Source organism: uncultured Pontibacter sp., assembly GCF_947499215.1.
GTDB lineage: Bacteria > Bacteroidota > Bacteroidia > Cytophagales > Hymenobacteraceae > Pontibacter.
Genome location: NZ_CANMNI010000001.1, coordinates 1268310 through 1325980 on the forward strand (window position 1 = coordinate 1268310; position 57671 = coordinate 1325980).

Here is a 57671-nt window from a genome sequence, read left to right on the forward strand (position 1 = left end):
ATACCGTAAGCCCGAATGGCTCGTACTTGGCCGGCAGTGCGTAGATGGAGGCTCTCGACAACCAGTCCGAAACCTCTTTGTTGGTCAGCTGACCCAAAAAGTAGACGTTTTCCAATTCCATGGCCTCACCGGTAACCGGATGCTTGCCCTCCCCGGCAATATACACTGGCCACTGCAGGTCTGAGGCGATATGTGCTAGCATGGAGATGTTCTTGGCTTCGTCCCATACGCGCCCAAGGCTGAAAACAAACGGTTCTTTGCGCCCGAACTGGAAGTACTGCTGTCCACGACCATTGTACACAACGGCACTTTTTTTGAATGGTCCATACAGTTCCTCGGCTTGGTGCATCATGGCCTGTGTCGGGGCCACCACCATATCAGACGCTTGCAGGCCCTTACGGATCATTTCACTGTATTTATTCCAACTTTTGGGAGCCTCCTCCTGCTTCACGGCGCGCCACCACGACAGCACGCAGGAGTGTATTACTGTGAGCACGGGTTTGCCCCAGTCGAGATCGCCGTGGCTCATATGGTTGAGATGAATAACATCCGGCTGCACCTCATCCCGCAGCTGCAGCAACCATTCACCGGCTTTCTCCACATCCTGCCATGGTTTGTCCATCCATTCCAGTTTATACTCCTTCTCATATACCGTTAGGTTGGAAACACCTTCCGCTTCCTTTCGCTGCTCTTCGCTCATGGGCTCTCCCATAGTGGCCAAATATACTTGCGTTCCGTACTGTGCCATGGCGCGGGTCAGCTCCAATACGTAGGTCCAAACGCTGCCCACCGTATCGGCGGTCATTAATATCTTCGAGGGGTAATGTGGTGCTTTCATCATAGTCACTACTGTAAATATTGTTCCATCATGTGTTATACCAAGTTTTCGGACATAGCCATCCCGTTGCATATGTGGCAATAAGCCTACTATCAACCTCAGGCTAAAGCAGATGCGCTGGGTGCAAACGGACTTAAGTTGGTATATCCGGGAAATATTATCTTATTCAAGGTCAAGCCCTTAAGAATTCTGCCAGTATACAGGCAATCGGGCTTGGAGCTGACTTCTCTTGTCAGTGAATTCTAATACGCGGCAAGGGCTGTTTCCGTTAGTGGGTTTGTCTATTTTTCTGAACTTTTATCTTTAAAATCTCTAGTACTCCCCGAGCCCTACCAATTCTCATCAATATGCCGTAAATGGCATCTGCCGTAATAAGGCTCCGTATATAAAATGCCGCAAGCAATAACGATAATTTGAAAAAGGAACTACCCCATACAAGCCACGCTGGCAAGATCTTTCTGATCCGGCATGCCCGGCCCATGGTTTCTAAAAAAGGTTATTTCAGCGCATCCGATGCCCGCACCTTTATCAGCGACTACGATGCGGCTGAGGTAGAGGCATTTGTGCTACAGCACGAGGCCATCCCCTACCAAGACATAAAGCAGGTATACTGTAGCACGCTCGTTCGGTCACAGCTTACCGCCAAGCAGATTTTCGGGGAGGACGTGAAAATGGTCATCCGGCACGAGTTCCGGGAGTTCGAGCGCAAAATATTCTCATTGCCGCTGCTGCGGCTGCCCATCAGACTCTGGTTGGTGAGCGCGCGGGCACTGTGGATGATGGGTTTGAACAGTAGGGGGATTGAAACGTTTCGGCAGGCGAAAAAAAGAGCACGGGAGTGCGCTGCCTTACTGGCAAATGATGCGCAACAAGAGTCTGCTGTTATACTGGTTGCCCATGGGCTGCTCAACAACTTCATCAGGTGGTACCTGCAGGACATGGGCTGGAAGGACAGCCTACACGAGGGAAGCGGCTTTTTGAGTGTGACCGTAATGGAAAAGAAAAGCCCCGGCAGCTAGCGAGCTGTCGGGGCTTTTGGTTTAAAAATTCTGTCTTACCAGAAATTAATTAGTATCCGGTTGTCTGCTGATCGCGGATGTTCGGGTTGGCGTCAATCTCAGCCTGCGGAATAGGCCAAGCCCACTCACGGGCAGTTGGAGCTAATGTACAGTTTACAGCAACATCACCGCAATCTTCTCTATCGATCATACGGGTGGTTCGCTTCAGGTCAAACCATCTATGGCCTTCACCGATCAACTCTTTACGACGCTCCAGTGCGATGGCATCTAGGATAGCCTGCTGACCCACCAATACCTGCGGAACATAGCCGCTGATACGCGCAGCACGTAGCGTATTTAAGTCAGCTAAAGCACCAACCAAGTCAAGACCTGATTTCATGGCTCTGGCTTCTGCACGAATCAGATACATCTCCGCAGTTCTGAAAACTTTCCAGTCTACCAAGTTATCTTGCGCTGTACCGCGGGTATTGAACTTATCAAGAATTCTTACAGGTTCGTCCTGCCCGGCAGCTACTCTGGTATCAAAATACGTAGGGAACCTAATATCAGCATTTTGGTTGTAGGTTTCTACCAATGGCTCTGAAGGCCTGAATCTGTTACGCCTAGAAGGAGCGTTGAATACGCCACCACCTGGGTTACCTTCACCTGCGTTGAAGTTCACTGACCAAATTACTTCAGGATAAGGTGCTGCATCTCGCCAGATGCTCGGGAACTGCTCTCTTGTAGCTAGCGGTTTCGCATCTATAACCAGTGTCGCATAATCTTCAGCCGCTTGATACTCTTTAGCATACAGGTTGACACGCGCCAAGATAGCTCTCACCGCGAGTTGGTCGATGCGCGCACGGTTAGTTCTATTTATCCTCTCATCAAGACCTTCTTCAGCAAGCAGACTTTCTGCTTCTTCCAAATCTCTGAAGATCTTGTTATAGTTTTCCTGAACCGTTTCCCTTGCAGGCATATCTTCCGCATCAACGCTTTCTTTGTAAGGCACACCCAATTCAGAAGAATTACGATCGTAGTTTACAGCCCAATAACGCAACAGGTCAAAATGCGCCATACCTCTGATTGCCAATGCTTGACCTTTTAGCCTGTTTACGCGACCAGGATTTTCACTTGCAAACTGGTCGATGTCACGCAACACAATATTCGCTTGGTTAATGACAGAATACGCTGCTATCCAAGCAATGGCAATATCAGCTTCGTCACTGGCGTACACCCAGTTGGTCTGAATAGCCCAGTTGCCCAAATCAAAATCTGTTTGCGCAAGGTTATCAGACATCATGTCCGGCAATGTGGACCAAGTGCCTGTTGTCTGGCCACCACTTCCAAAATAACCAACCGTTCTGAAACGAGCATAAGCACCTGTGAGTGCAAACTCATAATCATCTAGGTTAGTGAACAAGGAATTGGCGTCTCGTTCAAATTCTGGCTCTACTTCGATGACCTTCTCACACGAGGAGAAAATCATGGCGCAACTTAGCCCTAAGCCTATAAATAGTTGTTTAATTCTCATTGTCTTAATTTAATTTGTTAGAAACCAACATTTAAGCCGAAAGTAACCGTGCGCAGAGCAGGATACTGGGCGCCTATAAGCGAGCCTGTTGAAACCTCTGGGTCAAAGCCACGGAAGTCGGTCCATGTCACCAAGTTCTGCCCCTGTGCAAACAATTTGATAGTGCTTACGCCGATGCCAGAGTAGATGCTTTGGGGAAGCTCATATGACAGATTGATGTTACGGAGCCTTAGGAAATCCCCATCTTCCACGAATCGGGTAGTACCGTCTTGGTATGTGTTCCCTGGTCTCGGTATGTTGGTTATTCTGTTTTCCGGTGTCCACTCATTTAACAAATCCACAGAAAGGTTGTCACCCAAATAAAGTGGATTTTCCACGTTATTGCGATCATTGTTATAGAGTTTATTTCCTCTAACAAAACTAAAGAAGGTATTCAGCTCCAACCCTTTGAATCGCAATGCAGTACCGAAACCACCAAACCATGGGGCTTCTACAGTGCCAACGATCACACGATCATTCGGGTCATACACCTCCGTTATTTCGCCTTCGGCAGTAAAGTACTGTGCATTTCCATTATCTGGATTCACACCGGCGTAGCGTACCACATAAAGCGAGTTAATCGGTTCCCCTACACGGTTAATAGTGATACCAGTAACGATCTCTTCATCATCACCTACTAGGCTTATCACTCGGCTTTGGTTGTAAGTGGCGCTTACATTGGCGCTCCAAGTAAAGTTTTCGCTAGCAATGATGTCACCACTGAGTGCGAATTCTACGCCGCGGTTACGCAGCTCACCCACGTTGGAAATCAGGTTGGAGAAACCAGTCGTTCTGGAAAGCTGCCTGTCCAAGAAAAGGTCACTTGTCAGTGAGTTATAGAATTCAACTGTGGTGGCTAACCTGCCACCAAGCATAGTAAACTCCAAACCAGTATTGAAGGTGGTCTTTCTCTCCCACTGTAGTGTAGGGTTAGCTAACTGCGCCTGACCAAGACCACCTGCACCACCATAAACAGAGCGTCCGAAAAGTTCACGTGATGCAAAATCGAGTGGAACACCAGCAGCATTTAACAAAATCTGGTTACCGGCAGAACCATAACTGATCTTATACTTAACGTCCTCAAATACGTTTGATAGGCCTTCCATAAAAGGTTCGTCAGAAACGATCCAGCTAAGACCGATAGAGCCGAAGTTAGCGAAACGTCTGTCTTCACCGAAGCGGGAAGAACCGTCGCGGCGTGCGCCAACGGTGATGTAATATCTATCTTTAAAGCCATAGTTGATGTTGGTGAAGTAAGAAAGCAGCGCATTCTCAGTTCCGCTACCCCCTACAGCAGGTATGAAACCATTCTCAGGGTTACCTGGCGTTATACCGGCCTCATTCTCGAAAGCACCACCAAGTCCATAACCTGTAAAGCCAAAGGATCTGAATCTGCTGTTCACGATCTCGTTAAACAAGGCTACCGTCAATGTGTGGTCTTCTCCAAATTGAGTGTTGTACGATGCTGAAGTTGTTCCTGTGTAAGTAAACCTCCTGTTATACCCACGGCCAAAACTACCGGATCTTCCAACAGCAAACGCACCTGAGTAAGTGTCAGGATCAACATAAGCAGATGTCTCATTCCCAGTGAAGTCGCCACCCCAAGTTGTTCTGAGAGTAAGTCCTTCCAAGAAAGGTGCGTTGTAACCTACATACACATTACCCACACCTTTCAATTGCTGACGCAGGTTTCTGTTTTCAAGAAGCTCTTGCAAGGCATTAGGCTGGCCAGACACCATTTGGGTATACTCACCTTCTTCAGTATAAGGTCTTTCGTAGGGGTTAGACCAGCGTATGGCATTAAGCGGAGTAGAAATAGCTGTGTTGGCTTCACTCGTATTGGTGAAATCTGAGTAACCGAAAGTGGAGTTCAAACCAAAATTGAAATCACCGGCATTTGACTCAACATTCGCCCTACCGGTATAGCGCTCAAGTTTAGTGTTTGGCACCGTTCCAGTCTGATCAAAGATAGAACCAGAGAGGAAGTAAGTGGTTTTTTCGTTACCGCCAGAAGCACTCAATGTATGGCTTTGGGTTTTACCTGTCTTAAAGAAGACATCCTCCCAATTTGTATCTATTTGCCTTAACTCAGCCAGCTCTTCATCAGTCCAGTCATAAGGGTTTCCACGCTGTAACTCATACTGCAGTTTTTGCTCTGTATTCATCACCTGAAGCTTGTTCTCAGGAGCTCTTGAAAAGCCATACTGTACGTCGTAGTTGATGCGGGTTTTACCTGCAAGCCCTTTTCTGGTTGTGATTACTACAACACCGTTTGCCCCTCTAGACCCATAAATAGATGTGGCTGAGGCGTCTTTTAGAATTGTGAGGCTCTCAAAGTCATTTGGGTTTAAAGTAGAAAAGTCAGCAGCGGAGATCTGCACACCATCCATAATATAGAGCGGCTCGGTACTACCGAGGATAGACCCTCTACCACGGATTACCACATTTGCGGCTGCACCTGGCTGACCAGAGTTTGCCTGCACCAAGATACCTGGCGCTCTACCTTGCAATGACTGGTCAAACGATGCCAAGGGCACTTGTCTGATTTCTTCCGCTTTTACAGTAGACACGGAGCCTGCTGTCTCACGCTGCGTCTGCGTGGTATAACCAGTTACCACCACTTCAGAAAGCTGGCGCGTGTCTGCGCTCATGGCCACACTAATACTTGTTTGATTGCCAATAGCAATCTCTTGCTGCGTCATGCCAATCTGACGGAAAATCAAAATGGCCGTTTCAGGAGTCACGTTAGCTGGAATCGTCAAGGTGTAGGTACCATCAACACCAGTGCTAACACCGGTACTGGTTCCCTTTACGATTACAGAAACACCAGGCAAAGGCTGACCAGTTGCCTGCTCAGTCACGGTACCTGATATAGTTCTGCCCTGCGCCATCACCTGTTCAGCCAGGCAGAGCACTAGAGCAAAGACCATAAGTAGGAATTTTCTCATAGATTTTGAGTTTTAGTTAAATAATGAATGTCGGTTAACTGTTGTTTATTGACCTCCATGACATGTTACGGAGTACGCACACTTTCCATACAATACGATGAAAACCAACCTGCAAGTTAGTATCAATAGGTATTTTTTCAAGCCTAAGTTAAAATTTATAAAGACAACAGAGAAGACTAACTTTCTGTTTTCACTCAAAGCCAAAAAAATTAAGTCATTAAAAGACCTGAGAGCCACTAACTCCACTTAAAAAATAGTCACAGCATTTGGCGATTTTTCCCTAACATCAGCTATATCAAGTTTAATAAAGAGTTAACTCGCTAGTTTATTTACAGTTATATCCTTTTTCCCACTGCCCAAACAGCTTCGTACACCTTTTTATTTCAAGTAAGATATTGGCTGACTAGAAATATAAATTTTTTAATTAACTAAACCTTTAGTTTGTAAACTAAGTATTTAGTTATATATTAGCATTACCAAACAAAATTGAAGCCTATGAAAGAGCTCACCAAAGCCGAAGAGGAGATTATGCAGATTCTCTGGAAACTGGAAAAAGGGTTTGTAAAAGACATTATGGAGCAGATGCCCGAGCCCAAGCCGGCGTATAATACGGTGTCCACGATTGTGCGCATACTAGAGAAGAAAGGCTTTGTGGGATACAACGCTTTTGGCAAGTCACACGAGTATTTCCCGCTGGTGGCTGAAGACAAGTACAAGAGCTTCTTTCTGAAGAATTTTATGAGCGGCTACTTCGGGGGCTCATTCGAAAAACTGGTTTCTTTTTTTGCCAAGGATAACAAGTTGGACCTAAAAGAAATAGACCAACTGATGCGACACGTAAAAGACGAACTTAAAGAGGAGGACCAACAGGATGGAAACGACCGTTAACTACTTGATTCAGTCAGGCTTTGCTCTGCTGGTGCTATACCTGTTCTATAGACTCGTTCTGCGAAACCAGCCCAGCCTATATTATAACAGAGCCTACCTGTTGCTGGCTCCCCTAGCGGCACTTGTTATTCCGCTGCTGGAGTTGCCGCTCCCCTTTGAGGCGGCGCTGCCAGCTGCTAAGGCCATACCAAGCATACAACTGCAGGAAATTCAAGTGGTCGGTTACACAGATGCTGCGCCTGTCACCACCCAGTTGCTAACGATTGGGCAACTGCTCATCACCCTTTACAGTATCGTAGGACTTGTTTTGTTGATCAGGTTGGGAACTCAGCTGGCACGCATTCGTCAGCTGGCTTCCACTGCCACCCCACTCCAAGGCACTAACGCTGATGCGACCATACTTCAAACTGAGGGGCATGTGCCGGCCTTCGCCTTTTTAAACTATGTGTTTCTGGGCAGTTTGGCGCACCTGTCCGATAAGGAGCAACAGCAAGTGCTGCGCCACGAACTGGCCCACGTGCGTCTGCGCCATACCTATGACATCCTGTACTTTGAAGTTCTGACGGCTATTTTCTGGTTTAACCCCCTTGTCTGGTTACTGAAGGAAGAACTGCGAGACGTGCACGAGTACCAAGCCGACGCAGAGGTACTCTCTGACTATCAGCCACAGGAGTACAGCTCACTGCTGGCCAAGGAGGCGCTATATGTAACAGGTATACCTGTAGGCAGCTACTTTCAAAAGCCGCAGGTGTTCCGCCGCCTGCACATGCTGCAGCAGTATGGCCGACCATCCAGTCGCATGCGACCGCTGTTGGCTTTGCCCGTGGTGCTGCTCTTGCTGTTCGCTTTCTCGGTAAACAACCAAGCAAGCGCTGATGTAGTCACTGAGCAAGAAGAACCGACCTCACTCACAGAAATATTAGTGACAGCACCCGCCCGCAAAGCCGGTATACCTATAGGTGAGAAAAGCAGCACAGGTATAGCCAAGGAGTCAGCGGCAGTTTCAACAGAACGAAATACATCGCCTGACAAGCCCGAACCGACAAACAAACTGATTCAATTTGATGAACCTTCCACTAAATCCGCTAAACCGGAAGCTACCACTAGTGAGCGTGTAAAGCCTTACAGCTATGTAGAGCAGATGCCAAGCTTTATTGGAGGTGAAACAGAAATGCTCAAGTTCCTCGGCCGCAACATCCGCTACCCAAAGACAGCACAGGAGGCCGGGGTGGAAGGACTGGTAGTAGTCAGCTTTGTGGTGGAGACTGATGGAAGCCTGCATGATATAACTGTCCTGAAAAAGCTGCATGATGAAGCCGACGCAGAAGCCGTTCGGGTAGTGGAGCGCATGAATGGCCAGTGGAATGCAGGCAAACAGAATGGCGTAGCGGTACCTGTCAGGTATACCTTGCCCATCCGGTTTGCCATAAAATAACACCCTCTCACATTTTAATCCCTTATTCATTCAGCCAAAAAGCTGAAACAGGACAACTATTGCCTTTTCAAACCTAAAACGAACCATAAAACTTACATCTCATGAAAAAGAAAAACACACTCAAAAACATGCTGGCAGCGCCTCTTTTGGCTTTAGCCTTGTCTCTGGCGCCGCAATCCGTTGTCTTGGCTCAGCAGACAAACGCCCAAGAAAAACCTTATACCTATGTGGATCAGATGCCTCAGTTCAAAGGTGGTGAAGGGGAAATGCTCAAGTTTCTGGGCAGCAACATCAAGTATCTAGACGCCGCCATTAGCAATGGTCTGGAAGGACTGGTTGTTGTGAGCTTTGTAGTAGAAAAAGACGGTAAAGTAAGCGAAGTGCAAACGCTAAAATCGCTGGGTCAGGGTACTGACGAGGAGGCCATACGGGTGGTGAAGCTGATGAGCGGGCATTGGACACCGGGCAGCCAGAAAGGAGAAGTAGTTCGGGTACGCTATACCTTGCCAATCAAGTTTGCGCTGAGAGGCGCAGAGAAAGCAGCCGCTGCCGAAAAAGCCAACCGCATGCCTGCTTTTAAGGGTGGTCCCGAGGCTATGCAACAGACGATGCAGTCATACCTAGTGCTGCCAGCTGAAGCCAAACAGGAGAACCTGAACGCACGTGTGGTGGTGAAGTTCTATGTAGACAAAGATGGCCAAGTATCCAACCTGCGCCTCGAAGGCACCAAACTCAAGAAAACCGTTGGCCCCGGCTCCGAACTAGACTACATGGATGCCTCTACGTTCCAGTTGCAGAACAAAGCCATTCTGGCGAAACTCTCTGAATCTGCCATGGCTGCTGTTAAGGCGACCTCGGGCAAATGGGAACCTGCTCTTAAAAACGGACAGCCTGTTGGTTCCGAATTGGCATTGCCGGTGCAGTTCCTAGGGTCAGACTCGGACAGAAACAGTGAAAAAATAGGTGTACCGAGTATGACTAAGTATACCAAGCACTTCTACCAAGTCGATGAAGTGGATGTTAAGCCGAGTTTTAAAGATGGCTCTTTTGAAAAATACTTGGCCAAGAACTTGCGTTATCCTGCCAATACTGACTTTGAAGGGATAGTAGAAGTCAAATTAGTGATAAAGGAGAATGGGGAAGTGATTAGCATGATACCCGTAAGTATTGGAAAGGAAATACACGACGCTGTATCCGGCACAATCCAAAAAACACAGGACATGTGGAACCCGGGCAAAGTAGACGGCCAACCTGTTTCGGTTACCCAAAAGCTGACTATCCTGTTTGTAACGAATGACGGATCAAAGAAGCCTGCAGACTCGAATGCGAAAAAGGCTGATCTGATTGTTACAAGGTTTAAGTAGATATGAGTAAATCATTCCTCTTACTTCTGGCATTCCTCACCTGCGCTGCCGTTACAAGTATCGGGCAAGGTCGGGCATTGACTTTTCAGGAAGCTGAAAACCAAGGCGTACCTTTTCAGCATCTGGATAGTCTCTATAAAAGTGCAGTGCATACTGATGAACATTTAGCTGTTTTTAAGACAACAGAAGAACAGAAAAGCCTACAGGTAGCCTATGCGAAACTCCTCCAAGATTTAGGCAACTTTCTTCGGGAAAATGGTTTTAAGTGGGAAAAACAGATCCGAGGCGCTAATAGAATATACTTTAGACCTGACGGCAGCATCGATTATTTCCTGTTTCACTTCCCTGAAGGACAGCTTGCACCTGATAAAGAAAAAAAATTCAACCGTCTTCTGAGCTTATTTATTCAAGACTACAAATTTGAATTGACCGCGGGTGAGAAATTTGCGCAGTGCAGTGCAGTAAAATATTCAGATATTTAATGGTTTCTTAATACGAAAAGCGCGGCCTTTCCTTTGAAGGGCCGCGCTTTTGGTTCTATACTCATACCTATACCTTACATATCCCACTCATTCAGCGTCGACATGGCGTGGTAGGCAGTCATATCGTACTGGCAGGGCACCACGGATACGTAGTTATTCACCAGCGCCCACTCGTCGGTATCCTCGCCTTTGTCGTGGTTCACGAAGCTGCCTGTCATCCAGAAGTAGCGGCGGTTGCGTGGGTCAAGGCGCTCGTCAAACTCCTCCTGCCACTTGGCATGGGCCTGCCGGCATACTTTTATACCTTTTATCGGTTCTTCGCTCTTTTTAGGTAGATTCACATTCAGCGCCGTGTTCTCCGGGATACCATGCTCCAGTGCCTGCCGGATGATCAGTTCCACAAACTCCTCGGTATGTGAAAAATCCGCCTCGTGCCCGTAATCACACAGCGAAAAACCGATGGCTGGAAGGCCTTCGATGGCCGCCTCAATGGCAGCCGACATGGTGCCGGAATACAGCACGCTTATGCTGGAGTTGGAACCGTGGTTGATGCCACTCACCACCAAATCGGGACGGCGGTCTTTCAGCACATGGTGCTTGGCCAGTTTTACGCAGTCGGCCGGCGTGCCGGAGCATTCGTAAGCCTCTACGCCGAGGTCGTCGAAAGCGATGGAGCGGTCGAGCCGCAGGGTGTTGCCTATCGTAATCGCATGCCCCATACCAGACTGCGGGCCATCGGGTGCCACTACTACAACCTCCCCTATCTTTTGCGCCACTTTCACCAGCGTCCGGATGCCCGGTGCCGTGATGCCGTCGTCGTTCGAAACCAGTATCAATGGTTTAGCCATTTTATTATTTTAAGTTGATGTATGACAAAATAAACTAATTGCGTTTTCACGCTAATATACGACAACCCACGCTGCCACAACAAGGTTACAATGAATATAATGATTTCCTAATCTCACCTCATGCTTAAGAATTTACTTTACGCCATCCTGTTGGGGGTGGGCATGGCAGCTTGCCTTGCCGACCGCGACAACAGTGATGATGCTACCATCACAGACACGGATCCGGCTGTCGAAGGCGGACCGATGACCGAAACAGTTGAGCTTGAAACGCCTGAAGCAACGCCCGATCCTGCGGACCTTCTCATAAGCAAAGGCCGTGTAGGCAACATCCGAATTGGTATGCCTATAGAAGAGATGCGCAGCCAAGTGCCATCGGGCCAACAGATCAAAGACACCACACTGCAGCTCGAAGGCCAGCAGTACACCGCCTATGTGTTTAGCAGTCCGAACAGCCCCAGTGGCCTGCTGGTGGAACAGGTTTGCGAGCCCGACTGCCGGGTTTGGCGCATCAGCGTCAGTAGCAATGCGTACCAAACGGCACAAGGTATAGGAGTTGGATCAAAATACAGTGAAGTGGCACAGCATTATCCTATTTCTTATACCAGTCTGGGCGAGGCTGGTTTTGTGGCTGTAAGTGAAACAGCAGGTCTATCCTTTATACTGGGCTCCAGCCAGTTAGACAAAAACCAATTACACCGAATGAAACCTGATCAGGTACCTGCTAACACACTTGTACAAGGCATTTTAGTATATTAGATTTTTGTGATATTTCTGAGGATTGTGTATTATTGCTCTCATGGCACTACTCCGCACTCGTTACAGCTATAGAAACACTGGATTGCTGCTGCTCCGCATCGGCATTGGCATTATGTTTATCCTTCACGGTTGGCCCAAAATGATGGGTGGTCCGGAGCGTTGGGCCAAGGTGGGTGCCAACATGCAGCTGCTTGGGATCGACTTTATGCCGGAGTTCTGGGGTTTTATGGCCGCTTTCGCTGAAACGGTAGGTGGTACGCTTTTGGTACTAGGACTTTTCTTCCGCCCCACGCTTATCCTTTTAGTCATTACTATGCTGGTGGCCACATTGCGCCACATGAGCGCCGGCGATGGCTTTGGCGGCTACTCACATGCTTTGGAGGCTGCCATCCTCTTCTTTGCGCTCTACTTCATCGGTCCGGGCAAGTACAGCCTCGACAAGCAACTCTTCCCGACAAATAAAAATCGGAAGACGTTTATGGTGTAGTTTTAAGTTCTGACACCTTTCTAATTCCATTTCTGAGCATAATTGGTTAACATTGCTTTACAAGAACAATTGTAAACACAATCCATGCTAACCACTCTGCTCTTGGCCGCGCTGCTGGCTACCGGAACACCAGACAAAACTGACCTCAAAACGCCTTACGAGAAAGGCAACAAGAACCAGACCGCCACTTACGACGAAGCCATCGACTGGTACCGCAAACTCGACGCCGCTTACGACGAAGTGAAAATGGTGCCTTACGGCTATACCGACTCCGGCCGACTGCTGCATTTGGTCATCATTTCAACTGACATAGACTTCGATCCGCGCTCTATTAAACAGAAGGACAAGCGTGTGCTACTGATCCAGAACGGCATCCATCCGGGTGAGCCCGAAGGTATAGACGCCACCATGCTGCTCGCCCGCGACTACCTGCAGGATAAAAGCAAGCGCCAGCAACTCGACAATGTGGTGCTGACCATCATACCTGTCTACAATATCGGCGGGGCGCTAAATCGCAACAGCCATACCCGCACCAACCAGAACGGACCGGAGAGCTATGGCTTCCGGGGCAATGCCCGCAACCTCGATCTGAACCGCGACTACCTCAAGACCGATTCTAAAAACGCCCAGACCTTTCATCTCATCTACCGCGATTGGGATCCGGACGTATTCATGGACAACCATACCTCCAACGGCGCCGATTACCAGCACGTCATGACGCTGATCGCTACACAGCACAACAAACTAAACCCCACGCTGGCCGGCTACCTGCAGGGCAAAATGCTACCTGCGCTGTACGAGGGGATGAAGAAAGACAAATTTCCGATGGTGCCTTACATGAATACAATTGGCGAAACGCCGGAGAAAGGTATACTGGGTTTTATGGAGTCACCACGCTATGCCACTGGCTATACGGCGCTCTACAACACCATCGGGTTCGTACCAGAAACGCACATGCTCAAGCCTTTCGACCAGCGGGTGCAGTCGACTTACAAATTGATGGAGCATATGATCAGCACCGTGAGCCGCGACGCCAAAGAGATCGGTGAACTCCGTGCCAAAGCCAAGCAGGAGACGCTCACACAGAAAAATTTCGCGCTGGACTGGAAATTGGATACCACCAAAGTAAAGCAAATCCCATTCTTGGGATATGCCGCCAAGTATAAACCAAGCGAAGTGAGCGGACTTGAGCGCCTATACTACGACCGCAAAGCCCCCTACTCCACCAACATCAACTATTACAATACCTATACCCCGACCGTAACAGTAGAGAAGCCGGTAGCCTACATCATTCCGCAGGCATGGCGCGAGGTGATTGACCGCCTAAAGCTGAACAAAGTGGAGATGCGCCAGTTGAAGCGCGACACGACCCTCACTTTGGATACCTACTACATCTCCGACTACAAAACATCACCTCGCCCCTACGAAGGTCACTACCTGCACTACGGCACCCAAGTGGAGACCCGCACCATGCCGCGCCAGCTCCTGAAAGGCGACTATGTGGTATACCTGAATCAGGAATCGAACCGCTTTTTGGTGGAAGCCTTGGAGCCGCAGGCTGTGGACTCCTACTTCAACTGGAATTTCTTCGACGGCATCCTGATGCAGAAAGAGTACTTCTCGAGTTATGTATTTGAGGATTTGGCGGCGGATATTCTGAAGCAGAACCCGGACCTTCGCAAGCAGTTGGAAGCTCGCAAGAAAGAAGACCCGGAGTTTGCCAAGAACGCCCGCGCCCAGTTGGACTTTGTATATAGGAACTCTCCACATTATGAGCCTACCCACCAGATGTACCCGGTAGGCCGATTGATGCAGGATGTGAAACTGCCGTTGTAAAAACAGAATAGCGTTATAAAAGCGAAAGCCACCTTCATCGGGTGGCTTTCGCTTTTTAGGCATAATTAAGAACCCTATATTTGTATACACAAGCTTGCCAATTACGTAAAGCCGTTCGACTGAAACCCTAAAAAATGCGAAAAACCTCATACCTCTTCCCACTGCTGGGTCTCGCCCTGATCAGCTTTGACAGCTGCACGGGTTCCAACACAAGTACCAGTACAACCGAAACCAACGCCAACACCGTAGCCGAAACCTCTGCCAAAGAAATGGCCTTGACTGAGGCACAGCTCGAAAAAGCCCGCACCAGTTACGCCAGCTACTGCTCTGGCTGCCATGGCGAACAGATGGAGGCTTTCACCGACCGCAAATGGAAGCACGGCAACTCCGCTGAAAACCTTTTCGCGGCCATCAAGCATGGCTACCCCGACGAAGGCATGCCCGCCTTTGAGCAGACTTTCACGGACGACGAGATTACCGGATTGGTGGCTTACATACAGGAAGGTATACAGAATGTGAAGCAATACGACTTCAGTGAAGAAACCGCTGCCACCGAAGTTTATACCTCCGAAGCGCTTAGCTACCGCCTCGACACCGTGGCAACAGGTTTGGAGATTCCGTGGGGAATGGCTTTCCTGCCAAACGGTGACATGCTGATCACAGACCGTAACGGGGCCTTCTACCGTTTGCCAAAAGGGAACCGCCAACTGCAGAAGATTGCCGGTGCTCCCGAAGTACTGGCACAGGGTCAAGGTGGTTTGCTGGATGTGGAGTTGCATCCGGATTTTGCAAAGAACAATACCATCTTCCTCTCCTACTCTGCTGTCAAGCAGGAAGGTGACCAGACGCTTTCGACTACCGCTGTGATGCGAGCCAAACTGGAGGGCAATAAACTAACAGGTCAGAAGGTGATTTTCGAGGCGCAACCATGGGCCAGAACCCGCCACCACTACGGTTCTCGACTGGAGTTTGGACGTGACGGCATGTTATATGTTACGGTTGGTGACCGCGGCCAGCACCATGAAAACGCCCAAACCATCGAGCGTGCACCGGGCAAGGTACACCGCATTAAAGACGACGGTACTATACCTGCCGATAACCCATACGTGAATGAGAAAAATGCCATTGCCTCCATCTGGACCATCGGCAACCGCAACATCCAAGGCATGGTGATACACCCGCAGACAGGCGCTATCTGGACCAACGAGCACGGTCCTCGTGGTGGCGATGAAGTGAACATCGCCGAGAAGGGCAAGAACTACGGCTGGCCTGTTATCTCTTACGGCATCAACTATAATGGCACCGTGCTGACTGAACTGACCAAGAAAGAAGGTATGGAGCAGCCGCTTTGGTACTGGGTACCTTCGATCGGACCATCGGGCATGGCCTTCGTGACGGGCAACCGCTACAAAGGCTGGGAAGGTGACCTGCTGGTAGGCTCCCTCCGCTTCCAGTTCCTGAGCAAGCTCAAAATGGATGGCAACAAGATTGTGAGCGAAGAGAAATTACTCAAAAACATCGGTCGTCTTCGTGACGTGAAGATGGGTCCGGACGGGTATATCTATGTGGCGGTGGAGAGCCCGGGTACGATTTATAGGGTGGTGCCGGTGGAGTAAGGATAGTTCTCCACTACACTGAACCCACCCCTAACCCCTCCCAAGAGGGGAATATCTCCTATATAATAATTCACCTCCTCAGAGGGGCAGGGTGGTTTTACCAGATAAAGCAAAAAGGTCAGGCTCCAACAAAAGAGCCTGACCTTTTCACTTATACCTATACCTGCCTTTCTAGCCTCCCACATTCGCCCTTAGCACGCGCAGGAAGTTCTCGCCCAATATCTTTTTGATATCCTCCTCGCTATACCCTCTGGCTAGCAACTCACGGGTAATGACTGGCATATCGGCGACGCTGTCGAGCTGCTGGGGCGTGGAGCTGATGCCGTCGAAGTCGGAGCCGAGGCCTACGTAGTCGACGCCTACCAGTTTAACGATGTGGTCAAGATGGTCGAGTAGCAGGGAGAGTGGTGGCCGCAATTGGGAGGCTTCCTCCGGATAGTGCTCCATCGCCCAGTCATAGATCTGGATGGAGTTTTTCCCCTCCTTGCGTAGGGAGTCAACTTCAGTCTGGTGCTTCGTCCGGAAAGCATTCATGCGTTTGTCGTAGTCTGGGTCCAGAAAACCGGAGAAGAAGTTAAGATGAATGACACCGCCGTTTTTGGCAATGGCTTGTATTTGATCGTCCTTCAGATTTCGAAAATGCGGATTGAATTGATGTACGCAGCTGTGCGAGATCAGTACCGGCTTAGTGGTAGTGGCCATCGCATCCCAGAAAGTGCGCTCGCCTACATGGCTCAGGTCAACCAACATACCTAACTCGTTCATTTTACGAACTACCTGCTTGCCAAACCTTGTCAAACCCAATTTGCGGTTCTTGGGCAGCTTTCCACTGGTTTCGTCCATAGCCGAAGTGGCCCATGGGGTGGAGTTGTTCCAAGTCAGGGTCATGTAGATAGTGCCGCGTTTGTGCAGTTCCTCCAGATACTTCAGGTTGCTTTCCATCATGTGGCCGCCCTCTACTCCGATCATGGTGGCCAGTTTATTCTGTTCCACCGCCTGCCTGATGTCCTCAGGCGTTCTGGCGATCATCATTTTATCCGGATTGCGCTCTACAATGGAGTAAAGTGAGTCGATCTGGCGATTGGCATACTTAAACCCCTTGCCTTTTCCATACGTCTCGTCGCTCCACACCGAGAAAATCTGCACATCTACTCCACCCTCTTTAAAGCGGGCCAAGTCGGAGTGTGTTTTACCGCGCAGATCGTCCTCGAGCCGCAGACCTTCAAGTACTGAAATGAGCACATCATTATGCGTATCCACTACAATAGCCTGCTCGTGCAGTTCCCTGTAATCTTGCGCCGAAGCGGTGAAACTGCCTAAAAAAATCGCAGCGACCGCCAAGCCGCTGACCAATCGTTTTTTCTGAATCATAGTTTATACCTGTTTTGCCGGCAGTCCAGCAGGTTGTCCACCTACTTTCCTGATGCTATACCTGTTCAAGATAGCCAAAAGCACGGACAATACCTACCTTGGTGCTATACCTTAGGGGTGAATACAAAGCAGCCTATTTTGTCCGGGTGATCCTGCACCAGATCCGATGCATGCTGCTGGCGAAGCATCCATAGGATGAGCAAATCGCCTGCAGCGGCCATGCTAAAGAAAAGACCGAAGAGAAAAAGCAGGAAGTGCCCCATAGCTATACCTGCCAGCGCTGGCAGCAGCCCCATCACCAAGCCCGGCATCATCCCGCCAATGACATACTGCTTAAGCGGCAACACCTCTTTGCAGTGGCAATAGGGCGTCAGCATTTTCCAGTATACCCCATACTTAATCGATTTGAGTCCGTTTTTGCAGAAAATCGCCCACGTGAGGCCGTGCAGCAGTTCGTGCACTATGGCTCCCAACACGAAAACCACCAGCATCAGCATAGGCGAGATCAGTAGCAGGTCGCGGTGCACGCGTACGAGCTCTCCCAGATTTTGAGAAAAGAACTGTTCAGGCCAAACCAGCAGATAGGCCACGCCATAAATCAGCAGAATCGGCACGATGAATACCAGCGCCCGGACATTGGCCTCGGCGGCTGTCATGCTAAGTTCTATCTGCTCGTATTTTTCTTTTTCTACTTTCATGTGAAGTTTAATACTCCTAACTACTAAAAAATAGGCAAATATTCAAGTTGATTTTCAGTCTTTTGGGGCTGACCTTTGCCTTTATGAATAGCAAAAGCATACTCTTCAAACTCGTGATGTGCCTAGGTCTGCTCGCATGGCTAAACTCTTCGGCCCAAGCGCAGAGCGAGCGCACCAAAGACTTTAACAACAACGGCTGGTACATGTACTTCGGCGACCACAAGCTCAGCAACAAGTGGGGACTGCATACGGAGGTGCAATGGCGCCGCCACAATATACTCAAAGACCCGCAGCAGTTGCTTATCCGCACCGGTATGAACTACGACCTCACCCCCTCCGCCATGTTCACGCTGGGCTATGGCTACATCGAGACGCACCCCTATGGCGACTACCCTGCACCCGGCACCTTTCCAGAGCACCGCATCTACCAGCAGCTGCAGCTCAAGAACAGCGTGGCCCGGGTTGGGCTGATGCACCGTTACCGCCTCGAGCAGCGCTGGGTCAGACCGGCTGGTGCCGAGAGCTCCACCTACCTGAACCGAGCCCGCTACATGCTCAAGGCCACCCTTCCGCTTATCGGAAGCACCATCGATGCCGGGGAGCCTTTTCTGGCTGCGTATGATGAGATTTTCGTGGGATTCGGAAACAACATACAGCGCAACATATTTGACCAGAACCGCGCCTATGCGGCCCTCGGCTATAAAATAAGTGACGCCGCTACACTCGAGCTAGGCTATCTGAACCAGATCGTGCAGAAAGCCAATGGGGTAGTATTCGAGCACAACCACACCCTGCAGGTGAGTTTGTTCTATAACCTGAATTTCAGCCAGCAGTAGCCCCCCACATCAGTACGATTTTTCCGGCAGCTAAAATCGACTCACTCCTACTATCAGCACCCGGGCAGGCATCCCCACCTGCCCGGGTGCTTTTTTATGCTTGACCAGTATCTGAAAACAGGTATATTTGTCTAAACCACCCAAGTTATGGCAACAGTCTTATACCTTGATGAACTTTCTAAAAAATACGGGAGCCTGCAGGCCGTAGATCGGCTAAGCCTGCAAGTGGAGGCGGGCAGTATCTACGGTTTGCTCGGACCGAACGGCAGCGGCAAAACCACCACACTGGGCATGGTGCTTGATGTGGTGCGGCCCAGCGGGGGAAGTTTTTTATGGTTCGGTCACTCCATCAGCAGGGAAAGCAAACAGCGGGTGGGCGCTCTGCTCGAAACGCCCAACTTCTACCCTTACCTCACGGCCAAACGCAACCTCGAGGTGGTGGCCGACACTAAGCAGGCGGATCATAAGCAGATCAACAAAATGCTCGACATGGTGGGCCTTGGCACGCGTAGCCACACCACCTTTAAGGGATTCTCACTGGGTATGAAGCAACGGTTGGCCTTGGCCGCCGCCATGCTCAACGACCCGGAGGTGCTTGTGCTCGATGAGCCGACCAACGGACTCGATCCACAAGGTATAGCCGAGGTGCGTGACCTCATCATGCGCATCGCCGCACAGGGCAAGACCATTATTCTGGCCAGCCACCTGCTCGACGAGGTGGAGAAGGTATGCAGCCATGTGGCCGTGCTACAGGCAGGCAAGCTGAAGGCGAACGGACCGGTTGGCAATATCCTGTCGGCGCACGATCAACTCATTATTAGCGCTGAAGAACTGGCCCCTGTGCTGCAACTCTTGGAGCGACTTCCTTATATCATGCAGTTCGCGCAGGAAAAGGATTACATCATACTCACTCTAGACCAAGGCTACAGCAGTACCGACCTCAACCGCGATATGTTTGCACAGGGCATCGTGCTGTCTCAACTGCTCGTGCGCCGCAAGAGTCTGGAGGCGCAGTTCCTAGAGATCACCCAAAAAGAAGCTTAACATGAACCTGCTACGAACCGAATTCAGGAAAATACTTCCCTACCGTACCTTCTGGGTGATACTGGGCATTTATGTGCTGCTACTTTTACTTGTCCTCTATGTCAGCCGTAACGTTACCATCAGCGGGCAGTCTCTGGGCAACTCGCTCTATGAGTTCCCGGGGCTTTGGGGTCGTTTTACGTACATCGCCTATTTCTTCAACCTGCTACTGGGTATACTAGTCATTGTGCTTGTCACAGACGAGTACAGCTTCCGGACTATAAGGCAGCAGGTGATTGACGGACGCTCCCGTGCGGAGGTGGTATTAGCGAAATTTTACGTGGTGCTGGGGCTGTCCGTATTCAGTACGGTCTTCCTGTTGGTGCTAGGGCTTTTTTTTGGCTTATTTTTCAGCTCTAGCAAGAGTTTCAGTGCCGTGCTGGGGCAGATAGACCATCTCTCTTACTTTTTTGTGCAGTCCGTGGGGTATATGGCGCTGGCCATGTTCTTTGCATTCCTGATTCGGAAAAGCGGTTTGGCCATCATCGCCTTTCTGGCTTGGTCCAAGATTGTGGAGCCAATCCTACACCTACAGCTAGACGACAGCATAGACAAGTATATGCCGATGAAGGTATTCAGCAGCCTCACCCCCACACCGGGGCAGGAGATTATTGATCAGCTAACAACACCTACCATGGCGCTGACGCCAGCATGGGCCGTACTGCCTGCTTTAGGGTATATTGCACTGCTCTTATTGGGAGCCATCCTGCTCGTACGTTTTAAGGATCTTTAGTCGTCCACGAGGCAAAGGTTTATAAAATTTTATAGGGAGTTGTAGTAGTCTACAATTGATATAATGTGTTTCGGGTCATTAAAATCCAGTTTGTTCGCCCTCACATATTGCTTTACTTGACCTGACAGATTACCAAACATACGGAGGAGGTCCCTTTTCCTGTTGCGGATCGGCAAAATGTTATCATCGGGCAGCATAACAAAATAGTCTTCCTGAAGCTCCTCTGCCATACTTATAATATGCGGGTAAGCATAGCGGCGCGGGGAATCCTCAGTCGTCTTTTCCGCCCGAGCAGGGGTAACATCTGTGTAGCGCTTCATCAGTACCATCTTGCCGTTGCATAATTGCTCAAAAAAGACTGGTTTCTTGAAATCGTCATGCTGCCTGCCTTGGTCCCAATACAGTGTCCGAAATACCTGTTTCTTTCCCCTATACACTCCATTCACTTCGAAGTAATCTACATTAACCGGTGAAAAAGAGCTGATCTTGCCACTATCAGAAGCAATCTGAACGACATCTTTGGTGGGATAGTACACTAAAGCTCCTGTCAAGCTATCACCGGTAGAAAGGACTATCTTACCATAGAGCCAACCCTCCGTGTCAAATCCATCCCGATACTGGCCTTCTGCCATTTTAGGCCAACTCCCTACTGCCAGCCATACCACCAAAACTATATACTTAGAATTGAATTTTATCATACGCACCACATAAAGAACATCATTACCCAATATCATCACCAACCATACAAGTATTTGTTTTACAAAGCCTTACAACTTATTAACGAAAGCTTATGACAATAGTATGTAAAGGAAGTGTTAAAAAAAATATTGGATTAAAAACAAAAAAGCCCATACCTAAATGGCACGGGCTTTGCTGCAGAAAACCAGCTATTGCTTAGCTGGTTCTACTATATTTAACGGATAACCGGGTTCTTCATGATTTCATGGCCGAGTTTGTCACGTTTCGTGGTCAGGTAGCTTTGATTGTGGGGGTTAGGGGCTATTTCGATCGGCACATTCTCCACTACTTCCAGTCCGTAACCAATCAGGCCGGTGCGCTTTTTCGGGTTGTTTGAGATCAGGCGCATTTTGGTAACGCCAAGGTCTCGTAGAATCTGGGCACCTACTCCGTAGTCACGATCATCCATCCCGAATCCCAGTTCCAAGTTAGCCTCCACGGTGTCGCGGCCCTGCTCCTGCAGTTTATATGCCTTGAGCTTGTTGAGCAGCCCAATACCTCGGCCCTCTTGGTTCATGTATACCACAACGCCTTTGCCTTCGCGCTCAATCATGCGCATCGCCTCATGCAGTTGCGGACCACAGTCGCAACGGCAGGACCCGAAGATATCGCCTGTCACGCAAGAGGAGTGCACACGCACCAATACCGGCTCATCTTCTGTCCATGTGCCTTTTACGAGTGCCAAGTGCTTAGCACCGTTGCTGCGCTGAGTAAAGGCGTACAGGTCGAAGTCACCGAAATCAGTAGGCAATTCCACGGCGATCTCACGCTCGATCAGACTTTCCTTTTGTAGGCGGTAGGCAATCAGGTCTTTAATGGACACCAGTTTCAGGTTGAAACGCTCCGCCACCTTCACTAGGTCTGGGAGGCGGGCCATGGTACCGTCTTCGTTCATGATCTCGATCAGCACACCAGCTGGGGCCAGCCCTGCCAGTTGCGCCAAGTCCACGGCCGCCTCCGTGTGGCCGGCGCGGCGCAGTACGCCTTCTTTCTTCGCCTTGAGTGGAAAAATGTGCCCTGGCTTGCCAAGCGAGTGCGGGTCGGTGGTCGGGTCAACAAGCGCCTGTATGGTTTTAGCCCGGTCAGATGCCGATATACCAGTGGTACAGCCATGGCCGATCAGGTCAACTGACACTGTAAATGGGGTGGCGTGCAGCGCGGTGTTGCGTCCAACCATCAGCTCAAGGCCCAGTTCGTCGCAACGTTCTTCGGTAAGCGGACAGCAGATAAGTCCCCGGCCGTGCGTGGCCATAAAGTTGACGATTTCAGGGGTTACTTTCTCTGCAGCACAGATAAAATCACCCTCATTTTCGCGATCATCGTCATCCACCACAATAATGATCTTACCTTGGCGGATGTCCTCGATCGCGTCTTCTATTGAATCGAGCTTGATCGGCTCTGTTGAATTAGTTTCCATGTGTTACTTCATATACCTGCCTGTCACTAAGTGCAAGCAGCGTGATTGTCTATACTATGAAATGCGCTGCAAAGGTAAAAAGTTTATATCGCATTGCATCCTTATTTCATAACACAATCTGAGGGGCTTTGGTTGAAAACTATCTCAAGCTTACTTATTCACCACAATCCCCAATAGGTCGCCGATCTGTTTTTCGAAGGACTTGAGGCTGAAGATGACTTGGAGGACACGGTCCTGCTCGGTTGGGTCGGTCACAAGGCGGAGCTTTTCCATCTCCACTTTCATAAGCAGCTGCACATTGCGCCACTTCAAACGCAACACGGCCCGTTCGGCACCATAAGGCAGCAGGTCTGACTCGTGGGGCACGTATATCTGGTGGGTTTCCCAGTTCTGGCTGAGTTCGTATGGGTCTGAGAGTAGGTTGGTTGCCTCTGTGCGAATCTCTTGATCAGGATAGTTAATAAAATCCTCCGCAGTAGGTATAATGCCTTGGCTTAGCTTTTCCTTTACCAGTTCTACCAGTTGTGCATAAAGCGGCGTGCGGAACTCCACATCCTCCAGCTGCTCCAGCATGTACTGACAAGTGTTTTGCCCGTCTACCAGAATACGGTCGGGGTAGTTGAGCAGCATGCGCACAATCTCGCGCTCATAGCGCTTTAGGCCATCGGCTTCAGTGGCTGGTTTGGCAGCCGCTTCCTCCTGCTCGTAGTATTCGGCCTCTGCAAAATCTGCCGCACTCCCTGATCGCTGCTGCTGTTGCTGCTGGCGCTCCTGCAGATGCATCTTGTTATACTCCGAAATGAGCAACTGCTCATCTATGTCGAAGATAAGACTGCAACTGCGGAAGAATACCGTCCGTTTGATCGGGTCCGGAATTTTGGAGATGGAGGTCACAATCTCGCGTATGGCCTCTGCCTTTTTTACCGGACTGCCTTTCGACTCCTCGGCATAAAGGCTGGTTTTAAAGGAGATAAAGTCCTGCGAATGCTCCTGAACATAAGCTTTGAACTTCTCATCGCCTACTTTATGGATGTAAGAATCTGGGTCCTCCCCTGTCGGGAATGTCACCACGTTCACATTCAGCCCGTTCTCTAGGATCAGGTCTATACCTCGCAAAGAGGCTTTTATACCTGCCGCATCCCCATCGTAGAGGACCGTGATGTTCTGGGTATAGCGGGCGATGAGTTTGATCTGCCCTTCGGTGAGCGAGGTACCCGAGGAGGCCACCACGTTCTCGATGCCGCCTTGATGCAGTGACAGCACATCGAGGTAGCCCTCCACCATGTAGCACATGTCCTGCATGCGGATCGCCTGCCGGGCTTGGTACATGCCATAGAGCACATTACTCTTGTGGTAAATCTCCGACTCCGGCGAGTTCAGGTATTTCGGGCTCTTCTTGTCGTTCGACTTGAGGGTACGCGCTCCAAAGCCAATCACGCGGCCCGAGATGTTGTGGATCGGGAACATCACGCGACCACGGAAACGGTCATACTTCTTGCCGTCCTCCTTCACAATGGTCAGACCGGTCGCCTCGAGGTACTTCTGCTTATACCCTGCCTTTAGGGCCTCATCAGTCAGGTCAGACCAAGCATCCAAGCTATACCCCAGCTCAAATTTTTTAATGGTGTTGCCACTCAGCCCGCGCTCCTTCAGGTAGGATTGCCCTATACCTCCCTGTTCGTGCTGCTGCAGAATGTGCTGGTAGTGCTTATTGGCAAAGTCAGAAACGATGTAGAGACTGTCGCGCTCACTCTGCTCCTTGGCGTACTCCGGGCTAGGCTGGTCCTCTGGCACCTCGATGCCATACTTCTTGGCTAAATACTTGAGCGCCTCCGGAAAGCTGGTCCCCTCCACGTCCATGATGAACTGCACCGAATTTCCCGCCTTGCCGCAGCCAAAACATTTGTAAATGCCCTTGGCCGGGGATACTGAAAAGGATGGTGACTTTTCGTGATGGAAGGGACAGTTCGCCCACATGTTCTGTCCCTTTTTCTTGAGCGACACAAAGTCCCCCACCACCTCCACAATGTCGGCTTGGGCTAAAATCTGGTCAACTACTTCTTTTGGGATCAGGGACATGGGTACGCTGCTTGAGGGGTTACAAATATAAGAGTTGCAGGTGTAAGGGTGTGCTGGTAGTGGACTTTTATTTTGTCTGAATCTCCACATAGGGACCCTACCCCAAGGATTTTCAGGATTAGAAAAGATACACTGGATTTTTGCAGATGCCGGGATACGCACATACCGCGAGCACTTTCTTTGAGTCCCCTACCCCAAGACAGGGGAAGGAGTTCTGGAAAAATCAGAGCTTGGCAAGGCTATGTCTATTGATAAAACACATCCTCTGCCCACCTTTCCGGATTAGTTAGGATATAATCTCTAATCTGGTAATAAGCCTTATCAGTGCGAATGATATGATCATGAAAAGAGCGTTGCCATGCAAAATCATCTAATCCTGCAGTGCGAATAAGTTTAGATGTTGAGGTTTTATAAACACCTATCAGTTCTGACAGCGGTTTAACTTTTGGATTTGGAAAGGCAACTGCATTTGTTTCATCGGTCTGTCGCCGCGCGGACAGGTCGCGACCTGTCCCTACAGAGTCTCTGTCGATTTCGATAATGGCGTGCACATGATTGGGCATCACTACGTAGGCCTGTAAAATAACATAAGAATACCGTTCTTCCAACAAGCGCCACTGCTGTTCAGCTATGTACCCGTATTCATTTAACTGCATTTCCCCATCTATTACTTCCCCGAAACAACATACCTTGTCTTTTACACATGAAGTCACAAAATATAAAGCATCACGGCTGTAATCATATCCGTTTAATCTGTTTTGTTTTCGATCAGGGCGATTCATAAAACCAGTATACGGCGGCAGCCCAAATTAATTTCCGTAGGGACAGGTCGCGACCTGTCCAATCGTGCACAGACAATCATTCCCAGTCCAATTGTGCACATACAATCGTTTATGGATAACCTTTCCCTCACATTTTATAAAAATTGCGTTGCATCTGCTATTGCAGCAGGATCTGCCGCTCCCATTTCACTGTGCATCTATCGCACGGACAGGTCGGGACCTGTCCCTACAGAGGAATTACAGCATGCACCCAACATAATCCCTTCCTCCCAAATCATGTTTAAAGTTTTTTTGTTTGTATCTTTGTAAGGCTTTACAAAAGCAATTTATACTATGGCAATTACAAAAGAAGATATACTCAAAGCCCTCAGCTATGTCGAGGAACCGGACCTTGGCAAGGACTTGGTGACCCTTAACATGATCGAGGATGTGCAGGTGGATGGCAAGAATGTGAGTTTTACCGTTATCCTGACTACACCAGCCTGCCCGCTCAAGGACCTCATCCGAAACGCTTGCATCCGCGCCATTCATACCATGGTGGACAAAGAGGCGGAAGTAACCGTGAACATGACTTCCCGCGTGACCTCTGGCCGCGCCGGAAACAGCGAAGTGCTCACAGGTGTTAAAAACATCATCGCCATTGCCTCTGGCAAGGGTGGTGTTGGCAAATCTACTGTCACTAGCAACTTGGCTATTGCATTGGCACAGTCCGGTGCCCGCGTAGGCTTGATCGACGCCGATATTTTCGGACCGTCTATACCTACCATGTTTGGTGTAGAAGACCAACGCCCGAGCATGGTGCAGGGCGACCACGGCAAGAACTACATTATTCCAGTAGAAAAGTATGGCGTAAAGCTCATGTCGATCGGCTTCCTGACACCGCCCGACCATGCTGTGATCTGGAGAGGGCCGATGGCCAGCTCCGCGCTGAAGCAGTTTATTTCGGACGTAGAATGGGGCGAGCTTGACTACCTCTTGCTCGATCTTCCTCCGGGAACCTCTGACATTCACCTGACGATGGTGCAGGTACTGCCGGTAACAGGCGCTGTGATCGTCACGACACCACAGAAAGTAGCCATTGCCGATGCGCAAAAAGGGCTGCAGATGTTCCGCCAACCACAGATTAACGTACCGGTACTGGGTGTGGTGGAGAACATGGCCTACTTCACGCCAGCTGAACTGCCTGAGAACAAGTATTATATTTTCGGACAAGAAGGCGGCCAGAATCTTGCCAAAAAGTTTGATGTGCCGGTATTGGGACAGGTTCCGCTGGTGCAGAGCATCCGCGAGAGCGGTGATGAAGGAACTCCTGTTGCTTTACAGAACGATTCTCCGGCTTCAGGTGTTTTCAGAGAGTTGGCCCAAGCTGTAGCCCAGCAGGTGTCTGTTCGTAACGCGACATTGGCCAAAACACAGATTGTAGAAATTAAAAGCTAAGACAAATGGCAGCCATTAACGTTGACAACGATTTTTTACTTCGCATCGAAAGCGCACTCGATCAGATCAGGCCATACCTTGAGGCTGACGGTGGCAACGTAAAAGTGCTCGAAGTAACAGACGATATGACCCTCAAACTTGAGTTGCTGGGTGCCTGTGGCTCCTGCCCCATGTCTACCATGACGCTTAAGGCCGGAGTCGAACAGTCTGTCCTCAAAGCTGTGCCTGAGATCAGAGCTGTGGAAGCCGTGAATGTAACGCCAATAGCATAAGCGAAAGGCTATACCTTATCATATTTTGAAAAGCAGGTGCTGAGCAGTCAGCACCTGCTTTTTTGTTTCCCGTAGTCCTCAAAATCCATATCTTTGTCTAACAACCCAGAATTTCTTGCACTATGATAAAAGCTAACGACCCTTCTTTGCATTCATGGATAGAGATAGCGCCAGACAGCGACTTCCCAATACAGAACCTTCCTTTTGGTATTTTTGAGACTGCCACCAAAGATCCGCGTGTGGGAGTGGCGATCGGCGATTATGTGCTGGACCTGTGCTCTGTGGCGCAGCATAGTCTGTTTGAGCTACTAGACATTGACCCGACGGTTTTTCACCGCCCTTACCTCAACGATTTTATTGCTTTGGGCAAGCCGACTTGGCGCGCCGTACGCAACCGTGTTTCGGAACTGCTCCGCAACGATAACGACGAGATTAGCGGCAACAGCAGGCTCATGAACGAGTGCCTCATCAAGCGCAGCGACGTGCGTATGCTGATGCCGGTAAAAGTGGGTAACTATACCGATTTTTATTCCAGCATTGAGCATGCCACCAATGTGGGCACTATGTTCCGTGATCCGAAGAACGCCCTGCTGCCCAACTGGAAACACATCCCGATCGGCTATCATGGACGTGCCTCTTCTATCATCGTATCCGACACGGATATTCGTCGCCCCAACGGCCAGACCAAAACACCTGATGCGGATGCCCCTAGTTTCGGGCCTTCCCGTCTGCTCGACTTTGAGCTGGAAGTAGCCTTCATCACCGGCCGCGAAACGAAACTCGGTGACATGATCAGCCCCGATGAGGCCGATGATTATATATTCGGACTCGTGCTGTTCAACGACTGGTCAGCCCGTGACATGCAGACGTGGGAATACGTACCATTAGGGCCATTCTTGGCAAAGAGCTTCGCCTCTTCTATCTCGCCTTGGGTAGTTACGCTAGATGCGCTCGAGCCATTCCGCGTGAAAGGTCCAGTGCAGGATCCGAAGCCATTGCCATACCTTGAGTTCCACGGCGAACGCAATTACGATATCAACTTGGAAGTGCTCCTACAACCTGAAGACGGTGAAGAGAACCGCATTTGTCACTCCAACTTCAAGTACATGTACTGGAACATGAACCAACAACTTGCCCACCAGAGCAGCAACGGCTGCAACATACAGGTAGGTGACATGTATGCCTCTGGCACCATCAGCGGTCAATACAAAAACTCCTACGGCTCCATGCTCGAGCTAACATGGCGCGGCACCCAACCCCTCCAACTCTCCGACGGCACCGAGCGCAAATTCATCAATGATTATGATACCGTGATTATGCGCGGGCATGCCGAGAAGAATGGGGTTAGGATTGGCTTTGGGGAAGTGAAGGCGAAGGTGCTGCCGGCGTTGTAACCTCCCCCCAACCCCCTCCTAAAAACAGGAGGGGGAGTTCCTAACTTTATATAGGGCTTATTTTTTGGTTGTCGGCTGTAGGGTATAGCTTGCATTTTATCCGGGAACCATTCCCCTCCTTGGAGGGGTTAGGGGTGGGTTAATCACTCCCAAATGAAACGCAACATCATCCCCTACAAGCCATACCTACCTACAAGCCATACCTAAAAGAACTGGCGAAGAAACTACGTCAAGATAGCACACTATCAGAAGTACTGCTGTGGAAAGAATTGAAGAGCAGGAAATTTCTAGGCTTAGATTTCGACCGGCAAAAGCCACTTGACAACTTCATTGTTGATTTTTACTGTAAAGCTCTGATGCTTGCTATTGAGGTTGATGGTGACAGCCATGATTATGCTTATGAAATTGATAGAGCTCGACAGGAAAGACTAAAAAGTTTGGGCGTTCGATTTCTGCGCTTTGATGACACAGAGGTAAAGCGTAATATCTCAAATGTGCTTCGTGAGATTGAAGCTTGGGTATTGGAGAACAGCTAGGACATGGGACCCACCCCTAGCCCCTCCAAGGAGGGGAATTTTTTCACCGATATAACTATCTGCTAAAGTAAGATTGGACTAGACTCTAACAAAATCCAAAAAAGGCTCAGATTATCTCTGAGCCTTTTACTATTAAGCGTTAGCAGGTTTACTGCACCATAGAATCCAATTCTTCAAACCTTGAGTTTTTGCTTTTAAACTCGGGTACGATCACTTTCATCTTCTTCACAACATCTGTTTCGTCGCCTTCTTTATTCAGTGCGATCAATTCGCTGATGCTGGCGTCTACTTTATTGTAGGTGTACTCCCGCACTTTTGATATTTTGATTTTGTCGTGATGGGTCGGAATTGTCAGTTCTTCATGGTTCAGGAGCTCTTCGTAGAGTTTCTCTCCCGGACGGAGACCGGAGAACACGATCTCGATATCGTTCGAGGTAAGGCCGGCCAGCTTGATCATCTTGCGAGCCAGATCCACGATCTTAACAGGCTGCCCCATATCGAACACGAAGATCTCACCGCCTTTGCCCATCGTGCCGGCTTCAAGCACCAGCTGTACCGCCTCCGGTATAGTCATGAAGTAGCGGGTAATGTCAGGGTGCGTTACCGTGATCGGCCCACCTTTTTCGATTTGAGAGCGGAAACGTGGAATCACGGAGCCATTAGAGCCCAACACATTGCCGAAGCGTGTCGTGATAAAACGCGTCTGCTGCAGCGCTGTACCCTTCACATCATCCTGCATGGCAGGCTGGCTAATGTTGTTGAGCGATTGAATATAGATCTCGGCAATGCGCTTAGATGCCCCCATGATGTTGGTAGGATTCACTGCCTTGTCCGTCGAGATCATCACAAACTTCTCCACGTCAAAGGTCATGGAAAGGTCCGCCAGATTCTTAGTACCCATTACGTTGGTGAGGATCGCCTCCGATGGATTGTTTTCCATCATCGGCACATGCTTGTAAGCGGCGGCATGGTACACCATCTGCGGGTTGTACTCTTTGAACAGCGCATACATGCGGTTGAAGTTTTGGATATCCGCAATGCACAGTTTCAGGCAGGCTTCTGGGTATGCTTCTTCCATTTCGAGTTGCAGATCATGCAGCGGGGACTCGGCCTGATCGCAGATAATCACCATCTCCGGTTTGTAAGAGAGTACTTGACGCACAATCTCAGATCCGATAGAACCGGCACCACCCGTAATCAGGATACGCTTCCCTGCAAGGTCTGCTGATACCTTGTCATTCTCAATCACAATTTGCGGACGCTGCAGCAGGTCCTCAATGCGTAGGTCCTGAATCTGGCTCATGCGGAGATGGCCTGACATCCACTGTTCGGTAGGCGGTACAGTCACCACCTTTATACCCAGTTCGACGCACTTCTCAATAGCGGTTTTTCGGGCCTCTGACTTGAGGTCCTCACTTAAGATTACCAGCTTATGGATGTGAAGTTTCTGCTGTAGTTTCTCGATGTCTTTTATGTGGTATACCCGCTTCTGCTGAATGTGCTTGTCTACCTTATTCGGGTTGTCATCCACAAAGCCAGCAATAGAGAAACGGCCGGCATTGCTCACTTCTAGGGCCTGCTTTACGAGAATAGCAAAGCTATCGGCCCCGTAGATCAGCACGGTTTCTTTATCGCCACTGGTACCTCGCTTTATGAAGTAGAATAGCGCTTTGGCGCCTATACGCATCATGATGAGAATAGAAGAGCTAATAAAGAAATTGACCAGCAACACCACATAGATGTTGACAGAATCGATGTTAAGCTCTGGGGAAATCCAGAAACCGATAATAGCTGCGTAACTTAAGCTCGCGACCAGTACGGCTGTGAAGATGCGGTAGATATCGTCTGTGCTTGAATAGCGGATAAGACCGGTATGAATGCGCATAAAATAAAACACGCTCACCGACACCACAAAGTAAATACCTACATAAACAAAGAAGTGTCCGCGCAGAATGGTTTCAAAATCGAACTGGCGGATGATGAAGAATGACAAGGCAAAAGACCACGTCGTGATGACTTGGTCTATTATCAAGATGATCCATTTCGGTAAAGCCTTGTTCTGTAAAAATGTTTTCATATAACTGATTAGGGGTCAGATAGCGAAGTTTTTTACCTTACGGCCCTTTCAAAGAATCCGTTTTAGTCTAACTAATTAATGCTAATATCCAGCAAAACCCGCTCACACGCAATGTTAGCAAATACCTCACGTGCCGAACATTTTACCCAGCACTTAAGAACGTTTACTAAATAAAATAGTTCACTGACTAATCTAAAAGGCATTTTTAGCGTCCAAAGATACGCATAAATATCTTAAAAGCAGCATTTTACACAAGCAGCCACCCGTCTTCTTTCCTCATCGGTCATGTTGGAGCCTGAAGGCAGGCAGAGGCCTTTCTCGAATAGGCGCTCACTAGTGCCGTCTCCGTAGTAGGGAGCCTCCGCGAATACGGGTTGCAGATGCATTGGTTTCCAGAGCGGGCGCGACTCGATGTTTTCCTTTTCCAGCGCCAGTCGGATGTCCTCGCGGCTCACCCCCGCCGTGTCGTCGATTAGCACCGTGCTCAGCCAGCGGTTAGAAATGAAGTCAGCACTAGGCTCGTCTGGGAATTGAATGGCCGGTATGTCGGCGAAGGCCTCCTTGTAGAAGGCGTAGTTGGCCCGGCGCTGGCGCACGCGCTCGGCGAGCACCTGCATCTGCCCGCGGCCGATGGCGGCGCACACGTTGCTCATGCGGTAGTTGTAGCCGATCTGCGAGTGCTGGTAGTGGGGGGCCGCGTCGCGGGCCTGCGTGGCCAGAAAGCGGGCCTGCTTGATATACTCCTCGTTGGTGGACACCAGCGCGCCCCCGCCCGAGGTGGTGATGATCTTGTTGCCGTTGAAGGAGAGGATGCTCATCGCCCCGAAGGTGCCCAGCCTGCGGCCCCTGTAGGAGGAGCCCAGCGCCTCGGCCGCATCCTCCACCACCGGAATGGCATAGCGGTCGGCGACCGCCATGATGCGGTCCATCTCGGCCGGCATGCCGTAGAGGTGCACCACGATGATGGCCTTCGGTTTCCTGCCCTTTGCTATGCGGTCCTGTATGGCGGCCTCGAGCAGGTCGGGTGACATGTTCCAAGTGCGGTCCTCGCTGTCCACAAACACCGGCACGGCGCCTTGGTAGGCGATCGGGTTGGCTGAGGCCGAAAAGGTCATGGATTGGCAGATCACCTCGTCGCCAGCCTTCACGCCCAGCATGATGAGCGCCAGATGCAGGGCGGCCGTGCCCGAGCTCAGGGCGGCCACGTGCACGCCCTCCCCGAGGAAGTCGGCCAGATCGTGCTCAAAGCCGTCCACGTGCGGACCGAGCGGTGCGATCCAGTTCGTGTCGAAGGCCTCTTTGATGTTATTAAACTCGGCCGTCCCCATGTGGGGCGACGAGAGCCAGATTTTTGTTTTCATATCTTATTTTGGTCGTCTTTTATGATTCGGGCCGGATTACCCACAGCCGTCACCCCATCGGGTATGTCGCGTATCACTACCGTGCCGGCTCCTATTTTGCACCACTTACCTATTTTCAAATTTGGAATAACCACAGCGCCAGCCCCTATGTGCGTTCCCTCCCCTACTTGCACATTTCCGCTGAGCACAGCCCCGGGCGAAATATGCGCAAAATCTCCCACTATACAATCGTGGTCAATACTGGCTCCTGTGTTAACGATGGCATGCCGCCCAATATTGGCACTGGCTTGGATAATTGCCCCTTGCATTACCACTGTGCCTTCAGCTATAGAAGCTGAGGGAGAAATGATCGCACTGGGATGGATCCCTGTGCCGTACGTAAGCTGTAGTTGATGGGTTATTCGGCGGCGAATGGCATTATCACCGATGCTAATGATTAAAGGTTCGCTTAGCTTCTGCCCTTTAAAAGGTCCTTTAGCAGGTATACCACTCACCTCTTTTATAGCAGGGTTATCGTCGAATACACCGCTCACCGCCACACCCGCCGCTTGCAGGATGTCGATGATCACTTTGGCATGTCCGCTCGCGCCGTATAGGTGCATGATTGGTTTTTAGGGCTAGGGTGTAGGTACAAAAATAGGAGGAATTTTGGAAAATTCCCTGTCTTCTTTTTAGCCTTATGCTTTTCCAAGGGCTTCAACGCTCTTCTCTAGAATTCCAACCACCCCTAGCCCCTCCTTGTCTAAGGCGGGGGATTTTTCTTACTCCTATCTGTTTTCTCGGCAATAGCTGAGGTAATTTAGATATGAACAACCACCAGAAACTATAAAACTAGTGCATTGCTTTGGCAAAAGCAGGTTCCCCGCCTTAGACAAGGCGGGGCTAGGGGTGGTTGGATACGCCTAGCTCATGACTCATAGTTACTTAGATGCTTCATGCTGTGGATGAGGTGTCCCCTTAAACCTATCCATCGTCACAGAACCCTCCGCGCTAATACCTTCCGATTTAAAAACTTTCAAAATCGTAAGAAAAATGATCTTCACATCCAGCAAAAAGGAGATGTTGTCCACATACCACACATCATACTGAAACTTCTGCTCCCAGCTGATGGCGTTGCGGCCGTTGACTTGGGCCCAGCCGGTAATGCCGGGACGTACTTCGTGGCGGCGGCGCTGTACCTCATTGTAGAGTGGTAGATACTCCACCAGCAGAGGGCGAGGTCCGATCAGTGACATATCTCCTTTTATTACGTTGAGCAGCTGCGGAACTTCGTCCAAGGAAGTTTTGCGGACAAAAGCGCCTATTGGCGTCAGGCGCTCTGCGTCGGAGAGCAGTTCTCCGTTTACATCGCGCTTATCGTTCATTGTTTTGTATTTGATCACCTTAAAGATATGACCATGCTTACCGGGACGTGGCTGCAGAAAGAAGGGCTTGCCATTGTTGGCAATAGCCAGCAGTAGCGTTACGACCAAGAAAACCGGCAGCAACACGATAAAGGCACTTAGGCTAAGCACAAAATCGATCAGGCGTTTGAAAAAACGGCTATATAAGGTCATGTTGCTTTAAGTGGTCTCTGTATTCCTGTAATAAAAGTTCCCAGAAATGAGTTTGTTCGTAGCGATCTACAATCATGCGCCTCGCTTGGGACTGCATGTAGGCAAAGCTTTCCTGATCTGTGACAAAGGACCGCATCGCTTTATGAAGTGCTTTCATGGATTTCGGTGGCACAATAAGGCCGTTCTCACCATGTTTGATGATCTCGTTGCAGCCATTAATATCTGTCACAATACTGGGCAAATGGAAACAGCCTGCCTGCATTGGCACATTGGGAAAGCCTTCGCGGTATGAAGGGAAGGCTAAGGCGTTGCTAATGGCGAGGTATGGGCGCACATCATGCTGAAATCCTACTGAAAGAATTGAAGTATTATGCTCGATCTCCTGCAGAATGGCATTATCAATAGGATCCAAGTCCTGCTCAAATGGCCCGACTAGCAGAAGTTTCACCTGCGGCTGTTCTGATTGCAATTTCTTAAAAGCAGTAACCAGTTCCTGTATGCCCTTGTCTTTCACTAAGCGTCCAATAAAGACAAAAACAAAATTAGCAGGTGCTATACCTAACTGCGACTTCAACTCCTGTAGCTCAGCTTCGTCTAACTGTTCTCTACTAAAAAAAGAGGCATTGATGCCATTACTGCTGCCATTGCCGATCACCTTTACCTTATCGGGTCCGCAAAACCTGCTCTTAAGTATAAAATTTTTCAGCACAGTGGAGTTAGGGTATACCTTAGTGGCGCAGGAATAGGTTAGCTTTTCCACCGATTCCAGCACTTGGCGCGTCTTCCCCTGTGTTTCCATGAGTGGTAAACCCGCCACGGTATGCAAACGAACTGGTACACCCGCCAGTTTAGCGCCTAGCATCCCAATGATGCCAGCCTTTGGTGTATGGGAATGAACGATAGCCGGTTTATGCTTTTTGCAAAGTCTATAGAATTGCCACAATGCCTTTAGGTCCTGCACCGGCGTAATCTTGCGGGTCATCCCGATCTCGATGAGCGGTGACTCCTGCTCTTCCACTACCGCTTTCGACTCTGGACCGGTAGCCGATACCATCACCGGTTCAAAACCCTTTGAGCGCATATAAGGCAGCTGGCCTGTGATGAGCTTTTGCAGGGAGAGTGGTACCGTGGTGATGCGGATGAGAACTGGGGGCATTCGATTTAAATTTGTTTTCAGTTGCAAAGGTAAGGTTATTTTACAACCCTGACATATACTCATAAATCTCCAACATACTCATACTTTGCATGCCGTAACCTTTTTGCAGCTGTTTAAAATGCTCGACAATAACTTTTAGATCTGACATACTTCGCTCAGGATAAGTACCGAAATTGTGGGGATGCCACCACAGATGGTAGCATTCTTTGCGCTTAGCCGCCTCAGTCATTTCACTCAGAATACGATTCAGGCGAAATTTGTTCAGAATGTCTTTACTTCCGTGTACTGGCCTGAGTAACCTGCTAGCAGGTATAGACAGCGGCAAGCCATCTTCTAGCTTCAGCGATGAGAATGGGAAAGAAGTCCGTTGGGATAGCGGGATATAAGCGTCTCCTGTACGTAAAATTTTATTAATCAGCTTATCTTCAACAGTCTGTGCCCAGAACCAATCTTTAGGATTGGAACGCACTGTTTTAATACCTTCCTCCCGACACACTTTCAGATAAGATTGGTTGTATTGATTACGTGGAAATACCAGCGATTGTAGCGCCATCCCTTGACGGGCTGCTATATCTTGTGCAGCCTGCAAATCCTTACGAAACTGCTCGACCGTCTGTCCGGATTCTTGGCAATAATAATGCGCAAAGGTATGAGTTGCCATTTCTTGGTAGGGCGTTCGATGGATCTGTTTTACCAATTCAGGCGCGAAAAAGCAACTGTTCAATCTTCCGTTACGTCCAAACTCACTCTTCAGGCGGTAAGCTGACAGTTGACCATTATGGTAAGATGGCATCTCAATTGGCACAGCAGCTGACCAGTCCTGCCAGTCTTTGGCGAAGAGCATACCTACGGTAGCCCAAGTTACATGTAACTGCTGCGTCTCAAACAGATCCAGCATATGGGGAATCACTTGGCGGGTGTTGGCAAAGTATTCTACCCGATCGGCCAAGGGCACCTTATCGAATATGCCCCAGTATAGTTCAAAGTCGAGAGAGATGGTGAAGACAGGTATGTTATTAGGCATTATTTATAGTTCAGAGCTCCCTTCTTGAGAGGGGCAGGGATGTGTTATTTTTTGAGAGCGACATTTAGTGGTGGAAAAAGGATACTCCGCTTCTGCCTTTAGGAGGAGCTTTGGGAGGTCAACACAAGTTGCCCCTGCTCCTCAAACTTCTTTTTTTTAAGCTGAATCAAATTTAACCTCTTTTGCTTTTTATACTCTAAGAATGAGATGATCACAAAAAACAAGAAATACATTACCATGCTCTTTTGCCGCATGGCTATACCCAAGTTGGACATAACAAATGACAAGGCAATAGAAGAAGTAATAAAAATTACTAAGCTCATCTTCACAAGCGAAGTAGACTTTTTTAGAAACGGAATGAAGTCTTTATCTATCAGTTTCCAAGCAAGAATCACATAGAGTAAGTTCTCGAACGAAACAAATATCCCCAAAGCTCCGGGGGCATCCACAAATAATGGTCTAAACCAAAAAGTAAATAGTTTGAGCGGTAAGGGATAACTAGTAATATCAACACCTGAACCTGCACTACTTAAGCGACCTGCTTGTACCTGCGAGAAATCTTGAAAACTGCCTACTACATCATCTTCATTGATATTGGCCATAGCCAATATCTGATCTGACATGACAAAAATGCCTCCAGCAAAAGCAACATAAACTAATATTTTCTGGTAAAGAGGCACTTTCTCCCTTCCTGTAAAATAACCTAATATCGCCCCCAATCCTAAAAACATAAACATGTGGGGGCGGATCATGTAAACCACAACGGAACCTAAGGACAAAGCCAAAAGTCGCTTCTGTGGAAAACGCATGGCATAAGCAAAAAGTCCTAAACCCATAAAGATGATAGAGCCTTTACCTAGTGAGGCAGTCCAAAAGTGCATATTCGGCAGGAATAAAAGGATTAGCAGCAAATCGTAGCCCCATAATTGCAGCTTGAGTTTTACATTTTCACGAAAGAAAATATAGAAATGAATGAAACCAATGTACCCAAACCATGCAAATATGAGCATAGCCACTTCATAGCTGAAACCGAAGGTGTTAGTGAATGGGTATGCTACAAACTCAATGAATTTAGTTCCTGTTACCAGCAGGTCTGACCAACTCCCATCGTAATTAGCTGATTTCTCAAAATAATTTTTGGAGTCGGAACGGTTAAAAACGGTATAGATATAATATACCCCCCAAAAAAGCAGATGGTAGAAATATAACTTATTCATCAGAGGAATGGAGAAGAAAAAGAACTTCTTCCGATAGCTCTTTAGAATCGGCTGATTAATAACATAGAATAAAAAGATAAGTAAGATCGCGCCTATCATCCGAATTTAAAACAGCTCCATATCCCCTAAGACATAGCCCCAGTTCTCCTGCCTGCCAAGCTCATTAAATATCTCATTCTGCAAACTAACATTGCGCAGGGTGACGATAGGACCTTTATCCATAACCGGCAACAGGCCCATACTAGGGTAAACACCGTTTGTCAGCTCAAAGTGCCTTCCCGAAGCAGAAGTCAAGAAACAGGCATTGCTGATCTGCTTAAATGAAGCTGCTAAAACTCTATTTGCTTTTTTATCAAAGGCTTTCGCATCAGTCAACAAGTCTACTACTCGCATCTCTTGTCCAAAGCTGTAGAACTTAATGCGATAGAACAAGACATAGGATTTATAATCGGAAAGGAAATTGTAATCAAACAGCGGGTTATCTTGGTAGCGCCACTGGATGTAGGCCGGGCTTAGAAATGTCTGCACTCGGTCAGTTGTAGCAATCGGGTTGGAGAGCTTTGGTAGGAGTCCTGTCAGCTTTTGCCAGTCCTGCACAGGAGCCTTCGGCACCGCTTGCCGCTTGTAAGCAAATGGATTTACTTTAAGCTTCAGAGCCATTCTCCCCATTTCTAACCAACCCATTTTTAGATAGCCGGGTTTGCTGCTTTCGTTCGGGGTATTATAAACCAAGTGTATACCTGCCGCTTTGGCGTCTTCCAGTCCCTGCAGGGTCAACTTCTTGAAAATGCCCTTACCTTGATAGTCCGGGTGCGTGGCTGTATCCACCGCACGTATCGCCTGCAGCACCTGTCCTTTATATTGCCACTGCCAGCGCAAAAAAGCTCTCACCCCTACTACATGCCCGTCTGCTTCAGCTACCAGCACTGGTGATTCTCCATGTGGGTTCTGCACATGTTTCCAGTTCCATAAAGCCTCTGACTTCTGTATTAGCCCTTCTCCTAGGGAAGACTTAAGTAATTCTACAATAGCTGGTATATCCTCGTTTGTTCCTTTTCGTATTTGCATGTTTCCACTCCCAGCTCCCTCCCCTAAAAACAGGAGAGGGAGTTGGGATTATTTTTTTAGATACAAATATAACTCCTCTAACTGTTTCGCCATTTTATTTATGCTAAAATCAGCTTGTACCCGGCCGCGTGCCCCAGCTGCTAGGGCTATACGTTGCTCAGTATTTTGCAATAGCTGAATGCTATAATCTACTAGTTTCATATAATCATCCACTTCACAAAGCAGTCCACTCTTACCTTCATCTACCACTTCCCCTACCCCACCAGCTTTGGTGCTGATCACAGCGCAGGAGCAACTCATGGCTTCTAGTAATGCTATGGGAAGGCCTTCGAAGATAGAAGACATCATGTAGATGTCCATGGCACTGAAGTAGGGCTTTACATCGGTTTTTAGCCCCGGCATATGCAGACGATCTTCCAAACCCAGTGACTTTTTTTTCGCCATCAACTCTTCCTTGAGGGGGCCATCTCCAACAATAATGAAATGCGCTTCTGGTACCTTTTTTAGAATTGCTGCAGCAATCTCCATCCATACATCTAGGCGTTTCTGAAAGCGAAAAACGGATACCGTCCCAATCACAGGAGCATTTTCCGGTATATCTAGTTCCTGCCGTATCTGAAGGCCTGCCTGCTCATCCCGTACAAAATGCGCCGTATTCACACCATTCAGAATGTTTAGCAGGTATGGCTTTTTCGCTTTACCATTTACTCCGGGTCCTTTCGTAGCCGGCAATTCAAGTTCACGGAAATTAAGTCCGGCATTCTTGCGTATAGACTGCTGCACATCATCCGACACTGCCACAGCGGCATCCTGCAAGCCAAAACTGAGTTTGTTCAGCCAGTACGTGATCTTATTATATCGCTCCCACTTATTGTGCTCAGTATAAACAACCGGCACACCTGTTTTCTTACCCACAATCCTCGCAACTACACCAGCCCAAGGCAAGTGGCTATGGATCACATCAATCTGATGCTCCTGTACATAATGACTGATCTCACTTACCCGCTGAAACATCTGCAGGTTATTATTAGCCTTGAAGCAGATTGTATTAGCACCCAATGCTTCAATGGCAGAAACCATCTGGTCTTTCCACGGGAGAAAATAAGCAAAATGAAAATCAAATTGATCTCGATCGTGTACCTTCAGGGTTTCCGGCAATAGCATTTCAGCTCCACCTCGGCCGAGTGATTTGATTAGGTGCAATACTGTTACTTTAGTTGACAAAATTTAAGTCCTTAATTTTTATTTAATAACTGTTTATAAAGAAAAGCAAACTTTGTCGCAATATGAACATTCATATACTCACCTTTTACCAACTTCTCTGCCTTCTGAATTATTTTATATTTATCTGCTTCTTTCATCAGAATAATATCTTCAAGAGCTTTTGCAAAACCTTTTTCATCACCTGGTTCAATCAGCCATCCTGTTTCATTTGATTTTACTATTTCTCTAATTCCGCCAACATTATATGCAACCACTGGCGTTTCATATAGCATTGCTTCTAAAATAACTCCTGGCAGGCCCTCTATTATACTTGGTAGTACCAATACCTGCGCATTTGCTATATAATCCAGTGGATTATTTACAAAACCAGTAAAATGGACGTTATTCTGTAACCCCATGTCCTTAACCTGATTTTCAATGCTCATTCTAAGGGGGCCATCCCCCACAAGCCACAAGTGGACATGTTCTTGAGTTGCCAACAGAGCGGAGAATATGTGCAGTAGCCTTGTATGGTTCTTCTCGAAAGAAAAGCCTCCAACATGCACCAGCTTCACTTGATCCTTATGATTAACAGGAAATGGATTCTCAACTCGAATCTTCTCTTCTAAACCTATTGGAATAGTATATGTCCTTGATTTTAATCCTGGATAGAGCAATAGCAAGTCATTTCTAGAATATTCACTTACAGAAGCAATGGCATCCGTTTGCTTATATAGAAATTCATTATACAGCTTTTGGAGTGGGTTCTTAATATATGAACTTAATGTACTAGCATTCCGAAATACTATCGGTTGCTTCCATTTGAAAAACAACTTAGAAAACACGGCGTATTTTAGTGTGTCACCAGCATTCGCCTGAATAACATCTGGTTTTAGTTCTTTTATGATAGTTGCCAATTTCGCCCAACCATCTTTGTCCCAAAATCGGGCTTTAGAATTTGCATTTAACAGCTGACACTTGCTAATAAATCTGCTTGAATCAGGACTATCAAAAAGTGCCAGAATATGAGAGGAATGTTGTAAATTTTCCAAATTGCTAGATAATTGGGCGGTAAACACTTCAGCCCCTCTAGGCTGTGGCTTTTGAATTAACTGTAAAATCTTCAATTGGATGTATCTTTTGTATCGCCCCTATTACTCTTTCAACATTTTCTCTCCATGTAAAATTAGCTTTTACATATTCATTTCCATTCTTTGCAATAGAATAAGCCAACTCAGAATGATTTAATAATAGCGATATCTTCTCTTCAATATCTGATACAGTAGGAGCAGTAAGTAACAAATGCTTTCTATCTTCAAATATCTCTCTTACAGCAGGAATGTCGGGTCCAATAACAGGAAGTTGTAATGCTAAATATTCAAAAATTTTGAGTGGACTCATATAATCGTTAGCAGCATGATGTACAGCGACATCGAAGGCTTTGAGATATTTATGAACATCCTTATGCTCCACTTGTCCTGTAAAATAAAATTTATCAGAAAGCCCTTTGTTCCCCACATAGCTTTCAATCTCTTCAAGTGCAGGTCCACCTCCTACGACTAGAGCGACAACATTCTTATGAACTTTAGAAACCTTGGCATATGCATCAATAAATAAATGCATTTTTTTATGTAAATCTAAAGTCCCTAGATAACCAATTACTTTCATGTCTTTTGCAATACCTAAAGCTTCTTTATTTGATTTATCATTCTCCACTTTTACAAATAAAGTATCATCGAACCCGTTATGGTTTACTAAATCTCTAGAATAATTTATCATATCTCCCATGACACGATCTCGTAGAAAAGATGACACAAAAAAATTCAAATCACATAATGAGAATGCCTCTTTTTCTTTATTTTGAAAGTAAGACTTAAATACTATATTTTTAAATGATTCATCAAAGGATGAGCCATTCACTTCTGTTACCAGTATCAAGTTTGGATACTTAAGTTTAACATGCTTGAGTTGGAAAAAATTATTATCCATTCGAACAACGAGCACATTTGGTTTATATTGATCAATTGCTGAGTATAAACTCTGAATGTTTAATTTATTTCTTTTATATAATCTAAAAGGGAGCAGAAGTTTGGAACTTAACAACTTATTTTTAAAGACCGAAGAATTATTTTTGACTTGAAGTATAGGAGACCTATGGCTTGGGAAAATATTTACTTCAGATACCGCAGCATTTTCTTTTGCAAATTTCACAAAAGCTTTCGAATGATTACTACCTCCATGAGAAGCGGTATATGCGGTAGAATAGTATAGAATTTTTAACATTTTTTTTCAATATAGACACTAATGGAATAGCCCTTCACTATAAGGGTATTTATAACTAAATAATCTGACAGTAAATGCTAATAAGCTTGAAGTTACTGTAATTGTAAATAGTTATTTCTGTATTAGCGGGTTACATAAAGCTTCAAAATAAATTTCTTTAAGTTTATCAGAGAAAATGCTTTCAGAGTGGTTTATCTCAATATTTAAAATACTCATCTTAGCTTTTTCGAGTAACGATGTCCGATTGTGAAAAATATTTTTAATGACTTTGTATAAGCCATCATCTATAGTATCACTCATTGCTTGTCTTTCATCATTAGTTAGATAAATCCCTTCTCCTAGCACATTTTTAGGTACGCTTATCACCCAGCCTCTCTCATCATTATTAATTTCGGGTAAAGCCCTCACATCTGTTGTAATAACTGGGCATCCGCAAGACTGAAACTCAAGTACTGAATAACCAAAAGTATCAGCCCAAGTAGGTAGTAACCCAATATGGCTTCTCTTCATTATCTCAATAACTTCATTATTTGGCAAACTTGAATAAAACTCAACCCAATCTTTATTATCTTGAATAATTTCCCGTACACGATTTATATCATCTTCATTTTCTCCTACTACATAATTCGACACATTAAGAGAACTAATAATTATAAGTTTGATAGGGTAATACTTTTTAAGCCTAGTGAAAACTCTTAAAATATTGCACCCGCCTTTTTGTGCAAAATCCCGTCCGATAAATGTAAAAGTTAGTTCTCCATTTAAATTAATATTTTTTTCCTCCCAATTTTTGATGTTAAGGTTTTGAGGAGGAGTGATAACAATCATTTTGGGAATTATAGATTTACTATATATTGGATCAAAAAAAGAAAGGAAATATTTTTGAATATTTAAATTACATTCCGATAAAGAAATTAATTTTCTACAATTTTCTCCAGCAATAGCGTCTAATGCAAATAGGATGTCTTTATCATTTGAAATTTCGGCATAGCTAGGATTCTTGCCATGATGACAGCTTAGAGCCTTCATATATCTTGGTATAATTGTCTCAAAAGTTGAGACCCAAGGTTTGCTTCCAAAGCTTACTTTATTAAAATAATGGAATAAACTAATGTCTTTATATATAACATCTAGCTTTTCTATTATCCTTAAGTACTTTGAAATTTTATTTATATATCTTGCAGAAGGAGTATATGAATATGAAACATTAACTTTATCTATTATATTTCTTCTCTCTGCATAAGTGTTTCCTATATAACCTATTTTAATCTTATCCAATGCTATTAGAATGAAAGGACATTTTATAAATTATTTAAGTAATTCTTTAATGAATATTTAATTAGCTCTATCTATAATTTCGTCTAATAGCTCTTCACTACTTTTATTAAGCAATACTATACCATATTCACTTTTAACAACATCTGGAAAATTCAAAACGCCCAATTCACTTAGAATAATGCTCTTTTTTTTAAGCATAGATGCCTCTAATATGGACCCAGAAAAATTTGAAATATGAATGTATACGTGCGTTAGAATAGCTGGTAATGGCAGAGCGGTTGCCTGTTCTACGTTTACTTTATTATATATTTTATTGTCTCTAAGAAGATTAAGTAATTTTTCTTTCTCTTTATATTGTCTTGGATGTAATCTTAACCACCATATATAATCTTCTGGAGTTTTTATGATTGCATCAATAATATAACTCTCTATTATCTCGTCATCTATTGGCTGTAATGTATATAGGATGATTTTTTGTTTTTCAGATAAGTGTGAAGCATAATATTTCATACAATGCTCTATCCATGGATTACCTACTACTTTTACTTGATGATAATTTTGTGTACTTACCCATTCATTTATGACATCTGCTGAGCCTTGATCCCAACACCAAAATTTTTGAGGAAGTAACTGATATCCATACTTAGGCACAACACTAAACTTAGCATAAGCTACATGTGATTTACCTTGTCCTCCATGCTGAATATCAATACACTCTATACCAACTTCATTTGCAGCTAAACACATCGGGGCTACTAATCTTGAATAGTAACTTAAAACATATACTTTATTAATATTATTTCTTACAAGAATTTTTTTATATATACCTTTTATTATTAAAAGGTATATAATATTCTCCTCTACTTCTCGAAGCGATATTTTCAGCTTACCACCAAATTTTTCAAATAACTCTGATTCAAATTGCTCGAATGAAGGGAACAAATTATAATCTGTCTTATGAAAGTAGAGTTTAATTTTTTTTAACGCATGAGTAAAGTAGGTTATTTTATATATAAACAAAGTTTTATGAGGATAGTCAACCTTTTCCTCATATTTACTAATTGTTGATTCGTATTCTAAAAAAAGAAAGTCCTGCTGATTGTCAATTAAGTCATTAAAATATCTGTTTTTATAAATTCCTTTTTCAAAATGTCTGAAATGAGAAGCACTACAAAACATTTTATCTGCTAAGGATTTCTTTATATAAACATAATATATATAGTATATTAAAGAAATAATAAATTTTCTTAAACTATAAAAGAAATTGGTTTTCTTTTTGGTTTTTAAGGAAGCACTATCTCCATCTAAATTTATAAATAAGAAAAACAATTTAACTCGTATTACAGGCCAAATTATTACTCCATCTATTTTCCAATCATTAACTGGAAATTTCTTTTCTAAATAATTTAGATATTCTATTATTTCTTCTCTGTTCAACTTATATTTTTTAATAGTAAATTAAGTATGTTACTAATTTTAAGCTCTTGATTGTAAGTCAGATAACATCTACTAAGTCAGGATGGATTTCAGCATTATCTAAAGTTACTTTACCTAAATAAAGTTGATCCCTATATTCTTGCCAAAGATTATGTCTTACGAATAAGCGCACAGGAATACTATCTATTCCAGCAATTAGTGCCATTGATAATCTATGATGCCCCCCCACAAATAAAAATTCTCCTCCTCTACCAACATTTACCACTACCTCATCATATTGGTACCAAAATAGCTCTGGGTTCCGAGAAGGAACTACTTTAGCAGGATCTCTATAACTTGAGTTAATTATATCTAATTTAGATTTATACCCATAAGTTTTAATTTCATGGTACAGAAGATCTAGTTTTTCAAATCTTTGAAAAACTAGATCTTCTGTTGTGCATCCATGCCCAGCTCTTTTCCCTTCTCTGATTAATTTTAACCAACCTTTAACTAATGGGGTTTCAGTCCAATCCTTCCTTTCATGAAATCTCATCTTAAGGGACTGGTATATAGTCTCACTTGAGTTATCAGCTTTATAAATTGTATTAAATTTGAATTTAGAATTTGAAAGATCCCAGTCTCCACCAACAATTTTTCCACAGTCAGTGAACATACTTCTCTTACTGATGTAGGAAAACCTATTTAATGTATTGTAAACAATTAATTTAGGATTTATAAAAACTATCTTGAATGGGTCAGGTCTGACTATAAAATTTCCCGATTTTTTCCAATTCTTATAAGCTAATAATCTATAGTATAAAGGGATTCCTCTATACGGTAGAATTTGCAAAATTTTGTTTGGAATATTTCTTAATTTCATTGTACTATATGCCCTGCAATTCAACTATTCTTTTAAAGTTAGGAGAAGCACTACGCAAATCTTCGAAGCTGCCTACGTGTTCTATTCTTCCATTATTCAACATAACAATTCTATCTGCATTTCTTATAGTTGACAATCGGTGTGCTATTATGATGATTGTGAGTTCGCCTTTTAGGGTATCTATATTTTCCTGTATGGCTTTTTCTGTTTCCGAGTCTAATGCAGAAGTAGCTTCATCCATAAATAAGATATCTACTTCCTTATATAATTCACGAGCTATCGATAACCTTTGCTTTTGGCCACCGCTAATGTTAATACCATTGTTTCCCAATAATTCATCTTCTTGATTTGGTTGTGTTTTAACAAATGTGTCTATAGAAGCTCTCTTTAAAGCACTGTAAAATCTAATTAAATTAAAATCATTCTTTTTATCCCAAAAAGTTACATTATTAAAAATTGTATCGTTGAAAATGACAGGCTCTTGTGTAATGTAGCCAGTTCTATTTTGATAAGTGTGCGTATTCAACTCATTGAGGTTATAGTCGTCAATTATTACTTGGCCAGTCGATGGTGTTTGCAAGCCTGATAATAGATTGATTAAAGTAGTTTTTCCTGAACCACTTTCTCCAACTATAGCAACAATTTCATTTTTTGAGATATCTAAGTTTATTTCCTTTAAAATTTGAGTATCATCATATGAATAGGATACTCCTTTCAAACTAATTTTATTAATAAACTTTTGGAATGCAATCTTCCCATGTTTCTCTTTACCGGTTTCAAGTTCTCTTGTGAAGTTTGTCATATTCTCAAGAGAACCAGAATTAGTTAGAAAATCATTCCAATACTTTTGCATTGCCATTACAAAAGTCAATGAGCGATATAAAAATAGAAGGCTTAATATTATCAAGCCAAGATTTTCTGAAAACAGCTCGACTTGTATTAAAATCACTACAACTACCACTAATATAACAAGTGGCTCTCTAACAGCTTGAAGCAGAGAGCTTATAAAGCCCATTTTACGTTGAGAATTTTCAATTTCATTTATATTACTTTTCAGCTTTTTTGCATAATTTGTAATTAAACCAGAAGCTTTCAGGTATTTAAAAAAACCTACTTTTTGTATTAATAGACCTTGAAAAGTATGATTTTGCAATGTCAATTGCTTAGATATTTTCTTAGTTTTACTATATAGTCCTTTAAAGATTAAGTTAGTTATTAATCCCCCAATTGTAACTAATATTGCAAATTCTGGATTAGATAAAAAAGCTAGGAATACATACACAACTACTAATACTCCATATTGGACAGCCGTAAAATATGAATTGTAAGCTTTGCTAACTTTTAAAACTTCTCCACTGAATGTATTTTGGATTTTACCAGAGTCACTTTTGACAAAATTATCATAGCTAAAGTTTGCTAAATTATTAATATTTGAAATTCTAATTTTCTTCATAAAGTACTGTTGATAAAGTACTTTATTATATGATTCAAAGAATTTCATAATACCCTTTATAGAGAAAAAGGTCAGCATCACAATTAAAATGGTCATCAGGCTCAGTTCAATGCCCACAACCTCTAGACCCTTTATCAAAAATGATAAGTGTCCTAATTGCTCTGAGTCTACAGTATTACTACCGTCAACCATTTGGAATAATGGCATAAACATTGCAAGGCCAAATCCGTCAAATACACCTACACTTAAGCTCAAGAATAATGCAATAAAAATTCTGTATCTTAGGTAAGAATAGAAATATGAAAAGTATTGAAAATTTCTTTTAATTAATTGTTTTAATTTATCCACTACCTAAACTCCCTCATATATAGTAATAATCGAAGACAACTCCTAATATTTAAAATGTTTAACTAATACTTGAAATCTTCATTAGCTTTTAAATAGTCTTTCGGTTGACCAATGTCTAACCAATACTCATCCGTATTAAAGACTTTAAGGATACGTTTATTCTGATACATCAGATCATCAAATAGTGTTGGCATATCATAGAAACAACCCTTGGGAATTTGACTAATAATAGAAGCATTAAGCACATACATTCCTGTATTAATGTGATAATTATATTTAGGCTTTTCTTTTAGTGCTACAAGATTATTTTCTCCATCAAATTCTATACAAGCATAAGGCACTTCATAAGTATATCGCTTGATACACATAGTAGCATCAGCCTTATTAATTAGATGATAATTCAAGAAGTCATCAAAATCAATTGCTGCCAGCACATCCCCATTAACAACAAAAAAAGGATGCTCTAGATCAAAATCGATTAAGCTTAAAGCTCCTGCTGTACCGAGCTTTTTTTGTTCCTTAGTATATCTTATATCGACACCAAACCCTCTACCATCACCAAAATATTCTTCTATGATATGAGACTTATAGTTTACACAAAATATAAATTTGTGAAACCCTTGCGATTTATAATGTTCTACTATACCTAGAAGGATAGGTTTACCTCCAACCTTTAACATTGGCTTAGGTGTGTCCCTAGTAAGCTCTCCCAGTCTACGTCCCAAACCACCTGCCATAACAACTACCCAATTAGGTTTCGACTCAACCTCAAAATCATCTAAAACAACTACCTCTTTAAGTTTACCTGCTTCATCAACAAGTGGCATGTGCCGTCTGTGTAGCTTCCTTAATTGTTGCTTAACTACTATATGAGGTGTCAAATAAGAAAATGTAACAGGTTTCTTATTGATTACACTATTTACATCAAACTTTCTGTTAAGTATAGCTCGCCGCAAGTCTCCATCAGTTATAATACCAATAAGAGTATCATCAACATCAACTACGGGCAAAAACCCATTACCATTTTGATCAAGTAACTTAATAGCATCCTCTAAGCTTGTGTCCTGCTGCAAGACAAGTTTGTTCTTCATCCTTAAGCTTTTTTCATTAAATATTCAGTGTACTCAAAATCATCAATTGTATCTATATCTACTGAACGGACTCTGGGCATTATGTATGCATAAGACTTTTCAGAAAAGTATCTACGCTCTTGCAAAAGAGACTTTCTAAAAATATAAATTGCTCCGTTAGGATAATAAGTTGGTTTTAATTCCTGTCTATTCTTAAGTAGATCATCAAACAGGTTAACAAATCTTAAATTTTCGTCAACCTGCTTATGCCAATAAATCGGGTGGTGCTCTTGCGTATAACTTATAACAGAATCGGCTTTCTTTTCGAAAAAAAGTTCTGCAGCAGCATCAATATCATTACTGTTCCGCAGAGGACAGGTGGGTAGCAAAACCATAATATTTTCAAGCTCAACGCTACTCTCTTCCTGAAGCCTATTAATTGTATATAAATAAGTATCTATAGCTATTGACTCATCTGTTGCTAGACTGCTTGGCCGAAGAAAAGGGATGCTCGCACCATATTGCTTTGCTATAGCTGCTATTTCCTCACTATCTGTTGAGACTATTACATCATTTACTGACTCTGCCTTTAGCGCAGCTTCTATGGTATAAGCAATTAAGGGTTTACTCAAAAGAGGCTTAATGTTCTTATTTGGGAGACCTTTTGAGCCTCCTCTTGCAGGAATTATAGCAATCATGATTTATATAATGTTCTCCCAAGTCAGCAGTGTATCTTCTGCTACATCCTTCTTTAATGTTCTCCCAACCAATTGGTTCAACAGGTCGGGAGATATACCTGTTCCAGGCCTTTTACTTGTTAGGTCATCTATTGTAAGAATATGCCCTGCTTTAAGCTCTTTTATAGTAACAATACTTCTTCTGAATTTAAGTTTTTTCTCTTGTTCAGCCTTAGATACTACTCTTGTATAAGATCCTAAAGATTTAGCTATGTTCTTTGATTCTTGGCAAATTACAGTCATTTCAGCAGGGTCAGCAGAAATTTCATGATCCCAACCAGGAAGATCTTTATCAGTTGTAAAATGTTTCTCGATTATACATGCACCCAGTGCCACACTTGCTAGCGGAATTGAGAACCCGATAGTGTGATCTGAGAATCCAACCGGAACACCAAATGTATTTTGCATCATAGTGATGTTGTTTAGGTGTATGTCTTCATAAAGTGGAGGATAAATAGAAATACAGTGTAGTAAAGAAACTTCATAACACCCTTTTTTATAAAGTGTGTTGAGCGCGTTCTCTATCTCGGCAAGCGTGGCCATTCCTGTAGAAACAATAACTGGCTTATTTTTCTGTGCTACATAAGACAGCAATTGAGGATTATTTATGTCCATAGAAGCTATCTTATAGAATGGAACATCTAATTCTTCAAGCAAATCAGTTTCTTCTTTAGAAAAGGGAGTAGAGCAGAAGTCTACACCTTTATCTGTACAGTATTGGTTCAGCTCAAAATGTTGTTCTGTCGTGAGGTAGTATTTTTCTACCATTTCTTTTAGAGAACCAAAATGCTTCTTAGGAGAATCATTATATTTTTGATTTTTATTATACTCCTCTTTTGAGACCAATGAAGTAGGAGTCCAAGATTGAAACTTTACAGCGTCCACGCCACATTGTATCGCAGAATCAATCATTGTTTTAGCTAACTCCATGTCACCATTATGGTTCGCTCCAATCTCAGCAATTATATATGGTTCACAGTAATTGTAAATTTCTTTATCTTTAATCTTAAAGCTTTTCATATAATATTATTTGTTTCTTCCCACCAAAAATAGTTTAATTTTTTCTCCTTAAGCTCTTCTAGCACTTCTTGTACCCTTTTAGTCTCTTTCACCAGATCCTTCCTAAGAAAGTGAAGCGACTCTAATTCTTTATTAAGTTTATACCCAACTTTTACTAACTCAGAATAATGCTGTATTTTACAATTTATTGTTTTTATTAGTCTATCCTCGTTAACAGCTTTTAAGCCAATAATATTGCTCTCGTGCTGCCTGTATCCAATAGAACAGGAGGAACTAAATAATGCTTCTCTTCCTTCATCTAGAAATCGAAAGAAAAAGAACCAATCAGGCGCTACTAAATTAGGATGATTATCAAGTTTAGGTAACTCATTATCCAATCTAATACCAGTATTTCCGAAACCTACAATATTCTTATCTAAAAGAAATGTTTGATCAAAAACGTGTCTACTCCCTAACCGACTCCTCCAGTACCCTTTTTCTAAAAGATTACCTTCTACGTCAGTAATATCTAAATCATTACATACGATTGGGAAAACATCTAACTCATTTGTCAGTACTTCAACTCTGTTATGGCTCAAGACATCGTCTGTATCTGAAAATATTAGCTTTTTGTACCCTTTTTTAGCAATTTCATTTATAGCCTTTACTCTAATTTCAAATGGGTTGCCATCTATATTAAGTACTTCTTTTACTAAATACTTCTGCTCTCCTAACACATCAGTTAAAGAAGCCACCCCATCATTTATTAAAATTAAATCAAAACTTTTTTCTGATTGACTTGCTACTGAAAATAGAAAGTCTTTAAGAAATGGAATGTTACTTGGAAAGATAACGGCTACAAGTGCAGTATCAACCATTTTTTGCTGATATTAAATTATATATCTTACTAAAGTTGTTTAAGCACTTTCGCAGGAATACCTACAGCTAATGCATTTGACAGCAAATCCTTTGTTAATACAGCTCCTGCTCCTAGAATGCTATTGTCTCCTATATTTAAATACTGTAATACAGTAGAATTAACACCTAATAAATTTCTATCCCCAATTATGACACCACCACTAATATTAACCCCTGGATTAATTACATTAAAGTTTCCAATTACAGAATCATGACCTACAGTTGAACTTAGATTAAAAATATTGTATGACCCTATCTTTATATCTACAGTAAACACACACCCTGCAGTTATAATATTTCCATTTCCTATTTTTATGGACTTACTACTGCCTGTGAAAGTGGGATGTATTAAATTAGGAAAGTTAAAACCATTATACTTATCAATGATTTCACTGTTCTTCTTAGGGTCACCAATACCGAGGAATAATGCTATATCTTCACTAACGGGGTTATTATCTCTGAGAAATTCAGATTCGTCTAAAACTGGCCATTCTTGACCATCAGCAAATATATTCTTCAACTGAGGCTCATAATCAATAAAGCCTTTAAAATCATATATACCATGTATATCGAATAATAGCCTCAAAACTTCTTTTGCGAACCCGCCTGATCCAATTATATATGCTTTCATAATTTTTATAACCTAACGCTACTCGGAATATTAACTAACCTTTCCTCAATCCACTTGCTTACAGTTAAATCATCATGTAGGCAATCTTGGAACATCGGCAGCTTATGCATCAACGACCATGCTGGGCGAGACATCACTCCATTACTGTTCACTTCCGTCAAAAATGAATCACGTGCTTCTCTGTCTTTCAGTAGAATTGAATTTAACCAATAGTTGGCCTTCGCATCTGATTTTTCTGTTACAAATTCTATTCCTTCTACCTCCTCAAAGAAATTTTTATAATTTTCAGCTAACTCCCGCTTATTTTCTACGAAAGCATCCAACTGCTCCAGTTGGGCGCAAGCCAGTGCCGCATTTAGATTAGGCATGCGATAATTGTAGCCAATATGATCGTGATTAAACTCCCAAGCATGCGGCATTTTCGCCTGTGTGGTTAGGTGCTTAGCAAATTTAGCTATACTTTCATCGTTGGTTACGATGGCACCACCACCACCACAGGTCACCGTCTTATTGCCGTTGAAACTGAAAGTACCCAACAAACCGAAGTTGCCTGTATGCATACCTTTATAATAGCTGCCCAAAGACTCTGCTGCATCCTCCACTAAAGGAATATTCCACTTAGCACAAATCTCTGCTATTTGCTCTATCTCACATGGAAACCCAAAAGTATGCATGGGTACACAAGCGGCAATCCGGTTTCCTGTTTTGCTGTTTATAGTTACCCCATCTTCTTGCTTCCCGTATTGCTGTAAAAAGCTTTCCAGTTTATCAGCTGACAAGCCCAGTGTCTTTCTATCTATATCCAGAAAAACAGGCATAGCTCCTATATAACTGATGGCGTTTGCAGTAGCAATAAAAGTCAAATCCTGAGAAAGCACCTCATCCCCTTGCTTTACACCCGCTACTATAAGTGCCATATGTAAAGCTGCTGTCCCATTTACAGTGGCAATAGCATATTTTGCCCCTGTGATTTCCTGCATCATTTCTTCAAAGCGATTCACATAAGCGCCAATAGAAGAAACGAAAGTGGAGTCAATGGCATCTGCTACATACTTTTTCTCATTCCCAATAAACCTTGGCTCATGTAGTGGGATGAAGTCCTGATTCGGAAATTGAGATTTTATATACTGTATGATGTGGCCATACTTAGAAGGCTGCCCCATAAAGAAAGTTCTTAAGTTTGATTATCTGAAGCAACAGATTAGATATTATAAATGTCAGCTTTGTATTCACGCAGGTTCTCCTTGTTTCTGAACCATTCTATTGTTTCAGTAAGGCCCTCTTCCAAGCTATACTGCATCTCCCATTTCGTATGACTCTTAATTTTGCCATTGGCACCATACAAACGGAATACCTCGCTTTTCTCAGGTCTCAAGCGAACATTATCCTGAATAATTTTGGCATCAGGGTTTATTAGATTGATCAGGCTCTGTGCAAGATCACCAACTGTTATCTCAGACTCTGTTGCAATGTTACAGTCTTCTCCTATCAGGCTATCAGACTTTGCAATCTCGACAAAGCCATTGGCTGTATCTTTTACAAACAGCAAATCGCGTGTAGGCGTCAGATCACCTAGTTTGATCTCGGTCTTACCCTGCAACAACTGTGTAATAATAGTTGGTATAACAGCTCTGGCTGATTGGCGCGGCCCATAAGTATTGAAGGGACGAACGATCGTGAGTGGCAAGTTAAAGCTTCTGTAAAAAGAGTCTGCAATACAGTCTGCACCTATTTTTGAAGCTGAATAGGGCGACTGCGGTTGTCTTGGATGCTTTTCATCAATTGGAATATACTGGGCAGTACCATATACTTCTGAAGTAGAGGTTACAAGTACTCTCTCAATCCCCAAATCCTTCGCAGCCTGCACGATATTCAGTGTGCCCTTCACATTAGTATCAATGTAGCTATCCGGAGAATGGTAGCTAAACGGTATAGCAATTAGTGCCGCTAGATGAAACACTACATCTATATCCTTCATAGCCGTACGCACGCCATTAGGGTCCCTGATATCTCCTGAGAAAATTTCTATCTGTGAGAGCTTCTCCTTCGGGAAGTTATCAAGCCAGCCCCAACTGTTAAATGAATTATAGTATGTAAATGCTCTTACCTGACAGCCCTCATCCAATAAGCGTTCTACCAGATGGCTACCAATGAAACCATCTGCTCCTGTTACTAATACTCTTTTATGTTTTAACTTAGCCATTTACTTTATTGCTTTCCGTTGTGACTTTAAAATTATAAAGTAACCTTATCAGCACTCCTTTTATACCAATTATAAGCTATTCCTAAACCTACAAGTACTGAAAAAGCTGGGGCATACCCTATTAGATTATTGGCTTTGCTTATATCTGCCAAACTATGTCGTACATCACCCTTGCGCTCCTCTTTGTATTCAGGACTTAGCGTTATACCTGCGATTTCTGTAATCCTGTTCCACAGTTGGTTCAATGTGGTACGCTCACCAAAGGCAATATTTACTACCTCGTGTTCAGCTATACCTTCAGCCAACATGGCCTTGACATTAGCTTGCACGGCATTTTCCACGAAGGTGAAGTCCCGGCTTGTCTCACCGTCCCCATTAATATAAGGTGTCTTGTTCTCTAGTGCTGCTTCTATAAAAAGCGGTATTACTGCAGCGTAAGGTCCCTTCGGGTTCTGCTTCGGCCCGAAGACGTTGAAGTAGCGCAGACCGACGGTGTGGAAGCCGTAGGTCTTGGAAAAAACGCTCGCGTAGAGCTCGTTCACGTACTTGGTCACGGCGTAGGGAGACAGCGGGCTGCCGATCTGATCCTCTATTTTCGGCAGGCCCGGGTGGTCGCCGTAGGTAGAGGAACTTGCGGCATACACCATTCGCTTAACCCCCGCATCGCGTGCCGCCACCAGCATGTTCAGAAAGCCGCTGATGTTAACGTCATTGCTGGTGATCGGGTCGTTGATGGAGCGGGGAACAGAGCCCAGCGCTGCCTGATGCGAGACATAATCCATTCCCTCCAAGGCTCGCTTGCAGGTATCCAGATCGCGGATGTCGCCCTCCATCAGCTCGAAGGCCGGGTTGGACCTGAACTCCTCGATGTTGGCGTGGGAACCCGTGGAGAAGTTGTCGAGCACGCGCACCTTCCCAGCTCCGTACCTGAGCAGGTACTCGACGATGTTGGAGCCGATGAAGCCCGCCCCGCCCGTGACGAGGAAGGTGCTCTGGCTTAACTCTGCTGTGTGGTATTTGGTTTCGTACATGTATTGCTTTGCTTATCCGGGTCAAACCACCCCTAGTCCCTCTCCCGAAACAAGTACGGGATCTTAGACTTGTCCAAGGAGGGAGATTTTATTTTTATTACAGTCTTGCGTCGGAGAGCTCTTTGGGGAGCACGCCCTTCACGTCGTAGATCACGGCCTTTTCCTTGCAGAGCCTGCTCAGGTCCAGTGTTTTGAACTCGTTGTGGGAGACGGCCATGATGATGGCGTCGCAGTCGCTCACGCCGTTAAGCTCCTTCACCGAGTCCCAGCCGTACTCGTGCTTCACCTCAGCGGGCTCCGCCCACGGGTCGTATATGGTGATGTTGGTGTCGTACTCCCTGAGCGTGCTGAGGATGTCGACCACCTTGGTGTTCCTTACGTCCGGACAGTTCTCCTTAAAAGTAATACCAAGTACAAGGATGTTGGCCCCCTTCACCGGGATGTCCTTCTTAACCATGAGCTTGATCACCTCGTGGGCCACATACTCGCCCATACCGTCGTTGAGCCTGCGGCCGGCGAGGATGATCTCGGGGTGGTAGCCGGCCTCCTGCGCCTTCTGGGCCAGGTAGTAGGGGTCCACGCCGATGCAGTGGCCGCCCACCAGCCCGGGCCTGAACTTGAGGAAGTTCCACTTCGTGCCGGCCGCCTCGAGCACCTCGTCCGTGTCGATGCCCAGCCGGTTGAAGATCTTGGCCAGCTCGTTGACGAAGGCGATGTTGATGTCGCGCTGCGCGTTCTCGATCACCTTGGCCGCCTCGGCCACCTTGATGGAGGCCGCCTTGTGGGTGCCCGCCGTGATCACGGCCCTGTAGAGCCGGTCCACCTGCTCGGCCGCCTCGGGGGTGGAGCCGGAGGTGATCTTGAGGATCTTGGCCACCGTGTGCTCCTTGTCGCCCGGATTGATGCGCTCGGGCGAGTAGCCGGCGAAGAAGTCCTCGTTAAATTTTAAGCCCGACATGCGCTCGAGCACCGGCACGCACTCCTCCTCGGTTACACCCGGGTACACGGTGGACTCGTAGATGACGATGTCGCCGCGCTTGAGCACCTTGCCCACCGTCTCGCTGGCCTTGTAGAGCGGCGTCAGGTCCGGGCGGTTGTTTTTGTCCACCGGCGTGGGCACGGTCACGATGTAGTAGTTGCAGCCGGCGATGTCCCCGAGCCTGTGGGAGCAGTAGAGCCCCTTTTCGAGCGGCGCGTTTACCAGCACGGCCCTCAGATACTCGTCCTCCACCTCCAGCGTGCGGTCGTGCCCCTCGTTGAGCTCCCGCACGCGGCCCTCGTTTATGTCAAATCCAACAGTGGCGTACTTCTTTGCAAACTCAACGGCTAAGGGCAAGCCCACATAGCCTAGGCCTATAACGGCAATCTTTGCATTTTCTATACCTGTAGTATCTGTTCCTGACATGTTATATTTTCTATTTATGTGTTTTATATGTTTTCTGTATTAACGAAGGTTACTTCACCAACTTACGAATTTTACTCCCCAGCCCCTTCGACTCCTCCTCATAATAATTACCGTATCCATAACCGTAGCCATAAGAGTAACCATAACTACTGCTCTTCTTGGCATCGTTCAGCACGATCATTGGGTGCTTGAGTTTACGAGACTTATATAGATCGTCTATGATCTGCAGCTGTTTTTTATGCGTATAATTATAACGTACAATGTATAAGCTAGAATCAATGTAAGGAGCTAGTGCCAAAGTATCCGCAACCTGTCCTACTGGAGAGGAATCCAGAATGATGTAGTCAAAGCTAGCTTTTAATTCATCCAACAGCGTACCAATCTTTGGAAGCAACATTAACTCCGCAGGATTTGGCGGGATAGGGCCAGAACCGATAATGGCAAGCTCTGGCATTTCAGGCGCAAACTGGATCAGGTCTTCAATCTGTACCGTGTCAGATATCAGATAGTTCGTGATACCAATGTTGTTAGGCAGGTTTACTCCTTGAGTTAATTTAGGTTTACGCAGGTCAAAGCCTAATACTACCACGCGTTTTCCTGTCATAACCAAACTGGCCGCTAAGTTAAGGCTAAAGAAGGTTTTACCCTCGCCACTCATACTAGAGGTGATAAGGATTACTTTATTTTCTTTACCTCCGGCAGCAAACTGTAGATTGGCGCGCAAAAGCCTGAAAAGTTCGGCGCTGGAGCTACGGCTATCTTCCGTAATGACCAGCATTTTGCCTGACTCATTATGCCCGATTTCGCCCAGAATTGGGGTAGAAGTTGCTTTCTCCACATCACGCAACTCTTGCACGGTATCATTGAGCATGTCCCGAAGGAAAATGCCTGCAAATGGAATAGCTAATC

General features: G+C 45.5%; 51 protein-coding genes (2 of these 51 cut by a window edge). 16 read left to right on the forward strand and 35 right to left on the reverse strand.

The genetic code is table 11. The annotated features are described in order from the left end of the window. Nucleotides 1-841, reverse strand: the 5' portion of a protein-coding gene (locus tag Q1A04_RS05540) for a glycosyltransferase (protein WP_299702329.1). It extends 272 nt beyond the left edge of the window; 841 of the gene's 1113 nt are visible here — the first part of the coding sequence; the start codon lies at nt 839-841; its stop codon lies off the left edge, out of view. Between the two features lie 410 nt (nt 842-1251). Here Q1A04_RS05540 and Q1A04_RS05545 point away from each other — a divergent pair, with 410 nt between their 5' ends. Further along, nucleotides 1252-1857, forward strand: a complete 606-nt coding sequence (locus Q1A04_RS05545) for a histidine phosphatase family protein (RefSeq protein ID WP_299702330.1) — start codon at nt 1252-1254, stop codon at nt 1855-1857. A 49-nt stretch (nt 1858-1906) separates the two neighbouring features. Here the strand turns inward: Q1A04_RS05545 and Q1A04_RS05550 are convergent, their stop codons facing one another. Both Q1A04_RS05550 and Q1A04_RS05555 read right to left on the reverse strand, forming a co-directional pair. Continuing rightward, a complete protein-coding gene (locus Q1A04_RS05550) occupies nt 1907-3259 on the reverse strand; it encodes a RagB/SusD family nutrient uptake outer membrane protein (RefSeq protein ID WP_299702331.1) in 1353 nt (450 codons plus the stop codon). A gap of 128 nt (nt 3260-3387) precedes the next feature. After that, a complete protein-coding gene (locus tag Q1A04_RS05555) occupies nt 3388-6357 on the reverse strand; it encodes a TonB-dependent receptor (RefSeq protein WP_299702333.1) in 2970 nt (989 codons plus the stop codon). 495 nt (nt 6358-6852) lie between these two features. Here Q1A04_RS05555 and Q1A04_RS05560 point away from each other — a divergent pair, with 495 nt between their 5' ends. The 4 genes from Q1A04_RS05560 to Q1A04_RS05575 all read left to right on the forward strand — a co-directional run bounded on the left by Q1A04_RS05560 (nt 6853) and on the right by Q1A04_RS05575 (nt 10526). Then, entirely contained in the window at nt 6853-7245 is a 393-nt protein-coding gene (locus Q1A04_RS05560; protein ID WP_299702335.1) for a BlaI/MecI/CopY family transcriptional regulator, read from the forward strand. Beyond that, complete coding sequence (locus tag Q1A04_RS05565) at nt 7229-8680, forward strand: M56 family metallopeptidase (RefSeq protein ID WP_299702337.1); 1452 nt, start codon at nt 7229-7231, stop codon at nt 8678-8680. Before Q1A04_RS05560 ends, Q1A04_RS05565 begins: the two co-directional genes overlap by 17 nt. A gap of 101 nt (nt 8681-8781) precedes the next feature. After that, nucleotides 8782-10044: a TonB family protein gene (locus Q1A04_RS05570; RefSeq protein WP_299702339.1), complete on the forward strand. Its 1263-nt coding sequence runs from the start codon at nt 8782-8784 to the stop codon at nt 10042-10044. A gap of 2 nt (nt 10045-10046) precedes the next feature. Continuing rightward, entirely contained in the window at nt 10047-10526 is a 480-nt protein-coding gene (locus tag Q1A04_RS05575; protein WP_299702341.1) for a hypothetical protein, read from the forward strand. 74 nt (nt 10527-10600) lie between these two features. Here the strand turns inward: Q1A04_RS05575 and surE are convergent, their stop codons facing one another. Further along, nucleotides 10601-11374, reverse strand: coding sequence for a 5'/3'-nucleotidase SurE (surE, locus tag Q1A04_RS05580; protein WP_299702342.1), 774 nt, complete (start codon nt 11372-11374; stop codon nt 10601-10603). Between the two features lie 120 nt (nt 11375-11494). Here surE and Q1A04_RS05585 point away from each other — a divergent pair, with 120 nt between their 5' ends. The 4 genes from Q1A04_RS05585 to Q1A04_RS05600 all read left to right on the forward strand — a co-directional run bounded on the left by Q1A04_RS05585 (nt 11495) and on the right by Q1A04_RS05600 (nt 16069). Next, nucleotides 11495-12130 carry a mechanosensitive ion channel protein MscS gene (locus tag Q1A04_RS05585; protein ID WP_299702345.1) on the forward strand — a complete coding sequence of 212 codons (636 nt, stop codon included), beginning with the start codon at nt 11495-11497 and terminating at the stop codon, nt 12128-12130. A gap of 40 nt (nt 12131-12170) precedes the next feature. Beyond that, the gene (locus Q1A04_RS05590; RefSeq protein WP_299702347.1) at nt 12171-12617 is read left to right on the forward strand and encodes a DoxX family protein; all 447 of its coding nucleotides are present in this window, start codon (nt 12171-12173) and stop codon (nt 12615-12617) included. Nucleotides 12618-12701: 84 nt separating this feature from the next. Further along, nucleotides 12702-14453, forward strand: a complete 1752-nt coding sequence (locus tag Q1A04_RS05595) for a M14 family zinc carboxypeptidase (RefSeq protein WP_299702349.1) — start codon at nt 12702-12704, stop codon at nt 14451-14453. Between the two features lie 134 nt (nt 14454-14587). Continuing rightward, a complete protein-coding gene (locus Q1A04_RS05600; RefSeq protein ID WP_299702352.1) occupies nt 14588-16069 on the forward strand; it encodes a PQQ-dependent sugar dehydrogenase in 1482 nt (493 codons plus the stop codon). A gap of 171 nt (nt 16070-16240) precedes the next feature. On the opposite strand, the gene Q1A04_RS05605 is transcribed toward Q1A04_RS05600, so the two are convergent. Further along, nucleotides 16241-17440, reverse strand: a complete 1200-nt coding sequence (locus Q1A04_RS05605; RefSeq protein WP_299702355.1) for a dipeptidase — start codon at nt 17438-17440, stop codon at nt 16241-16243. 104 nt (nt 17441-17544) lie between these two features. Further along, nucleotides 17545-18138: a DUF3267 domain-containing protein gene (locus Q1A04_RS05610; RefSeq protein ID WP_299702358.1), complete on the reverse strand. Its 594-nt coding sequence runs from the start codon at nt 18136-18138 to the stop codon at nt 17545-17547. Nucleotides 18139-18221: 83 nt separating this feature from the next. On the opposite strand from Q1A04_RS05610, the gene Q1A04_RS05615 reads away from it, so the two are divergent. The 3 genes from Q1A04_RS05615 to Q1A04_RS05625 all read left to right on the forward strand — a co-directional run bounded on the left by Q1A04_RS05615 (nt 18222) and on the right by Q1A04_RS05625 (nt 20790). Continuing rightward, nucleotides 18222-18974, forward strand: coding sequence for a DUF2490 domain-containing protein (locus Q1A04_RS05615; protein WP_299702361.1), 753 nt, complete (start codon nt 18222-18224; stop codon nt 18972-18974). Between the two features lie 147 nt (nt 18975-19121). Continuing rightward, nucleotides 19122-20018: an ABC transporter ATP-binding protein gene (locus Q1A04_RS05620; protein WP_299702364.1), complete on the forward strand. Its 897-nt coding sequence runs from the start codon at nt 19122-19124 to the stop codon at nt 20016-20018. Nucleotide 20019: 1 nt separating this feature from the next. Then, nucleotides 20020-20790: an ABC transporter permease gene (locus Q1A04_RS05625; protein ID WP_299702367.1), complete on the forward strand. Its 771-nt coding sequence runs from the start codon at nt 20020-20022 to the stop codon at nt 20788-20790. Nucleotides 20791-20819: 29 nt separating this feature from the next. Here Q1A04_RS05625 and Q1A04_RS05630 read toward each other — a convergent pair whose 3' ends face one another. From Q1A04_RS05630 to Q1A04_RS05645, 4 genes are all read right to left on the reverse strand, one after another. After that, nucleotides 20820-21422 (reverse strand): hypothetical protein, encoded by a 603-nt coding sequence (locus tag Q1A04_RS05630; protein WP_299702369.1) that lies wholly within the window; start codon nt 21420-21422, stop codon nt 20820-20822. Nucleotides 21423-21703: 281 nt separating this feature from the next. Beyond that, entirely contained in the window at nt 21704-22945 is a 1242-nt protein-coding gene (locus Q1A04_RS05635; protein ID WP_299702371.1) for a bifunctional 3,4-dihydroxy-2-butanone-4-phosphate synthase/GTP cyclohydrolase II, read from the reverse strand. Nucleotides 22946-23095: 150 nt separating this feature from the next. Beyond that, nucleotides 23096-25024, reverse strand: a complete 1929-nt coding sequence (gene dnaG, locus Q1A04_RS05640; RefSeq protein WP_299702373.1) for a DNA primase — start codon at nt 25022-25024, stop codon at nt 23096-23098. Between the two features lie 245 nt (nt 25025-25269). Then, nucleotides 25270-25806 carry a transposase gene (locus Q1A04_RS05645; protein ID WP_299702374.1) on the reverse strand — a complete coding sequence of 179 codons (537 nt, stop codon included), beginning with the start codon at nt 25804-25806 and terminating at the stop codon, nt 25270-25272. A gap of 333 nt (nt 25807-26139) precedes the next feature. Here Q1A04_RS05645 and Q1A04_RS05650 point away from each other — a divergent pair, with 333 nt between their 5' ends. The 4 genes from Q1A04_RS05650 to Q1A04_RS05665 all read left to right on the forward strand — a co-directional run bounded on the left by Q1A04_RS05650 (nt 26140) and on the right by Q1A04_RS05665 (nt 29445). Then, nucleotides 26140-27243 carry an Mrp/NBP35 family ATP-binding protein gene (locus Q1A04_RS05650; protein ID WP_299702376.1) on the forward strand — a complete coding sequence of 368 codons (1104 nt, stop codon included), beginning with the start codon at nt 26140-26142 and terminating at the stop codon, nt 27241-27243. Nucleotides 27244-27248: 5 nt separating this feature from the next. Continuing rightward, a complete protein-coding gene (locus tag Q1A04_RS05655; protein ID WP_299702378.1) occupies nt 27249-27515 on the forward strand; it encodes a NifU family protein in 267 nt (88 codons plus the stop codon). A gap of 122 nt (nt 27516-27637) precedes the next feature. Then, nucleotides 27638-28909 (forward strand): fumarylacetoacetase, encoded by a 1272-nt coding sequence (fahA, locus tag Q1A04_RS05660; RefSeq protein ID WP_299702380.1) that lies wholly within the window; start codon nt 27638-27640, stop codon nt 28907-28909. A 257-nt stretch (nt 28910-29166) separates the two neighbouring features. Beyond that, the gene (locus Q1A04_RS05665; RefSeq protein ID WP_299703638.1) at nt 29167-29445 is read left to right on the forward strand and encodes an endonuclease domain-containing protein; all 279 of its coding nucleotides are present in this window, start codon (nt 29167-29169) and stop codon (nt 29443-29445) included. A gap of 148 nt (nt 29446-29593) precedes the next feature. Here Q1A04_RS05665 and Q1A04_RS05670 read toward each other — a convergent pair whose 3' ends face one another. From Q1A04_RS05670 to Q1A04_RS05790, 25 genes are all read right to left on the reverse strand, one after another. Next, nucleotides 29594-31522 (reverse strand): nucleoside-diphosphate sugar epimerase/dehydratase, encoded by a 1929-nt coding sequence (locus Q1A04_RS05670; protein ID WP_299702382.1) that lies wholly within the window; start codon nt 31520-31522, stop codon nt 29594-29596. 233 nt (nt 31523-31755) lie between these two features. Next, complete coding sequence (locus Q1A04_RS05675) at nt 31756-32883, reverse strand: aminotransferase class I/II-fold pyridoxal phosphate-dependent enzyme (protein WP_299702384.1); 1128 nt, start codon at nt 32881-32883, stop codon at nt 31756-31758. Then, nucleotides 32880-33485, reverse strand: coding sequence for an acetyltransferase (locus Q1A04_RS05680; protein WP_299702386.1), 606 nt, complete (start codon nt 33483-33485; stop codon nt 32880-32882). The genes Q1A04_RS05675 and Q1A04_RS05680 overlap by 4 nt, the downstream gene beginning before the upstream one ends. A gap of 318 nt (nt 33486-33803) precedes the next feature. After that, nucleotides 33804-34439: a sugar transferase gene (locus Q1A04_RS05685; protein WP_299702388.1), complete on the reverse strand. Its 636-nt coding sequence runs from the start codon at nt 34437-34439 to the stop codon at nt 33804-33806. Next, nucleotides 34426-35595, reverse strand: coding sequence for a glycosyltransferase family 4 protein (locus Q1A04_RS05690; RefSeq protein ID WP_299702390.1), 1170 nt, complete (start codon nt 35593-35595; stop codon nt 34426-34428). The genes Q1A04_RS05685 and Q1A04_RS05690 overlap by 14 nt, the downstream gene beginning before the upstream one ends. Before the next feature lie 40 nt (nt 35596-35635). Beyond that, a complete protein-coding gene (locus tag Q1A04_RS05695; RefSeq protein WP_299702392.1) occupies nt 35636-36619 on the reverse strand; it encodes a polysaccharide deacetylase family protein in 984 nt (327 codons plus the stop codon). A 98-nt stretch (nt 36620-36717) separates the two neighbouring features. Further along, nucleotides 36718-37836, reverse strand: a complete 1119-nt coding sequence (locus tag Q1A04_RS05700) for a hypothetical protein (RefSeq protein ID WP_299702394.1) — start codon at nt 37834-37836, stop codon at nt 36718-36720. Between the two features lie 105 nt (nt 37837-37941). Further along, entirely contained in the window at nt 37942-38904 is a 963-nt protein-coding gene (locus Q1A04_RS05705) for a GNAT family N-acetyltransferase (RefSeq protein WP_299702397.1), read from the reverse strand. Between the two features lie 48 nt (nt 38905-38952). Next, nucleotides 38953-40128: a glycosyltransferase family 4 protein gene (locus tag Q1A04_RS05710; RefSeq protein ID WP_299702400.1), complete on the reverse strand. Its 1176-nt coding sequence runs from the start codon at nt 40126-40128 to the stop codon at nt 38953-38955. An 11-nt stretch (nt 40129-40139) separates the two neighbouring features. Next, on the reverse strand, nt 40140-41234 hold the full coding sequence (locus tag Q1A04_RS05715; protein WP_299702403.1) for a glycosyltransferase: 1095 nt from the start codon (nt 41232-41234) through the stop codon (nt 40140-40142). Further along, on the reverse strand, nt 41197-42390 hold the full coding sequence (locus Q1A04_RS05720; RefSeq protein WP_299702406.1) for a glycosyltransferase family 4 protein: 1194 nt from the start codon (nt 42388-42390) through the stop codon (nt 41197-41199). The genes Q1A04_RS05715 and Q1A04_RS05720 overlap by 38 nt, the downstream gene beginning before the upstream one ends. Before the next feature lie 111 nt (nt 42391-42501). Beyond that, on the reverse strand, nt 42502-43668 hold the full coding sequence (locus Q1A04_RS05725; RefSeq protein ID WP_299702408.1) for a glycosyltransferase family 4 protein: 1167 nt from the start codon (nt 43666-43668) through the stop codon (nt 42502-42504). A 57-nt stretch (nt 43669-43725) separates the two neighbouring features. Next, the gene (locus Q1A04_RS05730; protein ID WP_299702411.1) at nt 43726-45105 is read right to left on the reverse strand and encodes a hypothetical protein; all 1380 of its coding nucleotides are present in this window, start codon (nt 45103-45105) and stop codon (nt 43726-43728) included. A 58-nt stretch (nt 45106-45163) separates the two neighbouring features. After that, nucleotides 45164-45967 carry a hypothetical protein gene (locus Q1A04_RS05735; protein ID WP_299702413.1) on the reverse strand — a complete coding sequence of 268 codons (804 nt, stop codon included), beginning with the start codon at nt 45965-45967 and terminating at the stop codon, nt 45164-45166. Nucleotides 45968-45971: 4 nt separating this feature from the next. After that, nucleotides 45972-47768: an ABC transporter ATP-binding protein gene (locus tag Q1A04_RS05740; protein ID WP_299702415.1), complete on the reverse strand. Its 1797-nt coding sequence runs from the start codon at nt 47766-47768 to the stop codon at nt 45972-45974. A gap of 62 nt (nt 47769-47830) precedes the next feature. After that, nucleotides 47831-48859, reverse strand: a complete 1029-nt coding sequence (locus Q1A04_RS05745; protein ID WP_299702417.1) for a nucleotidyltransferase family protein — start codon at nt 48857-48859, stop codon at nt 47831-47833. 2 nt (nt 48860-48861) lie between these two features. Continuing rightward, nucleotides 48862-49536 (reverse strand): acylneuraminate cytidylyltransferase family protein, encoded by a 675-nt coding sequence (locus tag Q1A04_RS05750; RefSeq protein ID WP_299702419.1) that lies wholly within the window; start codon nt 49534-49536, stop codon nt 48862-48864. A gap of 3 nt (nt 49537-49539) precedes the next feature. Beyond that, nucleotides 49540-50595 (reverse strand): N-acetylneuraminate synthase family protein, encoded by a 1056-nt coding sequence (locus tag Q1A04_RS05755; protein ID WP_299702421.1) that lies wholly within the window; start codon nt 50593-50595, stop codon nt 49540-49542. Next, complete coding sequence (locus Q1A04_RS05760) at nt 50592-51452, reverse strand: hypothetical protein (RefSeq protein ID WP_299702423.1); 861 nt, start codon at nt 51450-51452, stop codon at nt 50592-50594. Before Q1A04_RS05760 ends, Q1A04_RS05755 begins: the two co-directional genes overlap by 4 nt. Nucleotides 51453-51481: 29 nt before the next feature. Next, entirely contained in the window at nt 51482-52123 is a 642-nt protein-coding gene (locus Q1A04_RS05765) for an acetyltransferase (protein ID WP_299702425.1), read from the reverse strand. Between the two features lie 5 nt (nt 52124-52128). Next, nucleotides 52129-53286 (reverse strand): LegC family aminotransferase, encoded by a 1158-nt coding sequence (locus Q1A04_RS05770; RefSeq protein WP_299702428.1) that lies wholly within the window; start codon nt 53284-53286, stop codon nt 52129-52131. Between the two features lie 38 nt (nt 53287-53324). Continuing rightward, entirely contained in the window at nt 53325-54326 is a 1002-nt protein-coding gene (locus tag Q1A04_RS05775; RefSeq protein WP_299702431.1) for an NAD-dependent 4,6-dehydratase LegB, read from the reverse strand. Between the two features lie 32 nt (nt 54327-54358). Beyond that, a complete protein-coding gene (locus Q1A04_RS05780) occupies nt 54359-55357 on the reverse strand; it encodes an SDR family oxidoreductase (RefSeq protein ID WP_299702433.1) in 999 nt (332 codons plus the stop codon). Between the two features lie 97 nt (nt 55358-55454). Next, entirely contained in the window at nt 55455-56762 is a 1308-nt protein-coding gene (gene tviB / locus Q1A04_RS05785) for a Vi polysaccharide biosynthesis UDP-N-acetylglucosamine C-6 dehydrogenase TviB (RefSeq protein ID WP_299702436.1), read from the reverse strand. 49 nt (nt 56763-56811) lie between these two features. Continuing rightward, nucleotides 56812-57671, reverse strand: partial view of a tyrosine-protein kinase gene (locus Q1A04_RS05790; protein ID WP_299702438.1) — the 3' end only. 1495 nt of this gene lie beyond the right edge of the window; only the last 860 of its 2355 coding nucleotides appear in the window; the start codon falls outside the window, past its right edge — the gene reads right to left on this strand; it ends in the stop codon at nt 56812-56814.

Coding starts and splice junctions, on each gene's coding strand:
- dnaG (WP_299702373.1), bottom strand. CDS start 25,024: ATGTCCCTGATCCCAAAAGAAGTAGTTGACCAGATTTTAGCCCAAGCC.
- Q1A04_RS05650 (WP_299702376.1), top strand. CDS start 26,140: ATGGCAATTACAAAAGAAGATATACTCAAAGCCCTCAGCTATGTCGAG.
- Q1A04_RS05735 (WP_299702413.1), bottom strand. CDS start 45,967: ATGAAATTAAGAAATATTCCAAACAAAATTTTGCAAATTCTACCGTAT.
- Q1A04_RS05680 (WP_299702386.1), bottom strand. CDS start 33,485: ATGCACCTATACGGCGCGAGCGGACATGCCAAAGTGATCATCGACATC.
- Q1A04_RS05625 (WP_299702367.1), top strand. CDS start 20,020: ATGAACCTGCTACGAACCGAATTCAGGAAAATACTTCCCTACCGTACC.
- Q1A04_RS05755 (WP_299702421.1), bottom strand. CDS start 50,595: ATGAAAAGCTTTAAGATTAAAGATAAAGAAATTTACAATTACTGTGAA.
- Q1A04_RS05610 (WP_299702358.1), bottom strand. CDS start 18,138: ATGAAAGTAGAAAAAGAAAAATACGAGCAGATAGAACTTAGCATGACA.
- Q1A04_RS05565 (WP_299702337.1), top strand. CDS start 7,229: ATGGAAACGACCGTTAACTACTTGATTCAGTCAGGCTTTGCTCTGCTG.
- Q1A04_RS05575 (WP_299702341.1), top strand. CDS start 10,047: ATGAGTAAATCATTCCTCTTACTTCTGGCATTCCTCACCTGCGCTGCC.
- Q1A04_RS05775 (WP_299702431.1), bottom strand. CDS start 54,326: ATGGCTAAGTTAAAACATAAAAGAGTATTAGTAACAGGAGCAGATGGT.
- Q1A04_RS05630 (WP_299702369.1), bottom strand. CDS start 21,422: ATGGCAGAAGGCCAGTATCGGGATGGATTTGACACGGAGGGTTGGCTC.
- Q1A04_RS05750 (WP_299702419.1), bottom strand. CDS start 49,536: ATGATTGCTATAATTCCTGCAAGAGGAGGCTCAAAAGGTCTCCCAAAT.
- Q1A04_RS05615 (WP_299702361.1), top strand. CDS start 18,222: ATGAATAGCAAAAGCATACTCTTCAAACTCGTGATGTGCCTAGGTCTG.
- Q1A04_RS05585 (WP_299702345.1), top strand. CDS start 11,495: ATGCTTAAGAATTTACTTTACGCCATCCTGTTGGGGGTGGGCATGGCA.
- Q1A04_RS05765 (WP_299702425.1), bottom strand. CDS start 52,123: ATGAAAGCATATATAATTGGATCAGGCGGGTTCGCAAAAGAAGTTTTG.
- Q1A04_RS05685 (WP_299702388.1), bottom strand. CDS start 34,439: ATGACCTTATATAGCCGTTTTTTCAAACGCCTGATCGATTTTGTGCTT.
- Q1A04_RS05600 (WP_299702352.1), top strand. CDS start 14,588: ATGCGAAAAACCTCATACCTCTTCCCACTGCTGGGTCTCGCCCTGATC.
- Q1A04_RS05635 (WP_299702371.1), bottom strand. CDS start 22,945: ATGGAAACTAATTCAACAGAGCCGATCAAGCTCGATTCAATAGAAGAC.
- Q1A04_RS05595 (WP_299702349.1), top strand. CDS start 12,702: ATGCTAACCACTCTGCTCTTGGCCGCGCTGCTGGCTACCGGAACACCA.
- fahA (WP_299702380.1), top strand. CDS start 27,638: ATGATAAAAGCTAACGACCCTTCTTTGCATTCATGGATAGAGATAGCG.
- Q1A04_RS05655 (WP_299702378.1), top strand. CDS start 27,249: ATGGCAGCCATTAACGTTGACAACGATTTTTTACTTCGCATCGAAAGC.
- Q1A04_RS05670 (WP_299702382.1), bottom strand. CDS start 31,522: ATGAAAACATTTTTACAGAACAAGGCTTTACCGAAATGGATCATCTTG.
- Q1A04_RS05620 (WP_299702364.1), top strand. CDS start 19,122: ATGGCAACAGTCTTATACCTTGATGAACTTTCTAAAAAATACGGGAGC.
- Q1A04_RS05700 (WP_299702394.1), bottom strand. CDS start 37,836: ATGAATAAGTTATATTTCTACCATCTGCTTTTTTGGGGGGTATATTAT.
- Q1A04_RS05570 (WP_299702339.1), top strand. CDS start 8,782: ATGAAAAAGAAAAACACACTCAAAAACATGCTGGCAGCGCCTCTTTTG.
- Q1A04_RS05690 (WP_299702390.1), bottom strand. CDS start 35,595: ATGCCCCCAGTTCTCATCCGCATCACCACGGTACCACTCTCCCTGCAA.
- Q1A04_RS05720 (WP_299702406.1), bottom strand. CDS start 42,390: ATGTTAAAAATTCTATACTATTCTACCGCATATACCGCTTCTCATGGA.
- Q1A04_RS05560 (WP_299702335.1), top strand. CDS start 6,853: ATGAAAGAGCTCACCAAAGCCGAAGAGGAGATTATGCAGATTCTCTGG.
- Q1A04_RS05780 (WP_299702433.1), bottom strand. CDS start 55,357: ATGTACGAAACCAAATACCACACAGCAGAGTTAAGCCAGAGCACCTTC.
- Q1A04_RS05590 (WP_299702347.1), top strand. CDS start 12,171: ATGGCACTACTCCGCACTCGTTACAGCTATAGAAACACTGGATTGCTG.
- surE (WP_299702342.1), bottom strand. CDS start 11,374: ATGGCTAAACCATTGATACTGGTTTCGAACGACGACGGCATCACGGCA.
- tviB (WP_299702436.1), bottom strand. CDS start 56,762: ATGTCAGGAACAGATACTACAGGTATAGAAAATGCAAAGATTGCCGTT.
- Q1A04_RS05745 (WP_299702417.1), bottom strand. CDS start 48,859: ATGAAGAACAAACTTGTCTTGCAGCAGGACACAAGCTTAGAGGATGCT.
- Q1A04_RS05675 (WP_299702384.1), bottom strand. CDS start 32,883: ATGAAAACAAAAATCTGGCTCTCGTCGCCCCACATGGGGACGGCCGAG.
- Q1A04_RS05705 (WP_299702397.1), bottom strand. CDS start 38,904: ATGCAAATACGAAAAGGAACAAACGAGGATATACCAGCTATTGTAGAA.
- Q1A04_RS05760 (WP_299702423.1), bottom strand. CDS start 51,452: ATGGTTGATACTGCACTTGTAGCCGTTATCTTTCCAAGTAACATTCCA.
- Q1A04_RS05605 (WP_299702355.1), bottom strand. CDS start 17,440: ATGATTCAGAAAAAACGATTGGTCAGCGGCTTGGCGGTCGCTGCGATT.
- Q1A04_RS05695 (WP_299702392.1), bottom strand. CDS start 36,619: ATGCCTAATAACATACCTGTCTTCACCATCTCTCTCGACTTTGAACTA.
- Q1A04_RS05770 (WP_299702428.1), bottom strand. CDS start 53,286: ATGGGGCAGCCTTCTAAGTATGGCCACATCATACAGTATATAAAATCT.
- Q1A04_RS05645 (WP_299702374.1), bottom strand. CDS start 25,806: ATGAATCGCCCTGATCGAAAACAAAACAGATTAAACGGATATGATTAC.
- Q1A04_RS05555 (WP_299702333.1), bottom strand. CDS start 6,357: ATGAGAAAATTCCTACTTATGGTCTTTGCTCTAGTGCTCTGCCTGGCT.